The 54,365-nt window shown below is 62.7% G+C and carries 60 protein-coding genes, 4 tRNA genes, 1 pseudogene and 1 riboswitch (1 of these 66 cut by a window edge); of the genes and pseudogenes, 30 read left to right on the top strand and 35 right to left on the bottom strand.

Going from position 1 to position 54,365, the window contains the following annotated elements; genetic code table 11:
* Window positions 1–147: 147 nt before the first annotated feature.
* A complete protein-coding gene (locus tag ASC80_RS04085; RefSeq protein ID WP_056295584.1) occupies window positions 148–1,365 on the top strand; it encodes a serine hydrolase domain-containing protein in 1,218 nt (405 codons plus the stop codon).
* A 189-nt stretch (window positions 1,366–1,554) separates the two neighbouring features.
* Here the strand turns inward: ASC80_RS04085 and ASC80_RS04080 are convergent, their stop codons facing one another.
* From ASC80_RS04080 to ASC80_RS04055, 6 genes are all read right to left on the bottom strand, one after another.
* The gene (locus tag ASC80_RS04080) at window positions 1,555–1,842 is read right to left on the bottom strand and encodes a hypothetical protein (protein WP_056295583.1); all 288 of its coding nucleotides are present in this window, start codon (window positions 1,840–1,842) and stop codon (window positions 1,555–1,557) included.
* Between the two features lie 127 nt (window positions 1,843–1,969).
* Complete coding sequence (locus tag ASC80_RS04075) at window positions 1,970–2,737, bottom strand: SDR family NAD(P)-dependent oxidoreductase (protein ID WP_056293028.1); 768 nt, start codon at window positions 2,735–2,737, stop codon at window positions 1,970–1,972.
* Between the two features lie 144 nt (window positions 2,738–2,881).
* Window positions 2,882–3,619 carry a histidine phosphatase family protein gene (locus ASC80_RS04070; RefSeq protein WP_056293026.1) on the bottom strand — a complete coding sequence of 246 codons (738 nt, stop codon included), beginning with the start codon at window positions 3,617–3,619 and terminating at the stop codon, window positions 2,882–2,884.
* Window positions 3,620–3,627: 8 nt separating this feature from the next.
* Window positions 3,628–4,413, bottom strand: a complete 786-nt coding sequence (locus ASC80_RS04065) for an SDR family NAD(P)-dependent oxidoreductase (protein WP_056293024.1) — start codon at window positions 4,411–4,413, stop codon at window positions 3,628–3,630.
* 105 nt (window positions 4,414–4,518) lie between these two features.
* On the bottom strand, window positions 4,519–5,580 hold the full coding sequence (locus ASC80_RS04060) for a phosphotransferase family protein (protein WP_056293021.1): 1,062 nt from the start codon (window positions 5,578–5,580) through the stop codon (window positions 4,519–4,521).
* Between the two features lie 22 nt (window positions 5,581–5,602).
* Window positions 5,603–6,841: an acyl-CoA dehydrogenase family protein gene (locus ASC80_RS04055; protein WP_056293020.1), complete on the bottom strand. Its 1,239-nt coding sequence runs from the start codon at window positions 6,839–6,841 to the stop codon at window positions 5,603–5,605.
* A 256-nt stretch (window positions 6,842–7,097) separates the two neighbouring features.
* Between ASC80_RS04055 and ASC80_RS04050 the strand changes: the two genes are divergently transcribed.
* Complete coding sequence (locus ASC80_RS04050) at window positions 7,098–7,760, top strand: TetR/AcrR family transcriptional regulator (protein ID WP_056293017.1); 663 nt, start codon at window positions 7,098–7,100, stop codon at window positions 7,758–7,760.
* A gap of 7 nt (window positions 7,761–7,767) precedes the next feature.
* On the opposite strand, the gene ASC80_RS04045 is transcribed toward ASC80_RS04050, so the two are convergent.
* Both ASC80_RS04045 and ASC80_RS04040 read right to left on the bottom strand, forming a co-directional pair.
* Window positions 7,768–8,811 carry a carbon-nitrogen hydrolase family protein gene (locus ASC80_RS04045; RefSeq protein WP_056293012.1) on the bottom strand — a complete coding sequence of 348 codons (1,044 nt, stop codon included), beginning with the start codon at window positions 8,809–8,811 and terminating at the stop codon, window positions 7,768–7,770.
* 196 nt (window positions 8,812–9,007) lie between these two features.
* Window positions 9,008–9,081 (bottom strand) — tRNA-Gly (locus ASC80_RS04040).
* 195 nt (window positions 9,082–9,276) lie between these two features.
* On the opposite strand from ASC80_RS04040, the gene ASC80_RS24110 reads away from it, so the two are divergent.
* Window positions 9,277–9,453 carry a hypothetical protein gene (locus ASC80_RS24110; protein WP_200941142.1) on the top strand — a complete coding sequence of 59 codons (177 nt, stop codon included), beginning with the start codon at window positions 9,277–9,279 and terminating at the stop codon, window positions 9,451–9,453.
* A gap of 65 nt (window positions 9,454–9,518) precedes the next feature.
* Here ASC80_RS24110 and ASC80_RS04035 read toward each other — a convergent pair.
* Window positions 9,519–9,604, bottom strand: a tRNA-Tyr gene (locus ASC80_RS04035).
* 214 nt (window positions 9,605–9,818) lie between these two features.
* On the opposite strand from ASC80_RS04035, the gene rlmB reads away from it, so the two are divergent.
* Complete coding sequence (gene rlmB / locus ASC80_RS04030) at window positions 9,819–10,655, top strand: 23S rRNA (guanosine(2251)-2'-O)-methyltransferase RlmB (RefSeq protein WP_056293010.1); 837 nt, start codon at window positions 9,819–9,821, stop codon at window positions 10,653–10,655.
* 207 nt (window positions 10,656–10,862) lie between these two features.
* Here rlmB and ASC80_RS04025 read toward each other — a convergent pair whose 3' ends face one another.
* Window positions 10,863–11,492 carry a hypothetical protein gene (locus ASC80_RS04025; RefSeq protein ID WP_056293008.1) on the bottom strand — a complete coding sequence of 210 codons (630 nt, stop codon included), beginning with the start codon at window positions 11,490–11,492 and terminating at the stop codon, window positions 10,863–10,865.
* Between the two features lie 38 nt (window positions 11,493–11,530).
* Entirely contained in the window at window positions 11,531–11,974 is a 444-nt protein-coding gene (locus ASC80_RS04020; RefSeq protein WP_056293005.1) for a hypothetical protein, read from the bottom strand.
* Window positions 11,975–12,202: 228 nt separating this feature from the next.
* Between ASC80_RS04020 and ASC80_RS04015 the strand changes: the two genes are divergently transcribed.
* Window positions 12,203–12,277, top strand: a tRNA-Thr gene (locus tag ASC80_RS04015).
* A gap of 165 nt (window positions 12,278–12,442) precedes the next feature.
* Window positions 12,443–12,988: a PRC-barrel domain-containing protein gene (locus ASC80_RS04010; RefSeq protein ID WP_056295580.1), complete on the top strand. Its 546-nt coding sequence runs from the start codon at window positions 12,443–12,445 to the stop codon at window positions 12,986–12,988.
* 112 nt (window positions 12,989–13,100) lie between these two features.
* Here ASC80_RS04010 and ASC80_RS24515 read toward each other — a convergent pair whose 3' ends face one another.
* Window positions 13,101–13,223, bottom strand: coding sequence for a hypothetical protein (locus ASC80_RS24515; protein ID WP_283805033.1), 123 nt, complete (start codon window positions 13,221–13,223; stop codon window positions 13,101–13,103).
* Window positions 13,224–13,436: 213 nt separating this feature from the next.
* On the opposite strand from ASC80_RS24515, the gene ASC80_RS04005 reads away from it, so the two are divergent.
* Window positions 13,437–14,633 carry a serine hydrolase domain-containing protein gene (locus tag ASC80_RS04005; RefSeq protein ID WP_056293003.1) on the top strand — a complete coding sequence of 399 codons (1,197 nt, stop codon included), beginning with the start codon at window positions 13,437–13,439 and terminating at the stop codon, window positions 14,631–14,633.
* A 13-nt stretch (window positions 14,634–14,646) separates the two neighbouring features.
* On the opposite strand, the gene ASC80_RS04000 is transcribed toward ASC80_RS04005, so the two are convergent.
* Entirely contained in the window at window positions 14,647–15,123 is a 477-nt protein-coding gene (locus ASC80_RS04000; RefSeq protein ID WP_056293001.1) for a TspO/MBR family protein, read from the bottom strand.
* 51 nt (window positions 15,124–15,174) lie between these two features.
* Window positions 15,175–15,588 (bottom strand): hypothetical protein, encoded by a 414-nt coding sequence (locus ASC80_RS03995; protein WP_056292999.1) that lies wholly within the window; start codon window positions 15,586–15,588, stop codon window positions 15,175–15,177.
* A 104-nt stretch (window positions 15,589–15,692) separates the two neighbouring features.
* Window positions 15,693–15,923, top strand: a riboswitch (cobalamin riboswitch).
* Between the two features lie 192 nt (window positions 15,924–16,115).
* Between ASC80_RS03995 and ASC80_RS03990 the strand changes: the two genes are divergently transcribed.
* A complete protein-coding gene (locus ASC80_RS03990; protein WP_056295577.1) occupies window positions 16,116–18,218 on the top strand; it encodes a TonB-dependent receptor in 2,103 nt (700 codons plus the stop codon).
* Between the two features lie 102 nt (window positions 18,219–18,320).
* Here the strand turns inward: ASC80_RS03990 and ASC80_RS03985 are convergent, their stop codons facing one another.
* Window positions 18,321–18,608 carry a His-rich protein BRANT gene (locus ASC80_RS03985; protein ID WP_082512397.1) on the bottom strand — a complete coding sequence of 96 codons (288 nt, stop codon included), beginning with the start codon at window positions 18,606–18,608 and terminating at the stop codon, window positions 18,321–18,323.
* A gap of 273 nt (window positions 18,609–18,881) precedes the next feature.
* On the opposite strand from ASC80_RS03985, the gene ASC80_RS03980 reads away from it, so the two are divergent.
* From ASC80_RS03980 to ASC80_RS03965, 4 genes are all read left to right on the top strand, one after another.
* The gene (locus ASC80_RS03980) at window positions 18,882–19,430 is read left to right on the top strand and encodes a tetratricopeptide repeat protein (RefSeq protein ID WP_056292996.1); all 549 of its coding nucleotides are present in this window, start codon (window positions 18,882–18,884) and stop codon (window positions 19,428–19,430) included.
* A 231-nt stretch (window positions 19,431–19,661) separates the two neighbouring features.
* Window positions 19,662–20,441, top strand: a complete 780-nt coding sequence (locus ASC80_RS03975; RefSeq protein WP_056295574.1) for an NAD kinase — start codon at window positions 19,662–19,664, stop codon at window positions 20,439–20,441.
* A 132-nt stretch (window positions 20,442–20,573) separates the two neighbouring features.
* On the top strand, window positions 20,574–21,122 hold the full coding sequence (locus ASC80_RS03970; protein ID WP_056292993.1) for a response regulator: 549 nt from the start codon (window positions 20,574–20,576) through the stop codon (window positions 21,120–21,122).
* A gap of 7 nt (window positions 21,123–21,129) precedes the next feature.
* A complete protein-coding gene (locus tag ASC80_RS03965) occupies window positions 21,130–21,708 on the top strand; it encodes an Hpt domain-containing protein (protein ID WP_056292990.1) in 579 nt (192 codons plus the stop codon).
* A gap of 167 nt (window positions 21,709–21,875) precedes the next feature.
* Here the strand turns inward: ASC80_RS03965 and ASC80_RS03960 are convergent.
* The 4 genes and pseudogenes from ASC80_RS03960 to folE form a co-directional block, all read right to left on the bottom strand.
* Window positions 21,876–23,045: pseudogene (locus ASC80_RS03960) on the bottom strand (DUF2336 domain-containing protein); the annotation flags it as partial.
* A 138-nt stretch (window positions 23,046–23,183) separates the two neighbouring features.
* Entirely contained in the window at window positions 23,184–24,158 is a 975-nt protein-coding gene (locus ASC80_RS03955) for a lysozyme family protein (RefSeq protein ID WP_056292989.1), read from the bottom strand.
* A gap of 307 nt (window positions 24,159–24,465) precedes the next feature.
* Window positions 24,466–24,903, bottom strand: coding sequence for a phosphoribosyl-AMP cyclohydrolase (gene hisI / locus ASC80_RS03950; RefSeq protein WP_056295571.1), 438 nt, complete (start codon window positions 24,901–24,903; stop codon window positions 24,466–24,468).
* A 57-nt stretch (window positions 24,904–24,960) separates the two neighbouring features.
* The gene (gene folE / locus ASC80_RS03945; protein WP_056292988.1) at window positions 24,961–25,638 is read right to left on the bottom strand and encodes a GTP cyclohydrolase I FolE; all 678 of its coding nucleotides are present in this window, start codon (window positions 25,636–25,638) and stop codon (window positions 24,961–24,963) included.
* 226 nt (window positions 25,639–25,864) lie between these two features.
* Here folE and ASC80_RS03940 point away from each other — a divergent pair, with 226 nt between their 5' ends.
* Entirely contained in the window at window positions 25,865–26,332 is a 468-nt protein-coding gene (locus ASC80_RS03940) for an iron-sulfur cluster assembly scaffold protein (RefSeq protein WP_056292986.1), read from the top strand.
* 22 nt (window positions 26,333–26,354) lie between these two features.
* On the opposite strand, the gene ASC80_RS03935 is transcribed toward ASC80_RS03940, so the two are convergent.
* A complete protein-coding gene (locus ASC80_RS03935) occupies window positions 26,355–27,272 on the bottom strand; it encodes a COG3904 family protein (RefSeq protein ID WP_056295567.1) in 918 nt (305 codons plus the stop codon).
* Window positions 27,273–27,502: 230 nt separating this feature from the next.
* Here ASC80_RS03935 and yidD point away from each other — a divergent pair, with 230 nt between their 5' ends.
* Window positions 27,503–27,844, top strand: a complete 342-nt coding sequence (yidD, locus tag ASC80_RS03930) for a membrane protein insertion efficiency factor YidD (RefSeq protein WP_056295564.1) — start codon at window positions 27,503–27,505, stop codon at window positions 27,842–27,844.
* Here the strand turns inward: yidD and ASC80_RS03925 are convergent.
* Window positions 27,837–28,985 carry an MFS transporter gene (locus tag ASC80_RS03925; RefSeq protein ID WP_056292984.1) on the bottom strand — a complete coding sequence of 383 codons (1,149 nt, stop codon included), beginning with the start codon at window positions 28,983–28,985 and terminating at the stop codon, window positions 27,837–27,839. The genes yidD and ASC80_RS03925 overlap by 8 nt on opposite strands.
* 142 nt (window positions 28,986–29,127) lie before the next feature.
* The gene (locus ASC80_RS03920) at window positions 29,128–29,718 is read right to left on the bottom strand and encodes a CGNR zinc finger domain-containing protein (protein WP_056292982.1); all 591 of its coding nucleotides are present in this window, start codon (window positions 29,716–29,718) and stop codon (window positions 29,128–29,130) included.
* A 97-nt stretch (window positions 29,719–29,815) separates the two neighbouring features.
* Here ASC80_RS03920 and ASC80_RS03915 point away from each other — a divergent pair, with 97 nt between their 5' ends.
* From ASC80_RS03915 to ASC80_RS03900, 4 genes are all read left to right on the top strand, one after another.
* Window positions 29,816–31,045, top strand: coding sequence for an MFS transporter (locus tag ASC80_RS03915; RefSeq protein WP_056295562.1), 1,230 nt, complete (start codon window positions 29,816–29,818; stop codon window positions 31,043–31,045).
* A gap of 125 nt (window positions 31,046–31,170) precedes the next feature.
* On the top strand, window positions 31,171–33,207 hold the full coding sequence (gene thrS / locus ASC80_RS03910) for a threonine--tRNA ligase (protein ID WP_056295559.1): 2,037 nt from the start codon (window positions 31,171–31,173) through the stop codon (window positions 33,205–33,207).
* A 36-nt stretch (window positions 33,208–33,243) separates the two neighbouring features.
* Complete coding sequence (locus tag ASC80_RS03905) at window positions 33,244–34,338, top strand: alpha-hydroxy acid oxidase (RefSeq protein ID WP_056292981.1); 1,095 nt, start codon at window positions 33,244–33,246, stop codon at window positions 34,336–34,338.
* A gap of 96 nt (window positions 34,339–34,434) precedes the next feature.
* A complete protein-coding gene (locus ASC80_RS03900) occupies window positions 34,435–35,004 on the top strand; it encodes a nitroreductase family protein (RefSeq protein ID WP_056292980.1) in 570 nt (189 codons plus the stop codon).
* 13 nt (window positions 35,005–35,017) lie between these two features.
* On the opposite strand, the gene ASC80_RS03895 is transcribed toward ASC80_RS03900, so the two are convergent.
* The gene (locus tag ASC80_RS03895) at window positions 35,018–36,079 is read right to left on the bottom strand and encodes an RgsD C-terminal domain-containing protein (protein WP_156464250.1); all 1,062 of its coding nucleotides are present in this window, start codon (window positions 36,077–36,079) and stop codon (window positions 35,018–35,020) included.
* Between the two features lie 302 nt (window positions 36,080–36,381).
* Here ASC80_RS03895 and ASC80_RS03890 point away from each other — a divergent pair, with 302 nt between their 5' ends.
* Complete coding sequence (locus ASC80_RS03890; protein WP_056292979.1) at window positions 36,382–37,362, top strand: patatin-like phospholipase family protein; 981 nt, start codon at window positions 36,382–36,384, stop codon at window positions 37,360–37,362.
* 94 nt (window positions 37,363–37,456) lie between these two features.
* Here ASC80_RS03890 and ASC80_RS03885 read toward each other — a convergent pair whose 3' ends face one another.
* Entirely contained in the window at window positions 37,457–37,885 is a 429-nt protein-coding gene (locus ASC80_RS03885; protein WP_056295553.1) for a CBS domain-containing protein, read from the bottom strand.
* 148 nt (window positions 37,886–38,033) lie between these two features.
* Window positions 38,034–38,768 (bottom strand): rhomboid family intramembrane serine protease, encoded by a 735-nt coding sequence (locus tag ASC80_RS03880; protein ID WP_056295550.1) that lies wholly within the window; start codon window positions 38,766–38,768, stop codon window positions 38,034–38,036.
* A gap of 530 nt (window positions 38,769–39,298) precedes the next feature.
* Between ASC80_RS03880 and ASC80_RS03875 the strand changes: the two genes are divergently transcribed.
* The 4 genes from ASC80_RS03875 (at window position 39,299) to ASC80_RS03860 (ending at window position 41,933) form a co-directional block, all read left to right on the top strand.
* Window positions 39,299–39,856 carry a PAS domain-containing protein gene (locus tag ASC80_RS03875; RefSeq protein WP_056295549.1) on the top strand — a complete coding sequence of 186 codons (558 nt, stop codon included), beginning with the start codon at window positions 39,299–39,301 and terminating at the stop codon, window positions 39,854–39,856.
* 95 nt (window positions 39,857–39,951) lie between these two features.
* Window positions 39,952–40,566, top strand: a complete 615-nt coding sequence (locus tag ASC80_RS03870; protein ID WP_056292977.1) for a PilZ domain-containing protein — start codon at window positions 39,952–39,954, stop codon at window positions 40,564–40,566.
* A 331-nt stretch (window positions 40,567–40,897) separates the two neighbouring features.
* Window positions 40,898–41,548 carry a transglutaminase-like cysteine peptidase gene (locus ASC80_RS03865; protein WP_056292976.1) on the top strand — a complete coding sequence of 217 codons (651 nt, stop codon included), beginning with the start codon at window positions 40,898–40,900 and terminating at the stop codon, window positions 41,546–41,548.
* A gap of 205 nt (window positions 41,549–41,753) precedes the next feature.
* A complete protein-coding gene (locus ASC80_RS03860) occupies window positions 41,754–41,933 on the top strand; it encodes an outer membrane protein (RefSeq protein WP_056292975.1) in 180 nt (59 codons plus the stop codon).
* A gap of 249 nt (window positions 41,934–42,182) precedes the next feature.
* Here ASC80_RS03860 and ASC80_RS03855 read toward each other — a convergent pair whose 3' ends face one another.
* On the bottom strand, window positions 42,183–42,983 hold the full coding sequence (locus tag ASC80_RS03855) for an alpha/beta hydrolase (RefSeq protein ID WP_162244570.1): 801 nt from the start codon (window positions 42,981–42,983) through the stop codon (window positions 42,183–42,185).
* A gap of 612 nt (window positions 42,984–43,595) precedes the next feature.
* On the opposite strand from ASC80_RS03855, the gene ASC80_RS03850 reads away from it, so the two are divergent.
* Both ASC80_RS03850 and ASC80_RS03845 read left to right on the top strand, forming a co-directional pair.
* Window positions 43,596–43,883, top strand: coding sequence for a hypothetical protein (locus ASC80_RS03850; RefSeq protein WP_056292971.1), 288 nt, complete (start codon window positions 43,596–43,598; stop codon window positions 43,881–43,883).
* Between the two features lie 258 nt (window positions 43,884–44,141).
* Window positions 44,142–44,765 carry a glutathione S-transferase family protein gene (locus tag ASC80_RS03845; RefSeq protein ID WP_056292970.1) on the top strand — a complete coding sequence of 208 codons (624 nt, stop codon included), beginning with the start codon at window positions 44,142–44,144 and terminating at the stop codon, window positions 44,763–44,765.
* A gap of 37 nt (window positions 44,766–44,802) precedes the next feature.
* Here the strand turns inward: ASC80_RS03845 and ASC80_RS03840 are convergent, their stop codons facing one another.
* A complete protein-coding gene (locus tag ASC80_RS03840) occupies window positions 44,803–45,333 on the bottom strand; it encodes a gamma carbonic anhydrase family protein (protein WP_056292968.1) in 531 nt (176 codons plus the stop codon).
* Window positions 45,334–45,403: 70 nt separating this feature from the next.
* Window positions 45,404–45,733, bottom strand: coding sequence for a DUF6949 family protein (locus ASC80_RS03835; RefSeq protein ID WP_056292967.1), 330 nt, complete (start codon window positions 45,731–45,733; stop codon window positions 45,404–45,406).
* 207 nt (window positions 45,734–45,940) lie between these two features.
* Between ASC80_RS03835 and ASC80_RS03830 the strand changes: the two genes are divergently transcribed.
* Window positions 45,941–46,642 carry a hypothetical protein gene (locus ASC80_RS03830; protein WP_056292966.1) on the top strand — a complete coding sequence of 234 codons (702 nt, stop codon included), beginning with the start codon at window positions 45,941–45,943 and terminating at the stop codon, window positions 46,640–46,642.
* A gap of 165 nt (window positions 46,643–46,807) precedes the next feature.
* On the opposite strand, the gene ASC80_RS03825 is transcribed toward ASC80_RS03830, so the two are convergent.
* The 4 genes from ASC80_RS03825 to ASC80_RS03810 all read right to left on the bottom strand — a co-directional run bounded on the left by ASC80_RS03825 (window position 46,808) and on the right by ASC80_RS03810 (window position 50,007).
* The gene (locus ASC80_RS03825; protein ID WP_056292964.1) at window positions 46,808–47,026 is read right to left on the bottom strand and encodes a DUF3126 family protein; all 219 of its coding nucleotides are present in this window, start codon (window positions 47,024–47,026) and stop codon (window positions 46,808–46,810) included.
* 51 nt (window positions 47,027–47,077) lie between these two features.
* Entirely contained in the window at window positions 47,078–47,902 is an 825-nt protein-coding gene (gene cysE, locus ASC80_RS03820) for a serine O-acetyltransferase (protein ID WP_056292963.1), read from the bottom strand.
* 106 nt (window positions 47,903–48,008) lie between these two features.
* On the bottom strand, window positions 48,009–48,761 hold the full coding sequence (locus ASC80_RS03815) for an alpha/beta fold hydrolase (protein ID WP_056292962.1): 753 nt from the start codon (window positions 48,759–48,761) through the stop codon (window positions 48,009–48,011).
* 148 nt (window positions 48,762–48,909) lie between these two features.
* Window positions 48,910–50,007 carry a hypothetical protein gene (locus ASC80_RS03810; protein WP_056292961.1) on the bottom strand — a complete coding sequence of 366 codons (1,098 nt, stop codon included), beginning with the start codon at window positions 50,005–50,007 and terminating at the stop codon, window positions 48,910–48,912.
* Window positions 50,008–50,322: 315 nt separating this feature from the next.
* On the opposite strand from ASC80_RS03810, the gene ASC80_RS03805 reads away from it, so the two are divergent.
* On the top strand, window positions 50,323–50,568 hold the full coding sequence (locus ASC80_RS03805) for a zinc-finger domain-containing protein (RefSeq protein WP_056292960.1): 246 nt from the start codon (window positions 50,323–50,325) through the stop codon (window positions 50,566–50,568).
* 7 nt (window positions 50,569–50,575) lie between these two features.
* Window positions 50,576–51,757 (top strand): FAD-dependent monooxygenase, encoded by a 1,182-nt coding sequence (locus tag ASC80_RS03800; protein ID WP_082512393.1) that lies wholly within the window; start codon window positions 50,576–50,578, stop codon window positions 51,755–51,757.
* Window positions 51,758–51,780: 23 nt separating this feature from the next.
* On the opposite strand, the gene ASC80_RS03795 is transcribed toward ASC80_RS03800, so the two are convergent.
* Window positions 51,781–52,188: a hypothetical protein gene (locus ASC80_RS03795; RefSeq protein ID WP_056295541.1), complete on the bottom strand. Its 408-nt coding sequence runs from the start codon at window positions 52,186–52,188 to the stop codon at window positions 51,781–51,783.
* Window positions 52,189–52,657: 469 nt separating this feature from the next.
* On the opposite strand from ASC80_RS03795, the gene ASC80_RS03790 reads away from it, so the two are divergent.
* Complete coding sequence (locus ASC80_RS03790) at window positions 52,658–53,032, top strand: hypothetical protein (RefSeq protein ID WP_056292959.1); 375 nt, start codon at window positions 52,658–52,660, stop codon at window positions 53,030–53,032.
* Between the two features lie 20 nt (window positions 53,033–53,052).
* Here the strand turns inward: ASC80_RS03790 and ASC80_RS03785 are convergent.
* Window positions 53,053–53,139: transfer RNA gene (locus tag ASC80_RS03785), tRNA-Leu, on the bottom strand.
* A 167-nt stretch (window positions 53,140–53,306) separates the two neighbouring features.
* Window positions 53,307–54,140: a class I SAM-dependent methyltransferase gene (locus tag ASC80_RS03780; RefSeq protein ID WP_082512392.1), complete on the bottom strand. Its 834-nt coding sequence runs from the start codon at window positions 54,138–54,140 to the stop codon at window positions 53,307–53,309.
* A 153-nt stretch (window positions 54,141–54,293) separates the two neighbouring features.
* Between ASC80_RS03780 and ASC80_RS03775 the strand changes: the two genes are divergently transcribed.
* Window positions 54,294–54,365: the 5' portion of a crotonase/enoyl-CoA hydratase family protein gene (locus ASC80_RS03775; RefSeq protein WP_056292958.1), read on the top strand. It continues 825 nt past the right edge of the window; 72 of the gene's 897 nt are visible here — the first part of the coding sequence; its start codon is at window positions 54,294–54,296; its stop codon lies off the right edge, out of view.

Genomic DNA, 54,365 nt, shown 5'->3' with positions numbered 1-54,365 from the left:
AGGTTTCCGATCAATTTCCGGTTTTTGCCGCCGGTTTGACCTCCGTCGCCCTGTTCAATCGCGGGGTTTTGTATCAATCTTGCGCGCGACGCCGCCGGTTCAACCATGTCCGGCACGAAGACGAAACAAGAAAATCCCGGAGGCAACATGAACGTCCACGCCGCGCCGAAACAGACCAAGGTCACACCCGCGCTCCCGTCAGCGAAGCCGGAAACAATCGGGCTTTCGCCGGTGCGGCTGCAGCGGATGCACGACGCCTTCCAGCGTGAGATCGACAAGGGCACCACGCCGGGCGTAGTCACGATGGTGGCGCGGCGCGGCCAAATCGGGTGGTTCGAGGCCCTGGGGACGCAAAATCCGGCCGAGAGCGCGCCGATGGCGCGCGACAGCATCTTCCGCATTTTCTCAATGACCAAGCCGCTGGTGTCGATCGGCATCATGATGCTGGCCGAGGACGGCGAACTGCTGCTCAACGATCCGCTCGCCAAGTTCATCCCCGAATTCGCCAATCAGAGAGTCGGCGTCGAGCGCAACGGCCAACTGGAATATGCGCTGCCGATCCGCCCGATCACCATACAGGATTTGCTGCGCCACACCTCCGGCATCGCCTACGAAATCACGGGCAATGGCATGGTGCAGCGGATGTATGCGAAATCGAAAGTCCGCAGCCGCGACATCACCAATGAGGAGCACGCGAAGCTGATCGCCAGCATGCCGTTGATGTGCCAGCCCGGCTCGGAGTGGAACTACAGCCGCTCAACCGACATCCTCGGCCGCGTCATCGAAGTGATCTCGGGTAAGACGCTGGAGGCTTTCCTGAAAGAACGCATCCTCGTGCCGCTGCAGATGAACGAAACCGGCTTCCACACGGCGAAAGAAAACAAGCCTCGCCTCGCCGAGCCATTCTCGACCGATCCCTGGACCGGCGACAAGGTGCAGTTGTTCGACCAGACCGAAGTGCCGAAAATGCAATCCGGCGGTGGCGGACTGGTCTCGACCGCGATGGACTACGCGCGGTTCTGCCAGATGCTGCTCAATGGCGGTGTCCTCGACGGCAACCGCGTGATCGGCCACAAGACGCTGAAGTTCATGGCCTCGCCCCATGTCGCGCCGGGCGTCAAGCTGGAGACGCATCTTGTGCCGCCGGGCCATAATTTCGGCCTCGGCTTCGCGGTGCGCACCGATGAGGGCTTGGCCCCCTATGCCGGTTCGGTTGGCCAGTTTTTCTGGAGCGGCGTCGCCGGCACCTTCTTCTGGATCGATCCGCAGGAAGAGATGTTCGCGATCTTCCTGTCGCAGGGTCCGGGCCAGCGCGAGTATTTCCGCACGCTGATCCGCAGCCTCGTCTACGCGGCGGTGGAATAAGAGCGCACACAGCGCGTGTCATTGCCGGCATAGCTGTTCGACGAGCGGCGGCGCTTCGCTCCTATGACCCGGCGATCCATCCTTGAAAATTCTAGATGGACGCGCGGGTCAAGCCCCCGCGCGACAATTCCAAAGCCAGTTCAGAAGCTCAGCACCGCGCCAATGACGATCGAGCGCGTGCGTGAGCCGTCAGCGCCGGTCGCTGTAGCGCGGCGAAAACATGTTCTTCACCTGAACCAGCAGCGTAATCACCCAGGCCCCCGCGAACAATCCGGCAAGGCCGAGCGCCGTGCGCCGGTCGATCAGCGACAGACCGGTCCAGTACCAGACGCGATAAAGCAGCAGGCCGGTGGTCGCGACGCCGAGCACGCAGACCAGAAACTTGAGCCCGCGCGTATTGGCGACACCCAGCGCACCGAACAGCAGCGTCGCTGGAATCAGGAACAACTGGCAGGCGGAGATCAACGCTTCGTTCATGGGCCCCTCGTGGCGAATCGCGAAGGCATTATAGCGGGCGCAGCGCATCGCCACGCCATCGCCGGCACAAAAAGAAAGCGGCCGGGATAAGGCCCGGCCGCGGTTCTCCGACATCGATCCCGAACAATCAGCTGATCGTCGCACCGCCGTCGATCACCATCGACTGGCCGGTCATGAAATTGCCGGCGGCGGAGCCGAGGAACACCGCCGCGCCCGCGATCTCGTCGGGAATGCCGATGCGCAGCAGCGGCGAGCGCGCGGTCGAGACCTTGAGCGTATCGGGATTGTCCCACAGCGCCTTGGCGAAATCGGTCTTGATCAGGCCCGGCGCGATGCAGTTCACGCGCACATTGTGCTTGCCGTATTCGCAGGCGAGATTGCGTGCGAGCTGCATGTCGGCCGCCTTCGACACGCAATAGGCGCCGATGGTGGTCGAGCCTTTGAGACCGCCGATCGACGACACGATCACGATCGAGCCGTCCTTGCGCTCGATCATTTGCGGCACCACCATGCTGATCAGCCAGTTATTGGCGACGATGTTGTTGCTGAGGATCTTGTTGAACTGGTCATCGGAGATATCGGCCAGCGGCCCGTAGTACGGGTTCGACGCCGCATTGCAGACCAGCACGTCGATCTTGCCGAACGCACGGTTGGCTTCATCGACCAGGTTCTGGAGATTTTCCTTTCTGGAGATGTTGGCGGCGATCGCGATGGTCTTGCCCTTACCGTGCTTGTCGTTGATCTCCTTCGAGACCTGATCGCAAACGTCCTGCTTGCGCGACGAGATCACGACCTTCGCGCCATGCTCTACCATGCGTTCGGCGATGGCGCGGCCGATGCCGCGGGTCGAACCGGTCACCACGGCGACTTTGCCGGTCATGTCGAACAGTGTCATTTGCTAACCTCCCCTGGACTATCGTTTGTCATGGCCGGGCTTGTCCCGGCCATCCACGTCTTGCGCGGCTTGAAGTAAAGGCATGGATGCCCGCGACAAGCGCGGTGATGACGGCACAATGTTTTGAAGCGCCGCACCCTTCCCTCACCCCAGCTTGTTAGTCACTTCCGGCCCGGCCGGCTGATGCATCGCGTCGTGCGACGGATCGGCGATCCACGGCTGCTGGTTGATCATCGGCACACGCCATCCGCTGTGATGATCGCCAGACAGGAAATCCAGCCGGGTCACGGAGCAGTTGTCGATAGTGAAGGCAAACCCGGCGCCGGCCGGCAACCCGAGCGCATGGGCGATCGCCGCCTTGATCGGTCCACCATGCGACACACAGACAATGTCTTTTCCCGCATGCGCTGCGCTGATGCGCTTGATGCCCTCGACGGTGCGGTCGGACAGGTCGTTGAAACTCTCACCGCCCGGTGCGCGCTCTTCGGCCGGAGCGAACCAGTAGCTGGCAATCGCAGCCGGACGCAACGCGAAGAACTCCGCGCGGTTCAATCCCTGCCATTCGCCAAGGTCCTGTTCAGCGAATGCTTTTTCGTGTGGCATTGATGCCGGCTTCGGAAGGCCTGCAGCCCAGATCGCAGCCGCGGTCTGGTGCGTGCGCTTCAGATTGCTGGAGAACCACACCGCATCCTTCGGCAGAAAGCGCGCGACCCCCTTGAACACGACGGTGTCGCTGCAATCGCAGCCGATATCGGACTGTCCGTAGATTCGGCCGCCATCCTCGCGCACCGGCGCATGACGCACCCACCACCAGCGCGTCGAGGTCTGCCCCGCACGCACCGCATGTTGCGCAACGAATTTCGGAGAAGTGGCTGCTGACATCACACGCCTCAGATCGGCTTGCCGGCGTAGGGCATCGATGCGGTCAGGCCGCCGTCGACCGGGAACGCCTGGCCGTTGACGTAGGAAGCCTCGTCGCTGGCGAGAAACAGTCCCATCGCGGCCAGTTCATGTGGCTGGCCTGCCCGCTTGAGCGGATTGAGCTGGCCGATCTTGCCGTCGGTGCCGCGCTCTTTCGCATTGTCGAAAATCGGTTTGGTCATGCCGGTCTCGATCAGTCCGGGGCACACCGCATTGATGCGCACGCCGGTGCCCGACAGAGAATACGCCGTGGTTTGCACCAGGCTGATGACACCCGCCTTGCTCGCCGCATAAGGATGGCCGCTGGCGCCCGACTTCAAACCGGCGACCGACGCGGTGCAGACGATGGCGCCGTGACTCTGCTTCACCAGATGCGGAATCGCATATTTCACCGCGAGGAACGGGCCGATCAAGTTGACGCGGAGAATTTCCTGCCAATGCTCGACGGTCTGCTCGGCGAGCGGCACCAGACCGCCGCTGATCCCGGCGTTGGCCCAGATCGCATCGAGCTTGCCATGAGCCGAGATCGCCTTGGCGATGAAGGCCTTCACGTCGCTTTCCGAACCGGCGTCGGCGACCATCGCTTCCGCAGTACCGCCCGACTTGCGAACCTGCTCGACGGTTTCTTTCACGCCCTCCGTCTTGTCCACCGCGATCAGTTTCGCGCCTTCTTTCGTGAACAGCAGCGACGCCGCGCGGCCGATGCCGCTGCCCGCGCCGGTGATGATGACGGACTTGCCTTCGAGGCGACCCATGACGTTCTCCAGATTGAATTGGCGGAAACCTGATGAGCCTCGCCGCAGTCCGCGCAGGCAAATCCGCGAGGCAACCAACGCGGCGCGCGAGCGCCGCGTCGTAAACTACTTCGCGCCGGCCAGCTGCGCGTATTTCCACGACGCCTGCGCCAGCGGAATGCGGCGCGCGGCCGATTCCTGGGCCTTGGCGTTCGCTGCGGTGCCATCGACGATGCGCTTGGCGATGCCCTGCACAATGCCGGCAAGGCGGAACAGATTGTAGGCGAAGTACCAGTTGAGGTTCGCAATCGGAGGAACGCCTGCAGCTTTGCAGTAGATTGCTTCCGCCTCGTCCATCGTCGGAATATTGAGCGCCTTGAGATCAGCGCCATCAAGCCCCGGCATCACCCACTGCATCAGCAAATAGGCAAAATCGGCCATCGGATCGCCGAGTGTCGACAACTCCCAGTCCAGCACCGCCTTCACCTTCGGCTTGTCGGCGTGGAAGATCATGTTGTCGAGGCGGTAATCCCCATGCACCACAGAGACGCGTCTCTGCTCCGGCACCGTGGTTGGCAGCCATTCCATCAGCCGATCCATTTCGGGGATTGGGTCGGTTTCGGATGCCTTGTATTGTCTGGTCCAGCGGTCGACCTGGCGCGCGAAGTAGTTTCCGGGCTTGCCGAAATCACCCAGCCCGATCTTCTCCGGATCGTAGCTGTGCAATTGCGCCAGCGTTTCGATCTTCGCCGTGAAGACCTCGCGCCGTTCCTTGGGCTGCAAATCCGGCAACGTCGGATTCCAGAACACCCGGCCCTCTTCCATCGACATGATGTAGAAGGCCGAGCCGATCACCGCATCATCCATGCAGAGCGCGTAGGCGCGCGCCACCTGAAAGCCCTGCTTGTGCAGGGCCGCGATGACCTTGAACTCACGATCCACGGCGTGAGCCGACGGCAGCAGTTTGCCGAACGGCTTGCGCCGCATCACGTAGGAAGTTTTCGGCGTATCGAGACGATAAGTCGGGTTCGACTGACCGCCCTTGAATTGCGAAACAGTCAATGGCCCCGCATAACCCTCGACATGCGAGGCCATCCAGCGATCAAGACTTGCTTCGTCGATCCGATGTCGCTCTTCCACCGGCTTGGTGCCGGAAAAGTCAGCATCGTTCCTCACGCCGAGACCCATTTACCGAACTCCGATCAGCTTCTTAGTGTTTGGCCGGAGCGTTCGCATACTTCCGAAGCTCAAGCCGTGCGATGGCACGATTGTGAACTTCATCGGGTCCGTCCGCAAGACGCAGCGTGCGAACGTGCGCGTAGTCGCTGGCAAGCCCGGCATCATCGGAAACGCCGGCGGCGCCGAAGGCCTGGATCGCTTCGTCGATGATCTTGAGCGCCATGTTCGGAGCTGCAACCTTGATCATCGCGATCTCGAGCTGCGCGGTCTTGTTGCCGACCTTGTCCATCATGTCGGCCGCCTTGAGGCACAGCAGACGATTCATCTCGATGTTGGTGCGAGCCTCGCCGATGCGCTGCTCCCAGACCGACTGCTCGATGATCTTCTTGCCGAACGCGGTGCGCGACGACAGGCGCTTCACCATCTTCTCAAGCGCTTCTTCGGCCTTGCCGATGGTGCGCATGCAGTGATGGATGCGGCCCGGACCGAGGCGGCCCTGCGCGATCTCGAAGCCACGGCCCTCGCCGAGCAGGATGTTGCTGGCCGGAACGCGGACGTTCTCAAGAAGGATCTGCGCGTGACCGTGCGGCGCATCGTCGAAGCCGAACACCGGCAGCATCTTTTCGATAGTGATGCCCTTGCTGTCGAGCGGAACGAGAATCTGCGACTGCTGCTGATGCCGCGGCGCGTTCGGATCGGTCTTGCCCATGAGAATGGCGATCTTGCAGCGCGGATCGCCCGCACCCGACGACCACCACTTGCGGCCGTTAATGACGTAGTGATCGCCGTCACGCTTGATGCTGGTTTCGATGTTGGTGGCGTCCGACGAGGCAACCGCAGGTTCGGTCATCAGGAACGCGGAGCGGATTTCGCCGTCCATCAGCGGGCGCAGCCACTGGCGCTTGTGCTCCTTGGAGCCGTAGCGCATCAGCACTTCCATGTTGCCGGTGTCCGGCGCGGAGCAGTTGAATACTTCCGAGGCCCAGCTGATGTGGCCCATCTGCTCGGAGAGCAGCGCGTATTCAAGGTTGGTGAGGCCGGCGCCGCGGAATTCGTCGTCTTCATGCGTCGACGGCGGCATGAACATGTTCCACAGGCCTTCGGCCTTCGCCTTCTTCTTCAGGTCTTCAAGAATCGGGATCACCTTCCAGCGATCGCCCTTCGCGTCCTGCTCCCGGTAGATCGGCACTGCCGGGCGCACGTTCTTTTCCATGAATGTGGAAACGCGATTCAGCCAATCCTTCTGGCGATCAGTCATCGTGAAATCCATCGGGCACTCCTGCTCTTGTTGGTTGGAGGATGTCTTGCAACACTCGCGGCGGACTGTCCACAGCAGGTAAAGAACGTCAGCACTGCTGACATTGCAGTTCGACTGTGATCATCTCATCGCAAGAATATCTCGTTGCCGACTTGATTTCATACATTTGTTTGAATTACAAGGGTGCAGGCAAACAATTGTTTGATTTGTGTTTCGCTACGCGAAACATCCTCCACCAGGTGCGCAATTTTCAGTTACGGTAGCTTTCATGTCGAGCGATCAAACCCGGGCCGCCATTCTCACCGCCGCCGAAACGCTGTGGGCGGAACGCTCCTTCGGCGAAGTGACGATGCGCGACATTGTGTCCTCCGCAGGCGTCAATCTCGCCGCGGTCAATTACCATTTCGGATCGAAGGACGAATTGCTGGCTGAATTGTTCGTCAGCCGCACCACGGTGCTGAACCGCGAGCGCTTCGCCGAACTCAAGGCGGCGGAAGAAGCCGGCGGAGGTCAGCCCAGCGTCACCGCGATTCTCAATGCACTGGTCGGCCCGCCGCTGCGCTGGTGCCTCAGCCCGGATCATCAGCGCTCGGCGGCGGCGCGATTCATGACGCGCGCGTCGGTCGAGACCGTGCCGCCGATCAAGAAGATCGTCGACCGCGAATTCCGCCACTTGCAGAGGTTCGCGACCGCACTGTGCAAGGCCCTGCCCGGCCGCGACGAAGTCGACGTCTATTGGGGGTTGCACTTCGCGCTGGCGATGATCCGCCAGACCGTGACCGACAGCGAGCGCCTGCGCAAATTGTCCGGCGGATTGTGCGACACCAGTGACACCGACGACATCATCCGCCGCATCGTCACCATTGCGGCCGGCGCGCTTGTTGGCAACGCCACCGCGATGCCCGCGCGTGCGCAGCGCAAATCAGGCTAGATTCCGTTCAGACCGAGCCGTCCCGCTGCTCGAGGAACGCGTCCAGCGGCACGTCGGCCTGCAACTCCGCGACGTCCACGAACGTGACCGGATTCAGCCGCTTCCGATTGACGGTCAGATCGAAGACATCGAATCGATTGTAATAACCCGTCACGTCGTGGAATTGTTTCGGCTCGATGCAGCGCGACAGATCGAATTCGGCGTAGGCGATCCCCTCTTCATCCTGCAGCATCTCGCCGATGGCCTCGGCCGTGGGGTCGACGAAGAAACTCGCGGCGCGCGGCGTGCGATCGATCACGTCGGCAACGGACGGATCGCGCGCGATCAGGAAGTCGCGCATCGCCTTGTCGGTGTATCCCGCGGTGATGATGCCGAAAGCCTTCGCCTCGAATGAATGGGCGCTGGCGCGAATCCGGTTGGCGGCGACGTTGTTGAAGTTGCCGCTGTAGTTGCCGCCCGCGCCGGGACGGCGCGTCGGCCACATCGGCGGCCAACTTGAAATGTGAATCTGTTCGGCCTGCGCCATCAGCGTATAGCGCGCCAGAGGGTTGGTATTCTCGCCGCAGATTAGGTTGCCGACACGCCCCGCCGACGTGGCGGAAACCTTGAGGCCGGCGCCGTCGCCCGCCGCCCAGATCAGCTTTTCGTAAAACGTCGGGACCAGCTTGCGGTGATGATTGAGGATTGCGCCGTCGTGCCCGATCAGGATGTTGCTGTTCCAGATCGCACCGACGCTCGCCGGTGAGCTTTCGCTGATGCCCATCGACACGGTGACGCCGAGCGCGCGCGCTTCGCGGCGCAGCGCAGCGATTTCAGGCCCCTGAGCCGAGACCGATTGCTCCGTCATCAGCACGAACAGATCGTGATTGTCGATCGGCGCCCACAGCGCGGCCCACACCGGAAAAGCCGGAATGTAGGTTTCTGGAAACGCGATCAGTTGCGCGCCTGCTTTCGCCGCCTCGCGGATAATCGAGATCGCCTTGGCAGTGGTCGCCGCACGATCGAGGAAAACCGGCGCCGCATGGACCGCAGCAACTTTTACAGATGACATTTCGGATGCCCCTCCCGCTCAAGACGTATTTTCTTGCAGTATAGGCGCACAGCATGGCGCACCGAAAGCCAACGTTCGGATGAGAAGGCCAGCCATGCGCGGCGGTACGGAAGATACGCGCACATCATCGCCGCATCGCGCGGCAGTCTCAACGGAAGATGATCGTCGGGAGTCCACGCAGGTTGCGGCGCGAAGCTGGAGCGGGTGAAGGGAATCGAACCCTCGTATTCAGCTTGGAAGGCTGCTGCTCTACCATTGAGCTACACCCGCGTCGCGCCGATGACCTAGCATGGCATCCCGGCCGTCTCAACCGCCCCCGCGATCCTGTCTGTGGGCCGCCGGCCGATAACTCCATCCCCTCCCGGAACCCCACCGGCATGCGCGCCGTTGACGGCAGCGGCACGGCTGGGGATTGCCCGGGATCTCCCCGGCTGCCGCAGCAGGAGCCAACAACGGAGTGGCGACATGACCGGCAAGGACAAGCCTCACGATTCGAAAAAGCAGGACAAGATCAAACACCCCGGCATGATGGGTGACGGCACCGAGGAGCAGAATCTCGGCGAGCGGGGCGATCCATCGGCCCGGATCAAGAAAAGCGAGGTCGAAGAAGTCTTCGGCAAGCAGACGCCGAAAAAAGGCTGAGGCCGGCGCGCTCGCGGCCAAATAAAAACGCCCGCGAAATGTGAATTTCGCGAGCGTCTTCAATATGGTGGGGGAAGAAGGACTCGAACCTTCGAAGCCATACGGCGGCTGATTTACAGTCAGCTCCCTTTGCCACTCGGGACACTCCCCCGCTTTCGCCATCGAACCGCCTTCGCGCCCTGTCGGGCGGCTGGACGGCCATGGATGACGGTTAAAAGCGAGCCCGCAGACGGGCACCCGGTCGGGCGCGTTTATGCGGGAAGCGGCAGGGCAAAGTCAACCAAGGCTGTGACCAAACTGACAAATCGACCGATCCCACCGGAACAGCAAATTGCCAAGTTTCCGGCGCCGTGAGACAAGCCGCCATGAGCGATCGCGACCGAAAGCCCCGTTTCAAGGACCGCAAGCCTGCCTACGGCAAGGACCGTGGCCGCCCCCGCCCCGGCGGCGGGCAGCCCTATCGTGGCCGCGAGGGCCGGTCGTCGGACGGCCCCGTCATTCTCTACGGCTGGCACACGGTCGCCGCCGCGCTCGCCAATCCCGAGCGCAAGATTCGCAAGCTGTTTGTCACCGAGAATGCCGCCAAGCGGCTCGCCGACGAAAATATCGACACCCGAGTGACGCCCGAGATGGTGCGCCCGTCGGAGATCGACCGTCGGCTCGGGCCGGATGCGGTGCATCAGGGACTTCTGGCGGAAGCCGATGCGCTTCCCTCGCCGGACATCGACACCCTGCCGCAGGACGGCATCGTGCTGGTGCTCGACCAGATCACCGATCCGCACAATGTCGGCGCCATCCTGCGTTCAGCGGCGGCGTTCGCGGTGAAGGCCGTGGTGACCACCGCGCGCCACAGCCCGGAAGCGACCGGCGTGCTGGCAAAGTCGGCATCCGGCGCACTCGAACTGGTGCCGCTGGTAACGGTGCAAAATCTCGCCCGCGCGCTCGGCGAGATGAAGGACGCCGGATTCATGACGGTCGGTCTCGACAGCGCCGGCAGCGACAATCTCGCGGATGTGCAGTTGCAGGCTCCGCTCGCTCTGGTGCTCGGCGCCGAGGGCAAGGGCCTGCGCCAGCTCACCCGCGAGACCTGCGGCATTGTCGCGCGCATGGACATGCCTGGCGAGATCAAGAGTCTCAATGTATCGAACGCCACCGCGCTCGCACTCTACATCGGCGCCAGCAAGCTCGGTCTGATGCGTTGAAGGTTGTGCTGACCTCATCCTGAGGAGCGCCGTCCAACGGCGCATCTCGAAGGATGAGGTCTGAAGATTATGGCCTCATGAGTCGAGACGCGAGGCATTCGCCTCGCTCCTCACCATGGGGGGCTCATAGTCCGCCGCACAAACGAGAAACGCCCGCTCGCACCAGGTGCGAACGGGCGTCCAAGAGTTCGACAGCTCTTGGGGTGGTTAGTAAACCCGATGATGCGGACGCGCGCGGGCACGCTGCTTGGCGTAATCCGAATAACCGTTGCGCTGGACAACGCGCGGGCCGGGCCGTGACGTGTAGTAATATTTGGTGCCCGGACGCTGATAGCGGTGATGCGGACGACGCATCGGCTGCGGACGCACCGCCCGTGGCGTGTGATAGACCGCGCGATGATAGCGGTGGACGCGCTGAAGGGCGCGGCGGCTATAGATGCCCGGGCGCTGAATTCGCACGCCGTCGTAGTAATGACTGGTGGCGTTGCCGTAAGGGCCGCCGTTGTAGCCGTAATAATAAGGCTGGCGATAGGCATGCCAGCCCGATACCGCGCGCTCCTGATAGGTCGGCACCGGCGCGATGTTGCCCGGACCCGTGTAGAGCGGCCCCTGATCGACGTAGTAGTACTGCGGACCGCGTGCCGACCACGGACCCATCGGGTTCGGCAGATGCTCACGGTGACCGCGAGCATAATAGTCCGCGCCGTAACCGTAGCCGTAACCGCTGGTAACGCCGAAATTGAATCCCTGCGAGCACGGATTGTAGCAGGCCATCGCCGGGGCCGCACTCACCGCCAAGGCAAGGGCTGCCGCCGCTGCCGCAATTATCTGACGCATCTTACTCTCTCCTGTGTGTCTCTTTTTATCGGTAACCGTTATTTGCGAAATTGCTGAAAACCGCGCGGTTCGGGCGGTGCCACGATCACGGCTGGCGGATCGTAGGGAATGTCCTGCCGAGCCGGTGGCGCCGACTGGGCGGAATAGGATTTGTGATAGCTCTCGGCCGGCTGCGGCAGCTTGCGGTTCGCAGGCGGTTCGATTTCCAGGCGGCCGTAACCCGGCTTGCGTCCGAGGCTTGGATAATAATGGCCGACCGGCGGCTGCTCGTAGCTGTCCCAGCCGCCATAGACCGTCGGCTGAACGACAAAATGCTTCGCGAGGCCCCGGTCACCTTCGACAACGGCGTAGGCGGCATCGCGGCCGTTGATGATCACCGGCACGCCCGGGCGGCCCGGAACAACCAGAACCGGTCCGGTATCGGCCAGCGCCGCCAGTGATGTTCCGACCAGAATTGCAACCGACAATGCCGTTCGCCGCATGGCGACCTCTTTCTTATTGAGGCAGCACCCTAATCCACGCTGTCCGAACAGGTGTTAAAGCTGGCCGCCAATCTCGCGGTAAGCCTAACGCGAAAGGTTACGACCCCGTTCAATTGCGCGGTTTTGCGATAAGGTTTTGGAAAGCGGAAAAGTTAACGGCCAGAGCAGCCAGAGGCGCCTTGACGGTCTTGTCCAGTGGCGACAGCGCTGATAGCTGTCTGTCCGGATGCCGGTTTAGCTCAGCGGTAGAGCAGCGGTTTTGTAAACCGAAGGTCGGGAGTTCAATCCTCTCAACCGGCACCAGAACATCCGGCACCTAAAACTCGTCAAATTGCGGGTTCCCGCATTTTATCGCCAACAGACGAAACGCCGCACTGATTCGTTGCACGCAATCGGTGTGGTTCCCGGAACTTCATCGGCAAAGTCGCGTTGCTTCTCCAGATTCATTTGAGACAAGGAGGACGCATGATGACAATTACAAAATTTGCCGCCGCAGCCCTAATCGGAACCTCGCTGGTCAGCGGCGCTGCATTCGCGCAAACCGCAACCAAGCCGTCGACTCCCGCAACCAGCGCCACGCCCCGTGCAGCTACGTCACAGAGCTTCACCGATAACTGGCGTGCGTCGAAAGTGATCGGCCTGTCCGTCTATAACGAAGCCAACGAAAAACTCGGGAGCATCAGCGAACTGCTGACCGATAAATCCGGCAAGATCACCGCCGCGATCATCGGCGTCGGTGGCTTCCTTGGCGTCGGACAGCATGACATCGCCGTGAATTTCGATCAGTTGAAGTGGGTCGATGAGCCGGTGAAGGCGACCACGGCATCTGCGGACAAGATGCCCGGCGCACCGGGTGCTTCAGGCGCGTCGAAGTCGACCACAGTCGGCTCGTCGTCCGGCGGAGGCATGGCAGCCTCGACCAAGAACCCTTGGTATCCCGATCACGCGGTGATGGCCGGCACCAAGGAGCAGCTCAAGGCGATGCCGCAATTCAAGTATTCCGGCACGCAGTAACGGCCTTATCACCGCAGGCCAATCCAGGCCGATGGTGAAAATCGGATACTGAATCGACAGACGAGGAGCGGTGCCATGGCGCATCGCTCCTTTTTGTTTGCTCCCGCCGCGGTTACAGAAACGACAGCAGGCAAACGCTGTTGATGACGACGGCCGCAGCCAGCAGCACCGCAAGCGTGCAGTTCAACGAGCCACCTTCGTCAGAAACTTCGGAAAGTCGAATCATCTTCGTCATGCGGATTATCTGACGGAGATTCGGGTGAAGAGTCCCAATGATTGTTTTTTGCGGACCGTCTTGCGAACGGACCGATTCCGAGTCCGTCTGACCGAGTCGCATCCTCACTCCACCCCCACATACCCGGCCTGCGCCGGCGCCGTACCACGAGCCCTTGTGTCACGTGGCATGTGTTGCACAATGGCGCCTGTAACAGGGAGCAACGAGAACAAGATGACCGCGAAGAGTCTCATGAACGAATATCCGCCGGCGCAGGACAGGCTGGTCACGCTCGCGAACTGGCGCACGCAGCCGTTCAACGACTGGAGTTACCGCAACGTTCGCCGCCTGCTGCCGACAGCCGATATTCCGGCGTCGCGCACCCCATCGCCATTCGACGACGCACGTCAGGATATAGGCGGCATCACGCTCCAGGACGCTGAGGGCAAAACCATCGCGCTGAACGCGTGGCTGCGCGGCACCAGAACCAACGGCTTCGTGGTTCTGCGGAACGGCCGCATCGTCACCGAATGGTATGGCGAGGGCATGAACGGCACGACGCCGCACATCGTCTTTTCGGTCAGTAAGTCGATCTGCGGCGCGCTCGGCGGCGTTCTCGCGGCGCAAGGCGTGCTGGATCCGGACCGGCCTGTTACCGCCTACATTCCCGAGATCGCATCGAGCGTCTACGGCAGCGGAGGATGTACGGTCCGGCACCTGCTCGACATGTCGGTCGGCATCAAATTCGAGGAAGACTATCTCGATCCCGAAGGCGACGTGGCGCGCTATCGCCGCGCGGTCGGCTGGGATGTGACCCCGCCGGGCCACAGCGTGATCGACCTGCGCGGTTTTCTCGGCATGCAAAAGCCCGACGGCAAGACGCACGGCGACACGTTCCACTACGTCTCGACCAACACCGATATGCTGGGCTGGGTCTATGAGCGCGCTTCGGGCCGCGCGCTGTCCGATCTTCTCAGCGACCACCTCTGGAAGCCGATGGGCGCCGAGGTTGATGCCTACATCACGCTCGATGCCCACGGCGCGATGCGGGCCGCCGGCGGGATCTGTGCCGCCCCCCGCGATCTGGCGCGCTTCGGCGAAATGATCCGCCGCCGCGGCGTGGTCGATGGCCGGCAGGTGGTGCCCGGGTCATGGATCGACGACATCAATGAGAACGGCAGTGCCGAAGCCTGGGCGCGCGGAGACTTTGCCGAGGTTTTCCCCGGCGGGAATTATCGCAGCAAGTTCTACCAGATCGACCGCAAGCGGCGCACGCTCGCCTGCCTCGGCATCCACGGCCAGTACATTTACATTGATCCCCCGTCGGAGACCGTCATCGTTCGTGTCGGCTCAGACCACATCCCGCTCGACCTTCCGGCCACGCACACATGGCGGCGGGCGTTCGACGCGATCGCGGCGCATTTCTCGTGATTCCCGCGAACCGTCAATTCATCGCCACGATGCCTGCATTGAGCGTCGTGGCATAAGCGACCCAGACAAGGTACGGCGCAAGCAGCCAGGCCGAGAGACGATCGGCCTGCGCGCTTGCGGCAATCGTCATGACGATCGCCACGACCAGCAAAACGATGACGATCAGCGCAGCGACGATGGCATGAGCGCCGAAAAAGATCGGCGACCACGCAGCGTTCAGAGCCAGCTGGATCAGAAACCAGATGATGGCCTTGCTTCGTTGCGGCGACGGCGCAGCCCTGTCCCACAGCCGCCACAGCGCCACGGCCATCAGGACATACAGGATCGTCCACACGATGGGGAATGCCGCGAGTGGCGGCGTCCATGACGGTTTCGCCAAGGCGGCGTACCATGTTGCGATCTGCGGACGCGTCACCAACGATCCAAGAAACCCGACGGCGAGACACAGCAACAGACACAACAGCAAACGGCCGGAGGATTTCAGCGTCATGACGACTCCCACAAACGACGCTCAACGGGCAAGCCGCCGCATCGTTCCCGATCAGGGCGCCAGCTTTTCCATGTCGGGAAACGGCGCGAAGGTGACGTTCTCGCAAATCTCGCCGCCCTCCTCGATCATCCGGTCGAGGCGGCCGTCGACATAGAGCACGGCGCGGACACGCGCGGGCTTGAATGTACCATCGCTCTCGCGAACGCTGTAGCGCAGGCAGGCGACATAACGCAGGCGTCCGCCGACGGTGCGCTGAACCGGCTCGGCGATCATCGCGCCGCGCACGCCGCGCGGATCGTTGAGATAGGTACGCAGGAAAGCCAGCAACTCGGGACGGTAGTTCTGGGGGTAAGGCTGGTCGCTGACGCCCCGGTCGGCGGTGTAGCTCAGGCTGTCATTGCTGCTGTTCGCGCAGGCTGCGAGAGAGAATGCGAGCACTGCAATTGCAGCCAATCTGCCAAACATATCCGCCGTTCCGACTGTCGCCAATTTGCCACGCACCCCGAGGAAGTCCCCACCCCACCCGGCCGCAGATATTGTGGCATTGACAAGGCAGGCGCCGGACGATTGATTGCCGCTACGGCACAGGTGCCGGCGTGAGCCGGCTAATAGGGAATTCGGTGCCGCTGCGATCAGCGCCGTGCATTTTGCATAGATGATCGATCGCAGCAATTCCGAAGCTGCCCCCGCAACTGTCAGCGGTGAGTCGTTGTCCACGATGCCACTGAGCGAAAGCTCGGGAAGGCGGGCAACGGCGGCGATCCGCGAGCCAGGAGACCTGCCTGTACCGGTCATCCTTCCGTCGCACGGGGCGTGCGAAGGAGCGGTGTTTCCGCAGCGGTGACGTGACGTAAACCGTTGCGGAGAACCGGCTGATGGCTCGATTCCCCACTTTCAGATTGCCACCCGGCCGCACCCATCCGCGCGCCGCAGCGATCCATGTGGAAACCGGCGCTGCCCCTCCGCGATCGACAGCATCGACGGAGACCGGATTGACCCATACTTCTCGCCCCAGCTTTTCCAGATTGCTGGTATCGCCTGCCCTGCTCGCAGCATTTCTTTCCAGCGCGGCGATCATCGCTCCAAGCGGCGCCCACAGCCAGGAAGCGCCGCTGCCGCCGGTCAATGTCGATTCAAGCCGTTTGGCCAGCGTCGGCATTGTCGGCGCATCGACCAGCATCATCACCGCCGAAGACATTGCGCGCTCGCCGAGCCAGACGGTGCAGGACGTGCTCGCGACCGTTCCGGGCGTGCAGTTGCGCTCGCTCTATGGCGGGGTCAATGGCACGGGAACGACCGTCGACCTTCGCGGCTTCGGCGCCTTCGCATCCGCCAACACGCTGGTGCTGGTCAACGGCCGCCGGATCAACGATCTCGATCTCTCCGGCGTCGATCTCTCGACGATCCCGCTCCAGTCGATCGAGCGCATCGAAGTGACACGCGGCAACAGCGGCGCGGTGCTGTACGGCGACAACGCCGTCGGTGGTGTCATCAACATCATCACCAAGACCGGCGCGAGCACCGGCAAGCCGATGACCATGCGCGCCGAGGCCGGCGTCGGATCATTCAAGCAGCGTTTCGGCAGCGCGTCGGCGACGACCAACTACGGCCCGTGGTCGACGGCGGTGTTCGCCAATGCCATCAACTCCGACGGCTACCGCAAGAACAACGAACTCAGCCAGCGCAATGGCGTCGGCGAGGTCCGCTACACCACCTCCGATTTCAGCGCCTTCCTCAATCTGTCCGGCGACCGGCAGCACCTTGGACTGCCGGGCGCGCGTGCGACGCAGGAATTCGGAACCGGCATCAATCGCCTGGCGACCGATCCTCGAGGGACGTCGTCGCCGTTCGACTACGGTGAGACCCAGGGTGCCAATGCGACCGCAGGCTTCACCAAAACGCTGTGGGCCGGCGCAGAATTGATCGTCGATGGCGGCGTGCGGAACAAGGATTCGCAGACCGCGTTCCTCGGCACCGTTCCTCTGAGCCCGTTTGGCGCGCGCTCGGTCGATTCATCGTTGCAGACCTGGTCGATCACGCCGCGGCTGAGCATCAAGAACGACATGTTCGGATTGAAGTCGAACATTCTGACCGGCATCGACTATTACGACGCGACCTACGGATCTAGCCGCGGGCGTTACCTCGCCGATCCTGCCATTCACGTCTACGATTTGAACCAGCAGAGCCTCGCGGCATACTGGCAGCAGACGATCGGAATTCTGCCGAGCACCGACATCTCCTACGGCGGCCGTATTCAGAACACCCGCGTTCATGCCAAGGACACGTTGAACCCGCTGGCTCCCAATTATTTTTTCCTCGATCAGCAAGCCAATTCGCTCGACAAGGATGAAACCAATCACGCGCTGCATATCGGGATAGAGCATCGTCTCAACGACACCCTCACCCTGTTCGGACGCGTAGCGCGGGCGTTCCGTCTTCCCAATGTCGACGAGCGGGTCGGCGCCAGCCCGTTCGGCGCCGTCGGAACGTTCGACGTCAAAACGCAGACGTCTTACGACGTTGAAGGTGGCGTCCGGATTCACCGTGGCCCGCTCGATATCCAGACGAGCTACTACGATATGCACCTCAAGAACGAGTTGCATTTCGATCCGATTGCCTTCCTCGACTACAACCTCGATCCGACGCATCGTTATGGCGTCGAAACGAGCGCGTCCCTGCGCCTCAGCGATACGCTGCTGCTGAAGGGCGGCTTCGCTTATACGCGCGCCGTGTTCTCCGAAGGCCAGTTTGCGGGCAACGACGTTCCGCTGGTGTCGCGCCTGTCCGGAACCGCAGGTGTGTCATGGAATGTCTGGCAGAAGTATCTCGTGCTCGACGCCGCCGTTCGGGCCTGGAGTGCGCGCCGGATGGACAACGATCAGGCCAATTTCCAGCCCCTGATCCCGGCGAATGCGACGCTCGATCTCAAGATCAGCGGCGAAGTCGACCGCTTCTTCTGGTCGTTCAGCGTCAACAACGTGTTCGACGTCGACTATTACGACTACAGCGTCGCAAGCGCGGTCACTCCCGGCTCGTTCAACGCCTACCCCCTCCCCGGCCGGACCTACATGCTCAAGGCCGGCATGACGTTCTGATCAAAAAGCTCGGCCCGCGGCATCGAACGATGCTCGCGGGCCGGCCTTCTCTCCATCGTCACGCCATCGCGGGGGCGTTGCGGGCGTGACGCTGGAATGGCGTCAGATGTGCTTCCGCTTGACGATCACAGTGCGGTGACCCGGAGTCATCACGACCCGCTTCTTCACCACATGGCGGTGACCGTGCGTCACGAACACCTTCTTCTTCACCACAACGTGACGATGCGCGCGGTGATGACGATGCTTCTTGATCACCACGACCTTGTTGTTGGCGTTGGCGAACGAATGGGTGATCGGGGCGTGGCCGGTCTTGATGACAACCGTGCCTGCCATCGCGGGCGCGGCGAGCAGTGAACCGGCAAGCACCGCAGCGGAAATTGTCTTAAACATGGTCGTCTCCTGTTCGTTCGATCGCCTTATCCGCAGCCGGATTGGCCGGGCTGGTCGATCATGGGAGCGATCCTGACGCCGCCGCGCTGAACCCGGCCTGAAGCTAACTGATGGCTTACGTTCATCTGGATGACAATTTCGTCATCTGGCCCGGCGGCCCACCGAAACAAATTTTCCGGATCGGGATCGCCGACACCGGACTTTTTGAACCTGCCCGGTGTTTAAACCGACAACCTCGGATACAATCACCCCACCCGTCAGAGAGGAGCAGACATGATCCAGAGCATCAGGTTGACGATTCTCGCCGCCGTTGTCGCCACTTTCGCGACGATCCCGACGCTGAACACCGCGCTTGCCGCCGGCTCCGACGAGCCGTCGCCGCCGCCACCTTCGAGCACCAAATCGAAAGACACCAAGAAGTCGAAGAAGTCCGACAAACGATCAAGCGTGGACGATCCGAAATTTCTGCAGGACTATCGCGCCGCCTATGCGACGATCTACGAGCGCAACGACTACGCCGCCGCGATCACCCAGTTGAAGGCGCTCGAGCAGGACGACCGGGCCGACGTCGCCAACCTGATCGGCTATTCGTATCGCAAGCTTGGCAACTACCAGCTGTCCAGCCTGTGGTACGAGCGCGCGCTGAAAGCCGACCCGGGTCACGTCCGCACCTGGCAATATTACGGCCTGTGGCAGGTCGAACAGGGCAATCGGCAGCAGGCGCAGTATCACCTCGCCAAACTTGAGCAGCTCGCCGGCAAGGACAGCGCGGAATACCGCTCCCTCGCCCAGGCAATCTCCACCGGGCAAACGACCTACTGATCTCGTCCCGGATCGACACCAGCCGGCGTATCCTGTGAAGGGTGCGCCGGTTTGTTTTTGTCTTAACGCTGTCGGCGACAACGTTCGCAGAGCGGAATTAACCAGTGTCGCGCCTCGACAACGGCGGCTATGGTCGTATACGACGATCTCCGCGCGGGCTCGGTTGTGCTGCTTCACACGAGCCATGAGAACGCGCCAGTTGCCACGAGACAGCGAAGCGAAATCTTATCAATGAACGCCGCCAGGAAATATCAACGCATCGCCTTCGTGGCGAGCCAGGGAGCCGAGGCGCAGCAGGCGTTTGCGCAGCTCGTTGCGGAATTCGGCAACAACGATCCGGATCAGGCCGATGTGATCGTCGCGCTCGGCGGCGACGGCCTCATGCTGCAAACGCTGCATCGCTACATGCGTTCGGGAACGCCGATCTACGGAATGCATCGCGGCACCGTCGGTTTCCTGATGAACGAATTCAGCCAGCGCTCGCTGATCGAGCGGCTTGAAGCAGCGAAGCTGACCGTCATCAATCCGCTTTTGATGCGCGCCACCGACGTTCACGGCAATGTCCACATTCATCACGCGATCAATGAAGTCTCGCTGTTCCGGCAGAGCCACCAAGCCGCACGCCTGCGCATCATGGTCGACGAACGGGAGCGGATGGCCGAGCTCGTCGCCGACGGTGTGCTGGTGGCGACGCCCGCCGGATCGACCGCCTACAACCTTTCGGCGCAGGGTCCGATCCTGCCGATCAACGCCGCTCTCCTCGCGCTCACGCCGATCAGCGCGTTCCGGCCGCGGCGCTGGCGCGGCGCGCTGTTGCCGAACACCGCCTTCGTGGTGATCGAGGTTCTCGAAGGCGAAAAGCGCCCGGTCGCGGCCGTCGCCGACCACGACGAAGCGCGCGACGTGCGGCGGGTCGAAATTCTCACCGACCGGACGATTTCGATCCGGATGCTGTTCGATCCCGGCCACAGCCTCGAGGAACGGATTCTCAGCGAACAGTTCGGATTCTGAGACTCGCCTTCCAAAAAGCGTAGCGTTGGCAATACCATAGACGTCATCAGACCGGCCCGTCATGGATAACCATTCGTTAACGGCAGCCGCTTATAGTTAACGCCGGGTATATTCCGCCCTGGCCGGCCAATCATGTTTCGCATCGATTTCAACAAGCTGCGGTTTCTGGTGTGCGATGACAATCCGCACATGCGCCGCATCTTGCGCACGTTGCTCCATTCGTTCGGGGCGCGCGAAGTCTATGAAGCCGAGGATGGCGCCACCGCACTGGAAATGTACGGCCACTACGTGCCGGACATCGTCATCACCGACTGGGCAATGCCGATCTTCGACGGCATCGAACTCGCACAGATGATCCGGCAGCCCGAAGGCATCGGCAGTCCGTTCGCGCCGATCATCATGCTCACCGGTCACTCCGAAAAGCGGCGCGTGATGTATGCGCGCGACGCCGGCGTCACCGAATTTCTCGCCAAGCCGATCTCGGCGAAGGGCCTCTATCAGCGCATCATGAATGTGGTGACCAATCCCCGGCCCTTCATCCGCACCAAGAATTATTTCGGCCCCGATCGCCGCCGCAACACCACCAACAACTACATCGGCCCCGAACGACGGCGCAGCGGCGTTCAACCCGACATCGTCGAGCAGCCTTCGCTTCTCGATAAAGCCCGCACCGGAGGCTAAAAACTTCATGGCCAAGCAGAAGCTGCCTCCCGTCACCGTCGAGACCTTCGCCGAGTATCAGGTCATCACACCGCCGAATCCGTTGCGCAGCGCCATCCGCAGGGTAGACGAACGTGACATGGACGATCCGGTCGCGCGCGCCGAACAGGCGCTCGCCGAAATCTCCGGCGAGTTCAAATCGTGGATGGCGGAAGAATGCGAACGGCTTTCCGCCGCCCACGCCGCGATCCTGCGCGACGGTTTCAGCGGACCGGCCCGCGAAGAGCTTTTCCGCGCCGCGCATGACATCAAGGGCGGTGCGGCGACGTTCGGTTACGCCACCGCGGGCGTCGCCGCCGAAAGCCTGTGCCGGATTATCGAACATGCGCCGGATCTCGAAAAGGTGCCGGCTGAACTCATCACGCACCATATCAACGCGATCCATGCGATATTCCGCGAACAGGCGCGGATCGACATGATGGGAACGGCGGATGCGCTGAGCAAGCGTCTGCGCAGCGTCGCCGACGAATACCTGCTCCACGTCAACCGAGATCGCCCCGAACACCTCGATGCGTTGATGACGCCGAGCATCGTGCCCGGCGACTAGGCCGCGCACGATCCAATTCGCTTAGCAGCTTGAATGAGATTGCCGCCGCGCGGTCAGGCCGCGATCAGGTGGCGATGATCGTGCAGGTCCTGGACATCGATTTCGACCTCATCGAACTCGTCCGGAGTATCCGTGAAGTCGGCATCGATCGCGGCGAACGACAGCCGCGCGACGAAATCGTCGGCTACCAGCTGATCGTTTTCCTCCGCCAGTTCGTCGCAGAACAACCGTGCCTCTTCACGGGCGGATTCGGTCGCGAACCGCCGCAGCAGGATGAGAAGCGCACCGCTCGCCTCTTCGGTCCCGGTTTCGCAATGGGTCAGGACGCGCTCAACCATGCGGCGACGAAGCCGCGTCGCGCCGCCGACGGTGCCGACGAAGCCGACCTCATGGCCTGCTTCCAGCGCCGAGCGGAATGCAAGGAAGGTCGATTCCGGCAAGCCCGCCTTGACCAGCAAGGCATTCAGGCTAGCGCCGCCGCGATCGTGAACCAGCGCCGCAACGCGGCTCGCCGGCAGGCTCGATAATTCGACCAGCGCAGCTTCGAACAGCTCCATATTTCCCGACAGCAGCGCGCGCAGCACAAGGCCGGCGTTCAACTGGCCGGTGGCGCGCAGATGCCGCACCAGACTTGTCATCTCATCGCCGCGCGTCTGCGCCGCGATGTTGACCGTCGAGCGCTCCCGCGCCTCGAGCGTAACCCGCTCGGCGCGGTCGGGCGCCATCCATTCGCGCGCGGTGACGAATTGCGCCAGCGTGCTCGACAGCTTCTCGACCAGCGCCAGCCGCGTCGCCGCCGGCAGATCGTCGCGCGTCAGCAGCGCCTCGCGGATCGCGGCGAGATGACCGTGGCGCTCCACAATGCGGTCGATCGAGAACGGCGCCAGCGCCGCGTCGGGATTTTCGATCAGTTCGAGCGCGGCCGCCGGAGCGCCCACTTCGGCGATGGCAGCGCAGATCGACACCGGCAGCGCAGCCCTGCGGGCAATCGCGCACTGGATTTCGGAATCGCCGGTCGCGACGATGTCGACAAGATCGGCATCGATCAGCAGCGGCGAGAATTCGAGGACCGGCAATGCCACCGACGCCTGATCGGTGGCGAGCGCTGCGATGATCGCCGGCGGTGCATCGGGTGTACGTGAGAAAACCTGAGCCAGGGCTTGCCGCACCAGCGGCGAGGTATCGTCGAGCAGCATCAGCAGCGCGCCTTCCGCCGCCGCCCGATCGTCATCCGACAGATCGGAAATCAGCCACGCACGGGCCAAAGCCCTCGTCGCTTCTGCACGCTCGCCCGCTGACGCGGTACGGATCCAACTTATGAACTGCCGAACGATCATGGGTGTTCCGGCTTACGCAACATGCCAAAGCATCGACACGCGATGCCACTGTCAGAAAGCGTAAACCATGACACTTAAGAAACAGTTCACCATAACCAGCTGGGTTTGTTGAGGTTTCGTTAACCTCACTGCAGCGCGCTAGCCGCTGTAAGCGCCGGTCGGATCGCTGAACAGATTGAACGGCACGTTTGCACCGCCGCTCGTCGCCGTCGCGGCAGGCGTCGAACCCGGAGCCGCCGTGTTGCTCCACAACGACTGTACCGCAGGCGACACCGGCTCGGTGCGATTGCCGGCCTGAAACAGCGACCGGAACATCTGGTCCTGCGGGCCTTGCAACGACGCGACGCGCTCGTTGGCGGCAACCGTCGGCTGCGGAAAATACGACAGATACGTCGCGGTGTTCGGCGCTCTCAGCGACACCGGCTCCGACGTGCCAGGCGTGACGCCTGCGCTGGCCATCGCGGTGCGCGCCATCGGTGAATTGGAGGCCGCCGCGTAGCGCGATGTCAGCACTGTATAAACCTGCGAGACGCTGCGCGGTGAGCCGTCGCGATCATAGAAGATCGGCCGGTTCGCGGCCGCAGCCTGCGGAAAGAACGCTGGCGCGGATGCACTCGGATTGTTTTCCGCACTTGTGATGAGACGCGACGCGCCGCCGACGCCCATGAAGTGCGCGATGTAAAGCTCGCCGTCAGTCGGCCTGCGTCCGAGCGCGCCGGTCAGCTTGAAACTGTTGGATTGCGTCAGCACACCGGCCATCGCTGCATTCGCCGCGGGATCGTCACGCAGCTTGAGAATTTCGTTGCGCGCCGACGGATCGTCGACGGTGTAATGTCCCGACGGCGATTTCGAAATCGCGTCGGCATACTGGCCGTAGCCGAACGCCGCGCCCGCTTCCTTCACGGTGCCGAGCCAGGTCTGCTCGATGAACTGATACAACCCCCGCGCCGACGAGGTCGATGCTGCCGCAGTCGGATTGAGATTGGATTCGATCTTCGCCGCCGACACCAGATATTCAAAGCTCGCGCCGGTCGCCGCAGCGGCCTGCTTGATCGTGCTTGCGAGTTTGGCGCGAACCGAATCGAGTCCGGCCGCGATGGTATCGATCGCCATGTTGTGTCCCGCTCCCCGGTGACACGCCTCAAATGTGTGCGCCTCCCAGCGCACGCAGGCCTCCCAGCCTCCCGCCAAGGTGGGGCAATTATGGTTAATGGGTGGTTAACGCGTTTCGCGCGGCGCTCGATGAACCTGGGCCATCATTATTGAGATGTCGTCCCCGCGCAGGCGATGACCCATACCGATGTGTCTGCGAAGGAGAACTCGAAGTCGTCCATCCAAGCTATTGAAAAAAGACTGGGTCCCCGCCTGCGCGGGGACGACATTGGTCACGACTCGTGGAGATAAACCACGATCGCAGGACCTACCGATAAACCTTCGCCGGATCGAACATCTTCTCGGCATCGACGAAGGACAGCGTCGCCGTCCCGTCCTTGCCCGTCACCGCGCGATAGAAACAGGAGCGGCGTCCGGTGTGGCAGGCCGCGCCGGTCTGCTCGACCTTGATCCAGACCGCATCCTGATCGCAGTCCATCCGCATCTCGACCACGCGCTGGGTGTGGCCCGAGCTTTCGCCCTTGCGCCACAGCGCCTTGCGCGAGCGGCTGTAGTACCAGCCCTCGCCGGTCGAGATGGTCTTGCGCAATGCCTCGTCGTTCATGTGCGCGACCATCAGCACGTCGCCGGTCGCGACATCGGTCGCGACGCAGGTCACAAGGCCGGCAGCATCGAATTTCGGGCTGAAGGCCAGCCCTTCCTCGATGTCGTGCGAGTGTGCGGATGATTGTGTCGGAGTGGTCACGGCAATGACTTTCGCAAATTGGCGCACGGGCCTTGAAGGATACGCGCGCCTTTTAGCTCAAGCGCCGGGCGCGCGCACCATCGCCAAAAAGCGGGCCTGTTCTTCGGGGAAATCGCGGAATACGCCGGAAAAGCGCGAGGTGATGGTCCGGGCGCCCTGCTTGGCGATGCCGCGCACCGACATGCAGGTATGTTCGGCCTCGATCAGCACCGCAACGCCGCGCGGCTGAAGAATATGATCGATCGCGCCGGCGATCTGGGCAGTGAGATGCTCCTGGGTCTGGAGGCGATGGGCGAAAATATCGACCAGCCGCGCCAGTTTCGACAGGCCCACAACCCGCTCGACCGGCGTATAGGCGATATGTGCCTTGCCGTAGAACGGCATCACGTGATGTTCGCAATGCGAATGGAAGCTGATGTCGCGCACCAGAACGAAATCGTCATACCCCGCGGTCTCGCCGAACGTGCGGTTCAGCACCTCGGCCGGGCACAGGTGATAGCCCTGAAACAGCTCATCATACGCTTCGACCACCCGGCGCGGGGTGTCGAGCAGCCCTTCGCGGGCCGGGTCCTCGCCGATGTAGGACAACAGCGTCTTGACTGCCGCCTCGGCCTCCTCCCGCGATGCGCGCGGCAGGTCGGCCCGGACGGCCGGCGCCTGAAATTCGGAAACCGGAATCTCGGAAGGTTTGTCGGGGTTTTTACCACCCCGCAGAGGCTTGATCACAGCGTCCATTCGGCTCTCCGTTCGACCGGCTTTCTACCATAAAGCCGGAGTGTCACCGGCCGCCGCGGCGGCCAATCTGGCCTGCCGGACGCCTCGTTCCCGCAATGGTATCGATCCGGATCAATTCACATCCCGGCGACCATCCCAAAGGCGGGTTTATTCCTGTGCAACCCAGACTATATAGGGTGTGACGGTTCGCCGCCAAGGGCGGCGACGCAGGGGTCTATGCAACGCCATGCTGAACGACATTTATAATAAACGCATCATCGAGCTGGCGGGCAATATTCCAAGGCTGGGACGGCTTTCCGATCCGGACGCCTCGGCGACCGCCCACTCCAAGTTGTGCGGCTCGACGGTCAAAATCGACCTCAAGATGGACGACGGCGTGGTCACGGATTTTGCCCACGACGTGAAAGCCTGCGCGCTTGGTCAGGCGTCCTCTTCGATCATGGCGAGCCACGTCGTCGGCTCCAATGCCGCCGAGCTGCGCGAGTTGCGCGAAACCGTGCGCAAAATGCTGAAGGAAAACGGCGCGCCGCCGCAGGGCAAGTGGGCGGACATCGCCTTGCTCGAGCCGGTGCGCGACTACAAGGCGCGCCACGCGTCAACCATGCTGACGTTCGATGCCGTGGTCGATGCTGTCGGCCAGATCGAGGCCAAGGACAAAACCAAGGCCGGCGCGCTGGCGGCGTCGGAATCCTGATTTCCGCAGATGTGTCGACGAGCTATTTCGCCGGTGCCGCGCCGCCGGTCGCGGGTTGCGCGTCGGCAGTCTTGGTCGCCTTGGTCACGGCTGACGGTGACGGCGCGGCCGGCTCGGACACAATGCGATCCTGAAACAGCTTGGGTTCGGAGACGGCAACGACATCGGTCGTGGTCCCCGACCGCTGCGGGGCGCGGGCCACCGCATCGTCGCGCAGAATTCGGGTCTGCCGCAATTCCGACGGCGTCAGTTCGTGCAGCGGCTCCCAAGGCGGCACACTCAGCGCCAGCGACAGAAGATCGCCGGAACCGCCCATGTCGAAGGTGAACTTGGCGAGACTACCGATGTCGTGCTGAACGATGGTGAGATCCTGCGCGGTGTAGTTTGCCGCCTTGGCATTCTCGGCACGATCACCCATCCAGATCTGGTGAACGCGAACATGCGCGCCGACCGGGACGTAGCGGGTTTCGCCCGACAGCAGCAGGAACACGCACATCGACTCGCAATAAGCATCGGCCAGAACATCGCGCTCCGGGCCGCTCTTGCCATTCCGCTCGACAACCGCGCCGACCGCGGTGTGAATGCCAAGCTCACGCCAGCGCCGGCCGAGCGAAATTGCATCGAGCACGGAGCCACCGCTGGAATCGAGAACTACTGTGGCGCCCTTGACCTTCCGGTCTTTCGCGAAGGCAGCAAACTGCTTAGGCGTGTCGTTGGTGACCACGCCAACCGCGGAAATCCAGTCGCGGCAATCCGGTTCGCACGCACCAGTCCGGGCAGCGTGCCAGTCGAACGTCATCGGAAGTTTGCGTTGCTCGAGCGTCGGGGCAATAGACTGTTGTGCGTCACCAGCCAGGGCTGCGCCCGGCAGGAGCAGAAAAAAAGCGGCGGTGCAGACCTGCACCCAGCCGCTCGAAATCGGCGACTCCAAGAGTTTCAAGCCGGTTCCCCACACCCGTTTCACGGGCAACGGTGACGGTCCCAGTCCACGCGACGAATCCTGTCACATGGCCGTTATGAAAACCGTAACGATACGGAGGATTTGCGTCTATTCCACTTTTGCTGCATCGCAGTCAAAAGCGTGCGATTGTTGGGGAAGTGTGGCGCGAAAACACAACCAGTTCCGCGCCCGGAACCAGCCTTGATCGCTGCGCGAGCAAATGGATCGAGATGAAACCTTCGACGCAATGTCCGCAGTGTGGAACCGCGCTGTCGCATCTGCCGCGCAACGCCGGACGCGGCATGATCTGGATCTATCGCCACACGCTGTCGCCGCTGATCGGTTTCAACTGCCGCCATCTGCCAACCTGCTCGGTCTATGGCGACGAGGCGATCGGCCGCTTCGGACTGTGGGCCGGCGGCTGGATGACTCTCGCGCGATTGCTGCGCTGCCAGCCGTGGGGCACGTCGGGCATCGACAACGTGCCGGACGAGACGCCCGCGAATGCGCGCTGGTATCTGCCGTGGCGCTATGCGCGCTGGCGCGGCGTCAACGACACATCCGTCAGTTGATGCCGACACGCGGTCGCGTCAGCACGATCAGCAGCACCGTGAACCCGATTGCCGCCGCGCCTGCAATGTTCATCGCATCGTAGGCCTCGCGCACATAGAACATCGCACCCAGCGCCGAGCCGAGGCCCTGCCCGATATAGAGAACCGAGGTGTTGAGCGACACCGAGGCGCTGGCCAGCGTTGGCGCTGCCGCCATCAGCCGCACTTGCTGCATCGAATTCGCCGCGGCGAAGCCAAATCCCCAGAACAACATCGCGACGAGCATCGCGGACAACATGCCGCTGCCGAGCGTCCATCCGGCGATACCGAGCAGGATCGCGATCGAAAACGCCAGCGAGGTTTTCCAGGCGCCCCATGAATCGACGATCCGGCTCGCGAGTACGTTGCCCGCGAATCCCATCACGCCGTAGATCGCAAACAGCAATGCGACGGCCTCCGGCCCAGCACCGGTCTGGTGCTGCACCAGCGGGCCCATGAACGTGAAGATGATGAACTGGCTGCCCATCTGCATCATGGTGATCAGCAGCAGCATGAGCACCAGCGGATTGCCGCCGAGTGCACCCCATGTCTTCAAATCGACGCGGACGCCGACGATGCCGCGCGGCAGCCGCCATGCGGTCATCACAAAAGCAATGAATGCAATCAGCGCAATGCCGGCATAGGCGGCGCGCCAGCCGAAATGACTGGCCAGATAAGTGACCGCCGGCAATCCCGCCGCGGCCGCAAGCGACCAACCGAGAAACACGTAAGTCATGGTGCTGCCGCGCCGCTCCGGCGGCACCATGACCGAAGCGAGGCTCGCGGCTTGAGGCGTAAACAGCGCCACCACCGCCAGCATCACCAGCCGCAATGCCAGCAGCGTGCGGTAGTCCGGCGCCAGAGCCGATGCGACATGCGCGAGCGAGGTAAACAGCATGGCGCCCGCAAGCAGCGGCCGTCGGTCGAAGCGGCTGGTCAGCCACGCTGTCGCCGGTGATGCGATGCAAAGAACGATGGCGCCGAAGGTGATCAGCAATCCGGCGTCGCGAATGCTGACGCCGAGGCCTTGGGACAGTTGCGGCAGCATGCCTGCCGGCGCGAGCACGCTCACGCCGGTTACGATATTACCGATCATCAGAGACGTGACAGCGAAGCGTTTCATGAGGGCCTGTTAGCAGGGCCAATACCTTACATGCAATTGCATGAAATTGCAATGGTGCGTTGCAAAGCGCAATGGAAATTGCGGGCGCGACTTTCTCCATGTCGTCCCCGCGAAGCGCGGACGACACTGAACAAGACGCGCGTCACGCCTCGCCCTGCATCCGCGCGCGATAGGCACGCGTTTTCTCGCGATTGCCGCACAGCGCCGACACGCACCAGCGCCGGGTCCCCGGCTTCGAGCGATCGTAGAACACCCTACGGCATTCATCCGATGCGCACATCTTCAAGCGGTCGAGACTACGGTTATCCGAAGCGCGCAACAATTCGCTGACGACAACGGACAGGCCCGACAGCGCATCCTTCCGCGCACCACTCAGAACCATCGTGCGGTCAGTCGCGACCGCCGCGACCAGCGGAAATTTCTCGATCGCCCGGTTGAGTGCGCGCAAGACCATCCTGTCCCCCCGCTCGTCCGGATCGCGCTGCAGACAGGCGCGCAGCGACGATCGCAGTTCAAGCGCCTCGCCCAGCAGCGGCGCGGTGATCCTCGCACCGGACGGCAGCAGTTTTCGCTCCGACAGCCATGCGGCGAGAGCCGCCGGGCTGGTCAGTTCGTCGCCCTGCGGATGCGGCACGCTGTTATGGACGAACCGGCGCAGGTCGAGCGTATTGGCAAAGTCATAGACATTGGCCAATTCGTCCGGAACCTTGAACTTGCGCGAGGCTTTCGACATCGACACCAGTAAAGCATTTTTACTGGTTGACAGCAAGCGCCGCCGGTCTAGTCTCCGTAACGTCCGGCATGAAACCGCACGGGCGCGGGAGAGCATGATGAGCAGCCAAACAATGTCGCCCAATCCGCGCCTGTTCTATGGCTGGTTCGTGGTCGCCGCCGCCTTCACGGTGATGATGATCGGCTTTGGCAGCGCCTATACCTTCAGCGCCTTCGTCGAATCGCTGCAGGCGGATTTCGGCGCGTCGCGCGGTTCGGTATCGCTGGTGTTCTCGCTGGCCGGCTTCCTGTATTTCGCGCTCGGCGTCGTCAGCGGCCCGCTCGCGGATCGCTTCGGCTCGCGCCGCCTCGCCATCGCCGGCATGATCCTGATCGGGCTCGGTCTTGCGCTCGCCAGCGTCGCGCGCAGCCTGAACGAGGTCTACATCGCCTACGGGCTCGGCGTCGGCCTTGGCGTCGGCGCGTCCTATGTCCCCGCGATCGGCGCGGTGCAGCGCTGGTTCGTCAAGCGGCGCGGCTTCGCCTCGGGGCTTGCGGTCAGCGGCATCGGCGTCGGCACGCTGGTGATGCCGCCGCTTGCGGCTTGGCTGATCGACAGCGGTGGCTGGCGCAGCGCCTATCTCATTCTCGGCATCCTTGCCGCCGTCGTCGGCACCGGCATGGCGTTGCTGATCGAGAACGATCCGCGCGATCGCGGCCTCGCGCCCGATGGTGACGCAGTACAAGCCGGCGCCGCATCTGCGGTGCCCACGGGCTTCACCGTCGGCGAAGCGGTCCGGTCCCGGCAGTTCATCGGCCTTTATGTATCGTGCGTGATCTGCTCGTTCGGGGTGTTCGTGCCGTTCGTTCACCTCGTGCCGTATGCGATCGATCACGGCGTCAGCAAATCGACTGCCGTCCTGCTGCTGGGCGTGATCGGAATCGGCAGCACCGCCGGGCGCTTCTTTCTCGGCGGCCTCGCGGACCGGATGGGGCGGCGTCTCGCGCTGCTGACGATGTATTTCGGCATGGCGGCGGCATTGGCGATCTGGGCGGTCGCGACCGGCGTGTGGGCGCTGGCGGCGTTCGCCTTCGCCTATGGCGTGTTCTACGGCGGATGGGTCGCCGTACTGCCTGCGGTGGTGATGGATTATTTCGGCGGCCGTAACGTCAGCGGCATCATCGGCATCCTTTATACCAGCGTCGCCGTCGGCACTCTGGTCGGCCCCAGTGCCGCCGGCTTCGCGTTTGACGCCAGCCACAGCTACATGCTGCCGATCCTCGCCAGCATCGCGGCCAATATCGTCGGCGCTGCGATCATGGCGGCCGTCACGACATCGCGGCCCTGACGGCCTGCCCTCCGGAAACCGGCGCGCGGGCGCAAACTGGCGTTGCACAGGTCAATTCCGCTGTTATACACCTCTCCACACGCTTACCTGCGCTCGTTCGCAGGAGTGAGCCACAGGAGATGAAGATGTCTGAAGACAATGCCTCGCCCGGATTCCAGTTCGGCCTCGCCAACCTCAAGGCCGTCGAATCCGACCAGGTCGCCGTCACTTTCCCCGATGGCGCGAAACGCGAATTTCCCAAAGGCACCACCGGCCTCGATATCGCCAAGGGCATCTCGCCCTCGCTCGCCAAGCGGACCGTGGCGATGGCGCTCGACGGCGTGCTGACCGACCTCGCCGATCCGATCGAGCAGGACGCCAAGATCGAGTTCGTCAACCGCGACGACCCGCGCGCGCTGGAGCTGATCCGGCATGACGCCGCGCATGTGCTCGCCGAAGCGGTACAGGCCCTGTGGCCGGGCACGCAGGTCACCATCGGCCCGGTGATCGAGAACGGATTCTATTACGACTTCTTCCGCAACGAGCCGTTCACGCCGGAAGACTTCGCCGCCATCGAAAAGAAGATGCGCGAGATCATCGCGCGCGACAAACCCTTCACCAAGGACGTGTGGTCGCGCGAGAAGACCAAAGAGGTGTTCCGCGACAAGGGCGAAGCCTTCAAGGTCGAACTGGTCGACGCCATTCCGGGCGATGAGCCGATCAAGATCTACTATCAGGGCGACTGGTTCGATCTGTGCCGCGGCCCGCACATGACCTCGACCGGCAAGATCGGCAACGCCTTCAAGCTGATGAAGGTGGCCGGCGCCTACTGGCGCGGCGACAGCAACAACCCGATGCTGACGCGGATCTACGGCACGGCGTTTGCCAACCAGCAGGAGCTGGACGCTTACCTGAAGCAACTCGAGGAAGCCGAGAAGCGCGACCATCGCCGCCTCGGCCGCGAGATGGACCTCTTCCACTTCCAGGAGGAAGGCCCCGGCGTCGTGTTCTGGCACGCCAAGGGCTGGACCATGTTCCAGGCGATCATCGCCTACATGCGCCGCCGCCTCGCCGGTGACTACGACGAAGTCAACGCGCCGCAGATGCTCGACAAGTCGCTGTGGGAAACCTCCGGCCACTGGGAGTGGTATCGCGAAAACATGTTCGCGGCGCAGTCCGCCGGCGACGAGGCCGAGGACAAGCGCTGGTTCGCGATCAAGCCGATGAACTGCCCCGGCCACGTGCTGATCTTCAAGCACGGCCTGAAGAGCTATCGCGAACTGCCGATCCGCCTCGCCGAATTCGGCATCGTCCACCGCTACGAGCCATCGGGCGCGATGCACGGCCTGATGCGCGTGCGCGGATTCACGCAGGATGACGCGCATATCTTCTGCACCGAGGATCAGCTCGCCGCGGAATGTCTCAAGATCAACGACCTGATCCTGTCGACCTATGAGGACTTCGGCTTCGTCGGCGAACTGACGGTCAAGCTCTCGACCCGCCCCGAAAAGCGCGTCGGCTCCGATGCGGCATGGGATCACGCCGAAGGCATCATGACCGAGGTGCTCAAGCAGATCGAGGCGCAAGGCCACAACCGCATCAAGACCTCGATCAATCCGGGCGAAGGCGCGTTCTATGGGCCGAAGTTCGAATACGTGCTGCGCGACGCCATCGGCCGCGAGTGGCAGTGCGGCACCACGCAGGTCGACTTCAACCTGCCGGAGCGCTTCGGCGCGTTCTACATCGACGATCACTCCAACAAGGTGACGCCGGTGATGGTTCACCGCGCGATCTGCGGCTCGCTGGAGCGCTTCACCGGCATTCTGATCGAGCATTTCGCCGGCCACTTCCCGTTGTGGCTCGCGCCGACGCAGGCCGTCGTCACCACCATCACCTCGGATGGCGACGACTACGCCCGCGAGGTTCTCGCGGCGTGCCGCAAGGCCGGGCTGCGCACGGAAATCGACCTGCGCAACGAGAAGATCAACTACAAGGTGCGCGAGCACTCGCTGGCGAAAGTGCCGGCGCTTCTCGTCGTCGGCAAGAAGGAAGCCGAAAGCCGCTCGGTCTCGATCCGCCGTCTCGGCAGCGAAGGCCAGACCGTGCTGCCGCTCGACGAGGCGCTGAAGGCGCTGGTCGACGAGGCAACGCCGCCCGACATCAAGCGAGCGCAGTCAGCCTGACCTGCAAGCCCAACGCATGAGGAGGCCTGCGCGGAGATGAGTTCGGGTTTCGACATCCCGCCGGGCACGGTCTCGCTGGCCGACTATGAAGCGATCGCGCGCAAGCGCGTGGGCGAGAGCGTTTGGTCTTATGTCGCGGGTGGCGGCGCCGACGAACTCACCATGCGCTGGAATCGCGAGGCGTTCGACCGCATCCGTCTTGAAGGCCGCGTCCTGCGCGACATGGCGGGCGCGACGACACAGGTCGAACTGCTCGGCATGACATTGCCGCATCCGATCATGGTCGCGCCGGTTGCGTTCCAGAAGCTCGTGCATCCGGACGGCGAGTTCGCCACCGTGGTCGGCGCGTCGGCGCTCGGCGCCGCAATGGTCGTCAGTACGCAGGCGAGCGTGCTGCTGGAGGACATCGCGCGCCGCGCCGCCGCACCGCTGTGGTTCCAGATGTACATTCAGCACGACCGCGGATTCACGCAAGGACTCGCCGAACGCGCGGCGGCGGCGGGCTATCGCGCGCTGGTCGTCACCGTCGATGCGCCGGTGAATGGTGTCCGCAACCGCGAGCAGCGCGCGGGCTTCCGCTTCCCGCCCGGCGTCAGCGCCGTCAATCTCGCCGGCATGACACCGCCGCCAATGCCGCAGGTCGGTCCCGGCGAAAGCCCGGTGTTCAAGGGCATGCTCGACGGCGCACCGACATGGCGCGATATCGAAGCACTCGTAGCGGCTTCAAAAATTCCTGTCGTCCTCAAGGGCATCGTGTCGCCCGCCGACGCACAAGCCGCGATCGATCATGGCGCAGCGGCGGTGATCGTGTCCAATCACGGCGGACGCACGCTCGATACGCTACCCGCGACCATCGACGCACTGCCCCGCGTGGCGGATGCCGTGGCCGGTCGCATTCCGCTCTTGCTCGACGGCGGAATTCGCCGCGGCACCGATGTACTGAAAGCGCTGGCGCTCGGCGCACGCGCGGTGCTGATCGGACAACCGTGCATTCATGGGCTCGCCGTCGGCGGCGCGGCCGGGGTCGCGCATGTGCTGGGACTGTTGCGCGCTGAACTTGAAGCGGCGATGACACTGACTGGCTGCCGCACGCTCGCCGACATCGACCACCGCGTGATCTGGCGCGACTGACCGCCAAGTTTAGAGGTCTCATAACTATCGCACCTTGTTCGCGCGCCGCGCCTTCCGATATGACCACAGCACCCTCTCATGCTACCGGATCACGACATGCCTGATGCGCTCGAACTTTTGAAAACCCGCCGTTCGCTGAAGCCTATCGAGATGACCGGCCCCGGCCCCTCGCCGGCCGAAATCGACACCATCCTCACCATCGGCGCGCGGGTGCCCGATCACGGCAAGATGGCACCGTGGCGCTTCATCGTGTTTGAAGGCGAGGCACGCGCGAAAGCGGGCGGCATTTTCAAGAAAGTGTTCCGGGCAAAGAACGCCACCGCGACGGCGGACCAGATCGAAGCCGAGGGCAAGCGCTTCTTGCACGCACCGCTGGTGATTGCCGTCGTCAGCAGGACCGCGAGCCATCCCAAGGTGCCGCCGTGGGAACAGGAAATGTCGGCAGGCGCCAGCGCCATGAACATCGTCCACGCCGCCCATGCGCTGGGTTATGTCGCGAACTGGCTCACCGGATGGATGGCGTTCGACCGCGACGTGCTCCATGCGCTCGGCCTCGGGCCGGAAGAGAAGATCGCCGGCTTCATTCACATCGGCAAAACATCGCAGCCAGTCGAGGACCGCCCGCGTCCGGTGCTCAGCGAGATCGTCACGCGATTTGGGGAATAAAACGCCTTATGTCTCAGCGCGCCAGCACTTCGACTTCGCCGTCGACGCCGTTGCTAACATTGAATTCGCGCTGATAGACCTTGCCTTCGTTCTTGGCGATGGCGCGGTACTCACCTTCCGACAGCACCATGTGCGGAAAAGCGCCGATCGATTCCTTGATGACGTCGCCCGCCGGCGTGATCACCGACCACGCGGTATTGGCGAGCGCCTCGCCGCCTTTGTTGCTCACGAGCTTGAGGGTGATCACCGCCGCGCGATGAGTCACGGTCACATCGGTAAGTTTCCCGACCTGCACACGGATGTCGGAGCGCACGATCGAGTTGGCGTCGCCGTAGTTGGAGATGATGTAATACGTCCCCTCCGGCACCAGCACGACATCGCCGGCAGGAATGTTCTGCGCAATCGGCGAACGCTCGCCGACCTCGAACTGGCTGCCCTTGTAGATCGAGAACGAAATCTGGCCGGGCGGAATCTTGGTGGCGCCGACGCGGCCCTCGATCCGCAATCCGCCGGCGGGAAGCTCGAACGATTCACGCAGCGTATCGCGATGCAGGACGATCGGGCGCACCGCGTTCACGAGACCGAGATTGACGTAGACGATATAGCCGCCCGGCGGCAGGACGATGCTCGGCGTCGCGCTGCGCTCCTCGCGGACAAGTTGGAATGCGCCGGCCGCGTTGGGCTTGTCCGCATAGATACGCCATGTCAGGCCGCTGGTGATGACCGGCAAGTCCTTGCCGAACCGCGCCGTGAGTGACAGCACGCCCTGATCGGCGCCGACCACAGGTTGTGGCGCAGCCGGAGCCATCGGCGGCTGCAACAGCGGAGCCGGCAAGGACGGCGTCGCTGCGGGTCCCGACGGAGGCGCAAGGCTGACCGCCGGCCCGGTCAGGATTCCGGATTCAGGCACCGAAGCGGGTGGAACCGGCGGCGGGTTGTCGCCGAAGAGCTGCGCCGACGCCGCCCGCGGCGTCAGTGCAACCAGCGCACACACCAGCGCCAGCACACAGGCCAGCCCTGTAAGTGGGCCCACGCGCCGTCCCGACGTCCTGCCATCTTGTCGGAGGGCTGTCATGGCGGAGGTTTTTCACCGAAAACGCGGCAAATTCAAGCCTGTAAGCAAACCAATACCAGGGTTTGCGGCCAAATCGTCCCCGCACCTCCGCGTTTAGGGCTCTTGGTCCCGCTTCAGTCATAATTTACAAATACCGCAGGCGACATAACCGACATCGTCACGGATCATTCGTCTTTCCATGGCTTCATGAGCCAGCAGGTGAGTCATATATCCAAATCGATAGACCGCCCTGCGTCGAGGAGACTGGTGTGTTACTTGAGAATTTGATCGGATTTGGCCAGAATCGCTCGAACAGGGACAAGATGGACTTACCGATTACCCAACGCCCCAAGATCGGCCTGGCACTCGGCGGCGGTGCAGCGCGCGGCTTTGCCCATATCGGAATTCTGCGCACCCTGCTTGCGAACGGCATCGTGCCGGACATTGTGGTCGGCACGTCGATCGGTGCGGTGGTCGGCGGCTCTTACGCGGCCGGTCATCTCGACACCCTCGAAGAGTGGGCGAAGGGTCTGCTGCCGCGAAACATCTTCAGCTATCTCGACATTCGCCTCAACGGCTCGGGCCTGATCGGCGGCGACAAGCTCGCTTCGCAGCTCGACGCTTCGATCGGCAAGACCCGCATCGAGGATCTGCCGCTGAAATTCGCGGCAGTGTCCACCGAGGTCAAAACCGGCCACGAAATCTGGATCACCCACGGCCGCCTCGTCGATGCGATGCGCGCGTCCTATGCCCTGCCCGGCATCTTCGCGCCAATGCTGATCGGCGGGCGCTGGCTGGTCGATGGCGCAATGGTCAATCCGGTGCCGGTATCGGCAGCGCGCGCGCTCGGCGCGGAAATCGTCATCGCCTGCAACGTCTCGACCGACGTGTTCGGCCACGGCACCATTATCTCCACGCACGGCTCCTCCGACGACGAGCGCGAGCCGGTCGCCGAGCCCGTTGTCGAGAAGCGCGGCTTCAGTAAATTCTTTTCCGCGGAAAAAACCGTGAAGCGCGAATTCTTCGGCGGCGGCGGACGGCCGGGCATTTCCACCGTGATGGTCGAAGCCTTCAACATCATGCAGGACCGCATCACGCGCGCGCGTCTTGCCGGCGATCCGCCGGACGTTCTGATCTCGCCGCGGGTCGGACGAATCGGCTGGTTCGACTTCCACCGTGCCGAGGAGGCGATCGAACACGGTGCGCGCGCTGCGGAGCGCACCGTCGAATCGATCCAGGAAGCAATCAGCCTGCTGGCTCCGGTCGGCAGCGACACCCCGGGCCCAGCACAGCAATCGGCGTGACCCGACGTACCGGACGGCGCGCGGTGCGCAATCGCGCCAAATCTGGATCAGCCAAGTCTCGATCAGCCAAGTCAGGACTGACCGGTCTGGGTCGTCAGGCCGTCTTGATGTAGTCGCGGAGCTGTTCCTGCTCACGCTCGTACTCGTTGACGCGCCACTTCACGATGTCGCCGATCGAGATCAACCCGACGATCTTGCCGTTTTCAACAACGGGAAGATGACGGAATTTTCCGGTGGTCATCATTTCCATGATCGCGGCCGCGGTGTCGGTCTGTTTGCAGGTGATGACCTTGCGCGTCATCACCGCACGCACCGGCTCATCGAGCGCCGATGCACCGCGCTCACCGAGCACGCGCACGATGTCGCGCTCCGACAGGATGCCTTCGACGGTGTGATCGGTCATCACCAGAACCGCGCCGATGCGGCGCTCGTTGAGCGTTCGCACGGCAGCCGACAGCTTTACGTCCGGCGCGACGCTTACAATGTGATGTCCCTTGATGTCCAGAATTGCTCGAACCGTCATTGTCGCCTCCCGGAAGCGACCGTGTCCGTAGTCGACGCGGCCCTTCATCTTAGAGTCTTCAGCTCGAAGAAAACCACTTGGCGTCGATTTGGTTCTGAAATGATGGATCAAATATGGCAGGGCCGCAAGGTGCGCAGCGCAGGGCTGATCAGCGCAGGTCCGAACCATCGAGCGGCGGCGCAACGCCGGCCGTGTTGTCCTGAAGAATCGTCCGCGGCACCGGATCGAACAGCGAGAACAGCAACAGTCCAGCGATGAAACCGCCGACATGAGCCTGCCACGCAATGCTCTGGGCGGAGGCGCCGCCGATGGTGATCGCGCCAATTCCCGTGATGAAATTGAGACCGAACCAGATGCCGAGGAATGCCAGCACGCGGCCGTTGCGCAAGGCGCGCAGCAGCGGCAGCGCCGGCACGCGGGCTGCCATCTCGGCGTCGCCACGCCGCAGCGACAGAAAGCTGCCGCGCTGAAACGCGAACCGGATCGCAGCCGCCATCGCGCCGGAAACTGCGGCGGAGGCGCCGATCATCGGCGCGACCTCATGCTGATGCGTGGCGAGATGGGCGAGCGCGCCGGCAATCGCCGTCACCGCGAGGAACACGAAAAACCGCACCGCGCCAAAACGTCGCGCCAGCGCGCTACCGAACGGAAGCATCCACAACATGTTGAAGACGATGTGGCTGATGTCGGCATGGAGCAAGGAATAGGTCAGGAATGTCCAGACGCTGGCGGCGAATCCGCCGGGAAACTGCCCGGCCATCACCGAAGCGTCGTAGCGCGCGGGCACGAAGCCGAACAGCCAGATCACCTCCTGGTCCACGGCCAGCGGCAGCAGCGCGCGCACGCCGTGAATGGCGAACATGATGACAAGCAGCGCGGTCATCGCGCCGGGAATGGTCAGGATCGGTTCGCGGGGAGATTCCAACGGTCGAAATTCCAGAAAGCTGAAAAAAGCCGCCGGATCGGGATCAGGCAACGGACGGGATGCTTCCAGATACGGCTTTTCCCGTTCGGCGCAAGCGGAACGGGCATGCCGTGGAAAAGAAAAAGGGAGGGCTTGAAGGCCCTCCCTTTCGTTTGACTGGTCTTTTTGCGCCGAGGACGAATCCCCACCCCTCCCCGCGCAATGACCAAACTGTTTTTCGCCACCTGTTCGACTTCGATCCGCCGTCCCCTGGAGAAGGCCGGCGGGCAACCTTGGAGTGCGATGATCCTAGCCTCCCTCCGCAGAACCACCAAGCTCTTGGTTAACTTAAGGTTAACAGGACAAAACAGGGAGTTCCCCGCCCCGGAGGCCGGTTCGGCATGGACGCTGCAACGTCCATTGCGCACAACAACAAGGGGCCCGCGCCGTGGCTGAAAGCAGGACAGTTCTGTCCCGCAGACGTCACGTCCCGGGCAGGGTCGGACACCATGAAGCATCCATCGAACCGGGAATTCTTCGCCTATTGGGATGAAGCGCGGGGCGGCGCGGCCGCGCCGGATCGCAGCCGTCTGGGGCCTGAGCCGGTTCGCCACCTGCTCGGCGACATCTTCGTGCTGTCCTACGACCCGGCTGCCGGCTACCCGTTCCGGGTGGCGGGAACCCGGGTTTGCGCCCTGCTCGGCCGCGACGTGAAGGGCGAAGGGTTTTCGGCGCTGTTCGCAGGCGACAGTCGCCACGAGATCGAGGACATTCTCGGCGTCGTCGCCGAGGAAATGCTGGCGACAATCGCCGGCATCACCGCGACCGCGGCCGACGGCACACTGGTTCATCTCGAACTGCTGCTGCTGCCGTTCAATCCTCGCACCAACGCCCCGCTCAGCCTCACCGGCCTGCTGGCGCCGCTCGACGGCGGTCATCAGACCGTCGATCATTTCAAGCTGACGTCATGGCGGCATGTCGGGCACGAGCGAAAGCTGTTCGGCCCCCGCGCGCTGCGCAAGCTCGCGGTCGCGCGCGGCTTCATGGTCTATGAAGGCTTGCGATAGCTGCCTCCCGCCCGCGCGCTCGGATTGCTAACGCGCCGTTAACCTTACCCGACCTATGGTTTATCCTTACCGATAAACCCGTCGGCCGGTGTGCAATGGCGTTGGTGCAAAGAAAATCAGTTCTTCCCGTCGCCGAGGAGCGGCGCCGGTTTCAGCGGGTCAAGGTCCATTTGCTCGGCCGCTACATGCTGGCCGACCGGCGTGAATTTCCGTGCCAGGTCATCAACATGTCGCCCGGCGGACTCGCCATGCTGGCACCCGGCATCGGCAATGTCGGCGAGCGCGTCGTGGCTTACCTCGATCATATCGGTCGCGTCGAAGGCAAGATCACCCGCCTGCTCGACAATGGTTTTGCCATGACGGTGGGCGCCACCCCGCGCAAGCGCGACAAGCTCGCGGCGCAGCTGACATGGCTTGCCAACCGCGACATTCTCAATCTGCCTGAAGACCGCCGCCACGATCGCGTCGCACCGCGCAATCCGATGGGCGTGCTCAAGATGGAAAACGGCAGCCAGATGCCATGCCGCATCATCGACCTCTCGCTGTCCGGCGCAGCCGTCGCCGCCGAAGTGCGCCCCGCCATCGGCACCCAGGTCGTGCTCGGCCGGGTCCAGGCCCGCGTCGTTCGTCATCTCGAGGACGGCTTCGCGCTAGAGTTCATTCACCCGCAGCTCGCGGAGACTGTCGAGGATAACGTCACCGCCCGGTAAAGAACGGCGGTTACCGGTTTCTTCCTTTCCGGATCAATCGAGGCGGCGTCGCAACCCTGCGGCGCCGCCTTTTGCATTTGCGCATCGTCAAGCGGGCACTCGCGACGCTCCGGCGCAGATCGAAAAGCCTTCAATTGCAATAACTTTGGTTAGATTCGATAAAATTTGAATCAAATTTGAATAGATCAAATTTTACGCGTATTTTACTAAAGTATAAATCGCCTTATCTCCAGTTTTTACTTTGACTTGTCTCAATTGTACTTCACGTACTTAGCTGCCGCGCAAATCCTTTGTGCGAAACGTGGTCCCAACAAGAAAAACGGGGGCCACAATGGTTTCGATACGTGGACGGGGATTGGGTATGGCGATTGCCGCCAGCCTGATGGGAATGACGGTCGCCGCATCCGCGGCCAACACGAAAACGATCGGCACCACCGCGCCGAGCGCACGCGTGCTCTACGCCAGCCTTGGCGACACCGCGCGTTCGCCGATCGGCTGGGTAGAGTTCTGCGCCGATAATCCGGCGGACTGCGAGAGCGGCCGCGCGCAGCCGCGCGACATCGTCATGACGCAGGCCGCATGGAAGGATCTGCTTCGGGTCAACCGCTGGGTCAACGACAACATCAAGCCGATGACCGACATGGATCATTGGGGCGTCGTCGAAAAGTGGTCGTATCCGACCGACGGTTACGGCGACTGCGAGGACTACGTGCTGCTCAAGCGCAAGATGCTGATCGATGCCGGCTGGCCGCGCCAGGCGCTGCTGATCACCGTGGTGCGTGACAAGAAGAACGAAGGCCACGCCGTGCTGACGGTGAAGACCGACAAGGGCGAGTTCATCCTCGATAACCAGAACGAGGAAGTCGTCGCCTGGACCGAGACCGGCTACCGTTTTGTCAAACGCCAATCGCAGGGCGACGAAAATCTTTGGGTTGCGCTCGGCGAGCCACGCCCGAACATCGCAACCGCAAGTTCACGCTGAAGCAAGACTGAGACACAGGAGACCCGCGACCCGGTCACATCCCCACCCCTCCCCGTCCCTGACCGGTTCGCGCGCGGCCAGCCCTTCCCCAGGGGCTGGCCGCAACTTTTTTGTGCGATGAAGCCGCGTGAAGCGGTGACGGGGAGCGGTCCGCTGAAGGTGGCGCGATCGCGCGGAAAGACGCGCGGGCACCCCCGATGCCGGTGTGCACTATAGCCAGATATACGGCTCGTCGTTCGTTCCCATTTCACCGTCAGGACTGCTGATCGGCGGTCAGGCGGGCTACAATTGGCAGTCGGGGATGACGGTGTTCGGCATCGAAGCCGACATCCAGTACCGCAAAACAGCCAATGGCAGCCGGCTTCTTTTCCCCGCCAATGCCTGAACAACCGGCGGTCACCACGCCATTCGGCCCCTTTCTTTTCCCGGCAAGCGACGTGAGCTTCGACAACGCCTCGCACATCTTCCGCATCAAGCTGAACTATATGCATTCAGCGGCATGAACTGACCTGCCATTGCACGGAATAAAAGCCGCACGGCTAAAAGCGATGCAAACGGTCGTGAGCAGAATGCGCGGCCAGCCCCAGGGCTGGCCGTATTTTTTAGATCGCAACCCGGCGAAGAGCGGTTGCCCTCAAGCCGACGCCAGAATGATCGATGTAACCTGCTCGGGATCGACGATCATGACGTCATGCCCGATATCGAGTTCGAGTGTCTTCCAATCTCCGGCAGCTTTCACTTTGGCCAGATTGGCGTCGAACGTGGTGCTCTTGTAGCCCTTCGCGCGGACATAGGTCTTCTTCGCGATCTTGTTGCGTCCGCCCTTGAAGACTGACCGCTCGGTATACGTTCCTACCGGCTGCGCAGTGGTTTTGCCATCGACCCAGGCACGAGCCTGCTCCTGAACACCAAAGGCTGCGGCCGGCGGCGGCTTGATACCGGCCTCGCCACCCTCAATCGCAGTGTTGATGGCCTTGACGAAAGCAGGCGACGATTTCTCCAGAAGCGTTTCACCGTCTTCAGGCAAGAATGCATCAAGGAAAACGATCGAGGAAATCTTGTCGGCCAGCCGCTCCGCAACACCACTGATAATGATGCCGCCGTAGGAATGACCGACAAGCACGACATCGGAAAGATCTTCGTACTTGAATACGTTGGCGACGTCAGTGATATGCGTGGTGAGATTGACGTCCTTGCTGATGAGATGAGAGCGTTCTCCCAGTCCGGTCAGCGTCGGTGAATACGTGCGATGGCCCTGCTTGATGAGCGCGTCGGAGACCTGCCGCCAGCACCATCCACCGTGCCACGCGCCATGCACGAGAACGAATGTTTTCGGCGAGGATGTTTGCGCGACGGCGTCAGATGCTCCGGTCGCTGCGACCGCGGCTGCCGCGCTGCCGACCAACAGATGACGACGAGAAATATTCGAGATCAAATTTTCACTCCCTGAACGTTCTTGAACACGGCGCAATCTAGTCGGCCGTGTTTTTTCGAACAACGTTCAATGAATGGTCGAAGACCACATTTTTGACTGGGACATTTGCACATTGCACCAGCCGCAGACTGATTGCACAGCGGCGTAAATCAAGCTTCCGTCGCGCGCCGAGCCCAACTGCGCTCACCCTAACTTCTTCAGTCCGGCCTCGAAACGCTGGTCGTTCCGGACGTAATACGGCGCACCGCGCATCAGCGCTTTGATCTGCTCATCCGTCGGGTTGCGCTCGGCGAGCCACGCCCGAACATCGCAACCGCAAGTTCACGTTGAAGCAAGACAGAGACACAGGAGACCCGCGACCCGGTCACATCCCCACCCCTCCCCGTCCCCGACCGGTTCGCGCGCGGCCAGCCCCTCCCCAGGGGCTGGCCGCAACTTTTTGTGCGATGAAAACACGTGCTTACTGGAGTTTCCTCACGCCATTCCGGCAGTCGCGATGGCCTGGGCGTGACAAGACCACACCCGGCGCGACACTGAACCACGCGGCAACCTCTCCAAAAGGAGGAACGCAACGGCGTTCCATCCGTTACGTGTCGAGCACAGGAGAATGCCATGCGTCTTGCTCTGATTGCCGTCTGCCTCGTATCGTCCGGCAGCATCGCCGCTGCTCAGACCACTTCGGACCCAAAGCAGTCCGACAAGTCCGATTACTCCACCGGCCGCACAACAACCCCGGAAACCAAAGGGCAATTGCAGCCGCAGGGATGGACCGGTCCGATCGAGACCACCACCGGTGGCGCCCCTGCGGAAAGCCCGCAAGGACAAAGCCCGCCCGGCATGCAGGCCGCACCCGAGGGCTCTTCAAAGACGGTCGTCGAACCGGACAAGGAAAAAAAGTAGCGCGGATTCCGACTTGTCCAAGCGGCCGGTGCGCCCGAGCCCCTGTGGGCGCTAGCAGCTTCGCGTCATCGTCTTGAAGCAACGCACTTCGGCATGCGCGCTCGCGCATGTGAGTTGGTCCGGTCTGTCTGCTGTGTCTCCCAGACTGGCCGCAACTTTTGACGACGCGCGATCATGCAATTCGCGCGATGATCCATCATGCATGTTTTGCAAACGACGAGGGAAGCGTGATACCTCCCACGTGGGAGGCTCAACATCATGATGAAACTGTACTACGCCACCGGCACATGCGCGCTGGCCACACATATCGCCCTGATCGACGCAGGCGCGGACTACGAAACGGTTCGGCTGAGTTTTGCCAGCGAAGACCAGCGCAAGCCGGAATATCTTCTGCTCAATCCGAAAGCGCGGGTGCCGACACTCGTTACCGACGAGGGCAACCTGACCGAGACGCCGGCTCTGCTTGCCTACGTCGCCCAGAAATATCCGCAGGCCAAACTCGCACCCCTCGGCAACCCGTTCGAGTTCGCGCGCGTTCAGGCGTTCAACTCCTATTTGTGTTCGACGGTGCATGTCGCGCATTCCCACCGGATGCGCGGATATCGCTGGGCCGACGAGCCGGAGGCGATTGCCGCCATGCAACGCAAGGTGCCCGCTTCGGTGTCGGCGTGTTTCGAGTTGATCGATCGCGAGATGATTCAGGGGCCGTGGGTGATGGGCGACACCTATACGATCTGCGACCCTTATCTGTTCACGCTGTCGCAATGGCTCGAAGCCGATGGCGTGGACATGGCGAAAATTCCGAACGTGCGCGCGCACAGGGAACGCAACGCCGCACGCCCCAACGTGCAGCGGGCGCTGGCCGAACAGTTCGCGCAGTGAGCTGACTGGCGGGCCACCGGCGTAACCGCCGGAGGCCTCACCCGATCTTCTTCAGGCCTGCCTTGAAGCGGCGGCCGTTGTTGACGTAATGCGGCGCGCCGCGCATCAGCCCCTTGATCTGCTCGTCGCTCAGCGCGCGCACCACGCGCGCCGGCGCGCCGACGATCAGAGAGCGCTCGGGATATTCCTTGCCTTCGGTAATGACCGAACCGGCACCGACAACGCTGTCCTTGCGGATGCGCGCGCCGTTCATGATGATCGAGCCCATGCCGATCAGCGCGCCATCCTCGATGGTGCAGCCGTGCAGGATGACGTTGTGACCAATGGTGCAGTTCTTGCCGATGGTCATCGGAAATCCCGGATCGGTATGGAAGGTGCAGTTGTCCTGCACGTTCGAGCCTTCGCCGATCTCGATCAGTTCGTTGTCGCCGCGCAGCACCGAGCCGAACCACACGCTCGCACCATCGCGCAGGCGGACGTTGCCGATCACGGTCGCAGTGTCGGCAATGAAATAGTTTCCGTCGGCCGGCAGTTCCGGTGCGCGCCCATCGAGTTCATAGATCGCCATTTATCGTGTCTCCTTTTGCGGAAGACCTTGCCACGAATGAACATGGGATGGCGAGAGGACGCACGCTGCGTCAGGCGATCAGGCCGACGGCCTGCAATGTCATGACGACGAAGGTTCCGGACATCATGCTCCAGAAGCCGGCAAGGATCGTCGCCATCGCCACGAATTCGACGCGGCGGCGCTCGATCCGGCGGCCGAGAACGGTGTTGCGCAGGATGATGAAGGGCGCGGCGAAGACCAGAAACGGCACGGCGGCGAAGGCGGTCGGCGCCGGTCCCTTCTGCAGCAGCCCGAAGCCGGCCGGACGATCGACCAGCGCCTGATAGCCGCTGGTCAGCGCCCCTGCGACAGCAAATCCGATCAGCAGGGACATCAGCGAGTTCAACGCTTCCGGCGACATGGCGGCTTCCACCCAACGGGACGATCCGCCACGCTTCGCAAACTCCGGCCGCGCCCGCCAGTTTATCCTTAAGAAAGGGTTAACGGCGCGCGTGCCCGACGCATGGCATCACCCGCTCCGGCGCGTCACACGCCATCCGAACACCGGAATCGCCATGGCATACTCCCGGCTGATTCGCGCGACCCTTCCGAGAGCATTCCTTCCCACATGACCCTGTTTTCGCTGTCACCCCTTGCCCGGCGCGCGCGCCACAGCCACCTGCTGCCGCTGGTCGCCTCCACCGTGATCGGCGGCTGCGCCATCGTCGCCATCGCCTATCTCCTGTGGCCGACATGGAACGCCGGACGCGGCAACGAGCCGGATACCTTGCCGATCACCATCGCCAACACGCTGTTCAACGTGCCGACCAAGGCGGTCCGGATGCGGCTGCAGAAGCGGACCGGCCCGCAGGAGCGCGTCGATCTGGCATTCGTATTCCCCTCGCTCGAGCCGCCTGCCGCGCCCAAGCACGTCACCGCGGAAACGGTCGAAACCGAACTGCCGTCCATCGACCGCATCTTCGTGTCGATCGCCGCGCATCACGATGCGTTGTCGCCGGACGAACGGCTGCGCACGATCTATCCGCGCTACTACGATTCCGCCAAGGCCCGGAGCGAGGATGGGCTGACCTGGCAGAGCTTCGAGGAAGGTTCGCCCTACAGCAACGAGGATCTGGTGACGGCCGCGTCACCGAATTTTGTCGCGCGGTGCTCGCGTGACGCGGACACGCCCGGCATGTGCATGAGCGAACGCCGTATCGAAGAGGCCGATCTGGTTTTCCGGTTTCCGCGCGACTGGCTGTCGCGCTGGCGCGATGTCGCTGGCGCAATGGAAACGCTGGTGGCGCGGATGCGCGGACCGCGAGGGTAATATCCAATCTTTGCTTCTGTGCCCGGCCATAGCCGTTCGAAGAACGGCGTCGCTTTGCTCGCCTATGTGCCGGGCATCTCGCTTGGGGACGCATCATGCCTTCTGAATCGAAATGGCCGGAATAAATCCGGCCATGACAACAGAGAATGACGTTCGTTTGCGCCCCTACTCCTGCGCCGCGAGATCGTCTTCGAGGATCGCCATCTGGAACTGGTACGAGCGGTCGTCATCCTCGTCATCGACGAACAGCACGCCGATGAACTCCTCGCCGATATAGACTTCGGCGGAATCGTCCTTCTTCGGCCGCGGCACGACGCGAATCTTCGGGTTGCCGAACAGGCGCTTGAGATAGGCGTCGAGTTTCCTGACTTCCTGAACGTCCACGTGTCTCTCCAATCTGACTGAACCTGCCGCGACGTTTAGCGCGTTTGCAGTTCAAAGACCAAGCGCGTTCAGCATCTGGTTCATGGTGCGTGACGGCTCGGAACATCCGGCCTCGCCAACCACCTTGGCCGGCACGCCGGCGACGGTGACGTTGTTCGGCACCGGCTTCACCACCACGGAGCCCGCGGCGATGCGCGCACAGTGGCCGACTTCGATATTGCCCAGAATTTTCGCACCCGCGCCGATCATGACGCCGCGGCGGATCTTCGGATGACGATCCTCGTTCTCCTTGCCGGTGCCGCCGAGCGTCACGTCATGCAGGATCGACACGTCGTCCTCGATCACCGCGGTCTCGCCGACGACGAAGCCGGTGGCGTGATCGAGGAAAATCCCGCGTCCGATTTTTGCTGCCGGATTGATGTCGGTCTGGAACGCCGACGACGAACGGCTCTGGATGTAATAAGCGAAATCCTTGCGGCCCTTGTTCCACAGCCAGTGCGCGAGACGATGCGCCTGAATGGCGTGAAAGCCCTTGAAGTAGAGCAGCGGATCAATAAAGCGCGAGGTCGCCGGATCGCGGTCGTACACCGCAACCAGATCGGCGCGAAACGCGTTGCCGAGATCTGGCTCGTCGCGCAGCGCATCGCTGAAGGCCTGACGGATCAGATCGCCGGACAGCGCCGCATGATCGAGCCGGTCGGCGATGCGGTGAACCACCGCCACCTCGAGGCGATCGTGATGCAGCACATTTGAATAGATGAAGGTCGCAAGCTCCGGCTCGCGCCGAACAATCTCCTCCGCTTCTTCGCGGATTCGCGTCCATACCGGATCGACGGTCGAAAGAGCGGACTTCGGGTCGAGTTGAGACTTAGCCATGCGTATGTCCGTTTTTTAGCGGAGAACAATCTTACCACATAATCGGCATAAAAAAGGCCGCAATCCCGCCAGCCCCGGCTCAAGGATAATAAATTGATCCTGCGGGCTAGTCCCGATTTTCGAGGAACGCCACCACGCCCTCTTTATAGACCTTGTCGCCCACCGCGCGCATGTGGTCCCGGTGTGGAATATCAAGAACTTGCGAGTTGGGAATGACCTCGGAAAGGCGCTGCGCCGAGCCTGCGATATCGTCGGCGGACCCCACCGCAATCAGCGTCGGGACGGTAATGGACGCCGCCTCGTCACGTGTCATCAGCCGCCGCGAACCGCGCAGGCATGCCGCGAGCGCCCTGCGATCGGAGCGGGTCTGGTCTGCGAATGCACGGAACGTGCGTCCCATGGGATCGCGCACGTCGTCGAGCGAATCCGCTTCGAGCGCGAGCGCGACGTTCTCGCCGGGACCGCCGCCCTCGATCAATCCGATGCCCAGTCCGCCGAGAATCAGCGAACGCAGACGCTTCGGGTCGCGATGCGCGAGATAGGCGTTGATACGCGCGCCGAGCGAATAACCCATGATGTCGGTGCGCGCGATCTTGAGATGATCCATCAGTGCGCAGACGTCACCGGCCATGATGCCGATGTGATAATCCTCGGAATCATAGAGCTTGCTTGACTCGCCGTGGCCGCGATTGTCGAGCGCGACGACGCGGCGACCTGCTTTTGTCAACGTCGAGACCCATCCGGGATAGGACCAGTTGACGTTCTTGCTCGACGCAAAGCCGTGAACAAGAAAGATCGGATCGCCCTCACCTTCATCGAGGTAGGCAATTTCAACGGAGCCGTTGTGAAAACTCGGCATAGGACTTTCCAGTGCGTGGGGGTCGTCAGGCGTGGCGGGGGGTTTTAGGGCATGATCCGGAAAGTGGAAACCGGTTTTCCGGAATTGTCGTGATGATTCAAGGATGGTGAGAGAAACTTTTCGTGCCAATGCGATCAGGTCAACCGACCTATGCGCACTGCGCTTGTGTCACGGCAAGTTGGCGTAATGCACGCTTGCGTTTCCGGTGCTGAATGACCGCCATAGTCATACGCTCCGTCATGGACTTGATCGAGGACAGGACTCCGATCAGCGCCAGCAGCGCGCCGAATACCCACCACGCGAGATTGAATGCGCCAGCCGTCAGCAGCAACGCTCCCCGTCCGAGAATTTTGATGATCGCGCGGGTCTGGCTGCCCTTTTTTTCGGCAAGCCGCACCGCGCGCGCGACGTCCTTGGGACCGTCGGCGATCCGCAGCACATCGAGCGCGCCACGCGTGCCGGCCTTTTCGCCGACCCGCCCGACATCCTTGGCGAGCCGCACCAGGGCTCCGGATTTCTCGGCCTTGAAGGCCGCCTTGAGCGCGGTGACGGTCTGGCGGGGATGGGCGAGCGACGCCGTCGCCACTGCGTTGCGCAGCGCCGGTCCATCGACGACGGCCCGCGCCGAGCGGCCCGCCCATTCAGTGAGCCCCGCGCCGAGCCGGCCGAACTTGCGGGCATCCTTCACCATGGTCAGTCCGGCGCGAACCGGCGCCGCGCCGCCTGCCGAAACATAAGTCGCAGCCGTCACCGCAAGGCCGACGGACGCGAGGCCGAGCACCAGCCGGTCGGCGTCCTCGCCCATCGCCAGCCGCTTGCCTTCACGCACCATGTCGCGAATGTCGCCGAACACGAACAGGTCACCTGCTACCGTGCCTGACAGGCTTGCAACGTCGGTGGCCTCGCCCACGACAAGGCCGGTGACGAACCGTTTGGCCAGCGTCGACGGCGCGCGGTCGTCGGCCGTGGCGGCGGCGACCCGCGCGGCCGTCTCATCCGAAAGAATGATCCCCTTGTCGGCGGCCAGATCGGCAAAGCTCTGCGCCAGGTCGGCATCGCCGGTATCCAGCGCGGCGACGGCATTCCGCTCCAGCAACGCCGGGTCGTTCCGCAGCGTGGAACTGAGTTGGACATCGGACAGGCGCGCTGGATCGTCTTGTGACAACAGGATTTCACCCGCCGAACGGGCCTGAGGCCACAGCATGGCGAGCAGCAACGCGCATGCAGCAGCACTCCCCACCGCCATACCGATTCGCAACGATACCGCCTGCGACAATCTCGATCCTCACCCTGCCCGGCATCCGACACATTGTTCGGATTTCCTGTGGCTCACAGGAGGTAGTGTGGCGCTTTTAGGACGCAACTGCCCCAACGAAAGAAGGGCTATCCCTAGAGAACGAGATTGTGTCGAATTTGCACGAGGGTCGGCACTTCCGCTTTTCGAATCTTTCGGGGCGATCTAGCAATCCCTCGCCGCCAACCGTATGGTGCGCCGGTTCGTGCGGCGGCTTGTTCGCTCGCCAGTGCTTGCGAATACTCTGGACTGCTCAAGGTGAATGTCATGGCCGATCACGTCGTTCCTCACTTCCAAAATGATGCCGGAGTGCCCGTCATCGAAATCGGATCGCGTGAGTTCATGTGTGTCGGCGCCAACCCGCCGTTCGACCATCCGCATGTGTTTCTCGACCTCGGCAACGACACCGAGATTATCTGCCCCTATTGCTCGACCCTGTACCGCTTTGCCGCCGATCTCGCGCCGGGCGAAGCCCGCCCGCCGGAATGCGTGCTGCGGGACAAGGTCGCCTGAGATTTAGGTGACCGCCGCGCCGACCATCGTCGTCGCAGGTGCCGGCATCGGAGGGATGACCGCTTCTCTCACTCTCGCAGGGCGCGGCTTTCGTATCATCCTTCTCGAACGCGCCGACCGGCTGGAAGAAGCCGGCGCCGGCCTCCAACTATCGCCCAACGCCAGCCGGGTGCTGATCGGCCTCGGGCTGGAGTCGCGCCTTGCCCCTAACGCCATCGCGCCGGACGCCGTCAGCGTGATGACGGTGCGAACCGGCGACGAGGTCGGCCGCATTCCGCTGGCCGACGCAGCCGTGCGCTACGGCGCGCCCTATTGGGTGATCCGCCGCGCCGATCTGCAGGCCGCGCTGATCGGCAAGGTCGCCGAAACACCTGCCATCGAATTGCGTCTCGGCGCGGAAGTCACCGACGTGACGCAGAATGCCGGTGGAGTGACGGTGACCTGCGCCAGCGGCAGTCAGGACTCCGCAGCAGCGCTGATCGGCGCCGATGGCGTGTGGTCCGCCGTCCGGCAACGGCTGTTTCCGGAGATTCATCCGCAATTCACCGGCCGCATCGCGTGGCGCGGGATCGTCGATGCCTCGCGCGCACCGGCCGGCTTTGATCCGCACAATGTCCAGCTCTGGCTCGGCGCCAACGCGCACCTCGTCACCTATCCGATGGCCGACGGACAACGCATCAACGTGGTGGCGATCACCACCGGCACATGGCACGCACAGGGCTGGAGCGAACCTGGCGACGCGGCCGAACTCGCCGCGCAGTTCGCGGTGACGCACTGGCCGGCAGCCGCCCGCGCGATGATCGGCGCCGTCAGCGACTGGCGCAAATGGGCGCTGTTCGCCCTGCGCGACGGCGGCGTCTGGCACAAGGAACGCGTCGCCCTGCTCGGCGATGCGGCGCATGCGATGGTGCCGTTCGTCGCCCAGGGCGCCGGCATGGCGATCGAGGATGCGGCGGTGCTTGCGGGATGTCTCGCCGACGGACAGAGCGACATTCCAGCCGCGCTGACACGCTACGAAAATCTTCGCGCGCCGCGCGTCACCCGTGTTCAGCGCACCGCCCACCAGACCGGCGGCATCTATCATCTCGCCGGACCGATGGCGCTGGCGCGCGACACCGCGATGCGGATGCTCGGCGGGCAGCGGCTGCTCGCGCGTCAGGACTGGATCTACGGCTGGCGCGCGGACTGAGCGCGCGATGATCGGATGACGATCTAGCGCCGCTCGCGCGGCGCCTGATGCGGCGGCGGTGCGGCAGGAGCGGCCTCGCCGCAATTGTTGCTGCGGCGCGTATCGTCGATCAGGTCGAGATTGGCGCGCTCCTTGGCATAATCGCTCTCGTAGGCGACCGCCGACACCAGCCCTCCGGCCGCGCCGGTCTTCGCCTTCGCCATCAAACTCTCGAGCTGAGCAACCCGTGCTGACGTCGCTTTACGCGCTTCGTCGAGTTGCGTGCAGTTGTACAGGTCGTAGCGTGCCGGATCGACGAACGCGCTGGTGCGCGGACCGCCGATCGACGTTCCCGCGCAACCGCCAAGACCGCCGGCAATCAGAATGACGCCAAGCGCGCCGGCGATCGTACGGCAGCGAGTGATGCGAGCGGTTCGAGATGACAACAACATGCAGGGACGATCCATTTCGCGAATCATAAGTGACGCAGCAACGGCGAGTATACGGGAGCGGCACGGCGTGCCCGCAGCGTTTGGAAGGCCTTTCATGGAGCAATTTAGTATTTTTTGCGAGATATTGTTCGTTTTTTGTCGAATGTTGACATGCCGCCACGCCAGTGCCGAAATTGTGTCAGCTATTCACGTTGCCTGCGCTTGAAGAAAAAGAAGTCCCGAAGTGCGCGATGCGCACCGCTATAAGGAGAGGCTGGATGGCACGGCGGCGCGAATGCCTGCTCGCGAAACCTTCTCGCGCACCAAAAGACCCGCGCGTTTCCCTTAGCATACATCGCATCGCTTGGCTGACGGGATCGACCGCACTGGTCCTGGCTGCCGCGACAGTTCCCGCCACCGCGCAGACCGCGCTTCCCAACTCGAACCTTCCACTGCTGTTGCAGAATTTTCCGGGCGGCAATCCGTCTCGGTGAGTCCCGGCGTCGTCATCAGCACGGGTGCAGCCGGCATCGCCATCCAGGGCAACAATTCATCGAACTGGACGCTCAACAATCAGGGCACGGTCTCCTCCGACACCACCGCGATGCAGTTCGGCGCCGCGACCACGATCGTCAACTCCGGGACCATCGCCGGCGGCAACGGCCCGGCGATCAATTTCGGCAACTTCAACAACTCGGTCACCAACACCGGCAACATCACATCCAATGGCGCGACCGCGATCCTGTTCGGCATCGGCAACGACACGCTGATCATGAACGGCGGCGCCATCAACAAGACCGGGATCGACGGCGACAACAATGGCGACGTTTACAGCGGGAAAATTGAACTGAAAGTGGCGTGGTAGGCGCAGCCTGCTGAGAAGGCTGGTGCGGACGGCGGGAATCGAACCCGCACGACGTTGCCATCGAGGGATTTTAAGTCCCTTGCGTCTACCAATTCCGCCACGTCCGCGTGCTTTCTTTTCAATTACCTGGGCGGGAAAAGCAACCGTGGTGTCGCAAAACGTCCGTCGCGTTTGCAGACTGCGACCGAGCGGCGGGCATGGAAGCCGGTTCATTGCTGCCAGCGGCTGCGATACGAACGCGGCAAACGGCCATCGCGGCCCGGCCGACGGTAACTTAGCGCTTGTATCCGACCGCGCACCAGTAAGGGACTGTCTCGGAAAACGACACCCGCTCAAATCCGGCATCGGTCAGCATGGTCGCGATCTCGATCTTCGAGAAGCGCTTTTCAAGGGCGGTACAGAACCTGTCGTATGCGTCGGTGCGCATCGTGTAGAAGCTCAAATTCTTATACGCTTCGAGCGGAATCAGCGACGTCGGCAAGCCAATCCGCTGAACGACGGCCGCGAAACGCGCAAACGGCCAGTAGACGGTGACAGCGATGATCTGGCTTGCCAGCATCCGGAGCGCCGTCGGCAGTCGTGAGATCATCAGGCGTCCAGCATTCGAGACTTGCCAGATCAGGCGAAACCACCACGGCCGGTTGTCCAGACTGTAATAGAGGTAGATCAGGAACGGAGCGCCGCTCTTCAGTTTCGATGCGACGGATTGAATGGCCGACGTGGTATCCGGCACATGATGCAGCACGCCCAGCGAGAACGCGAAATCAAGCGAGGCGTTTTCAATCGGGATATCGCCGACGCTCGCGTGGTGAAACGACACATTCTCGGCGCCCGCAAGATTTCGTTTGGCGACCTCAAGCGCTTCCGCGCTGGCATCGAGCAGATGCAAGGATCCGACGCGCGGCGCCACCATCATCGACCATCGGCCACTGCCACAGCCGACGTCGATCCCGACAGCGTCATCGGGCAAGCGCTCCCACGGGAAGATATGGAAATAGTCGTCGAACAGCTTCTGGCGCTCGGACGCGCTCAGCTCTTGCTCGCTCTGGCTGAAGCTGGACCATTCCCGTCCAAAGCCCGCAGCGACCGCTGTGTCGACGTTTTTCATGTCATCCCTTTTCCGGGCCACCTCTAGCAAAGTCCCCCACGAATTTCCATTGCTGTGAACCGGATTCCGATTTCCCGTCGCCGCATTTACGCCAGCCGCGCGACGTGACAGGCTGGACGCAGTTCCAAAAAGAGCCGACAGGAGAACCGCCGGATGGCCTACGAGCAGATCAAATACGAAGTTCAGGACAATATCCTCACCATCACGCTGAACCGGCCGGACAAG

The sequence above is a fragment of the Afipia sp. Root123D2 genome (genome assembly GCF_001425835.1).
Taxonomy (GTDB): Bacteria; Pseudomonadota; Alphaproteobacteria; order Rhizobiales; family Xanthobacteraceae; genus Afipia.
Note: the sequence above shows the minus strand (reverse complement) of the source record. Positions and strands in the feature narration are given on the sequence as shown.

Excerpts from the sequence above, each read along its gene's own strand:
- ASC80_RS04045 (WP_056293012.1), bottom strand. The coding sequence starts at position 8,811 with ATGTCATCTGTAAAAGTTGCTGCGGTCCATGCGGCGCCGGTTTTCCTC.
- ASC80_RS03970 (WP_056292993.1), top strand. The coding sequence starts at position 20,574 with ATGTTTCGCATCGATTTCAACAAGCTGCGGTTTCTGGTGTGCGATGAC.
- folE (WP_056292988.1), bottom strand. The coding sequence starts at position 25,638 with ATGGACGCTGTGATCAAGCCTCTGCGGGGTGGTAAAAACCCCGACAAA.
- ASC80_RS04070 (WP_056293026.1), bottom strand. The coding sequence starts at position 3,619 with ATGTCAGCAGCCACTTCTCCGAAATTCGTTGCGCAACATGCGGTGCGT.
- thrS (WP_056295559.1), top strand. The coding sequence starts at position 31,171 with ATGTCTGAAGACAATGCCTCGCCCGGATTCCAGTTCGGCCTCGCCAAC.
- ASC80_RS03865 (WP_056292976.1), top strand. The coding sequence starts at position 40,898 with ATGGTTTCGATACGTGGACGGGGATTGGGTATGGCGATTGCCGCCAGC.
- ASC80_RS04000 (WP_056293001.1), bottom strand. The coding sequence starts at position 15,123 with ATGACGCTGAAATCCTCCGGCCGTTTGCTGTTGTGTCTGTTGCTGTGT.
- ASC80_RS03850 (WP_056292971.1), top strand. The coding sequence starts at position 43,596 with ATGCGTCTTGCTCTGATTGCCGTCTGCCTCGTATCGTCCGGCAGCATC.
- ASC80_RS03955 (WP_056292989.1), bottom strand. The coding sequence starts at position 24,158 with ATGGCGATCGATACCATCGCGGCCGGACTCGATTCGGTTCGCGCCAAA.
- ASC80_RS03900 (WP_056292980.1), top strand. The coding sequence starts at position 34,435 with ATGCCTGATGCGCTCGAACTTTTGAAAACCCGCCGTTCGCTGAAGCCT.
- ASC80_RS03835 (WP_056292967.1), bottom strand. The coding sequence starts at position 45,733 with ATGTCGCCGGAAGCGTTGAACTCGCTGATGTCCCTGCTGATCGGATTT.
- ASC80_RS04010 (WP_056295580.1), top strand. The coding sequence starts at position 12,443 with ATGACAATTACAAAATTTGCCGCCGCAGCCCTAATCGGAACCTCGCTG.
- ASC80_RS03840 (WP_056292968.1), bottom strand. The coding sequence starts at position 45,333 with ATGGCGATCTATGAACTCGATGGGCGCGCACCGGAACTGCCGGCCGAC.
- ASC80_RS04055 (WP_056293020.1), bottom strand. The coding sequence starts at position 6,841 with ATGGATTTCACGATGACTGATCGCCAGAAGGATTGGCTGAATCGCGTT.
- ASC80_RS24110 (WP_200941142.1), top strand. The coding sequence starts at position 9,277 with ATGACCGGCAAGGACAAGCCTCACGATTCGAAAAAGCAGGACAAGATC.
- ASC80_RS03795 (WP_056295541.1), bottom strand. The coding sequence starts at position 52,188 with ATGTTGTTGTCATCTCGAACCGCTCGCATCACTCGCTGCCGTACGATC.
- ASC80_RS04025 (WP_056293008.1), bottom strand. The coding sequence starts at position 11,492 with ATGCGTCAGATAATTGCGGCAGCGGCGGCAGCCCTTGCCTTGGCGGTG.
- ASC80_RS03890 (WP_056292979.1), top strand. The coding sequence starts at position 36,382 with ATGGACTTACCGATTACCCAACGCCCCAAGATCGGCCTGGCACTCGGC.
- ASC80_RS03780 (WP_082512392.1), bottom strand. The coding sequence starts at position 54,140 with ATGAAAAACGTCGACACAGCGGTCGCTGCGGGCTTTGGACGGGAATGG.
- yidD (WP_056295564.1), top strand. The coding sequence starts at position 27,503 with ATGAAACCTTCGACGCAATGTCCGCAGTGTGGAACCGCGCTGTCGCAT.
- ASC80_RS03875 (WP_056295549.1), top strand. The coding sequence starts at position 39,299 with ATGAAGCATCCATCGAACCGGGAATTCTTCGCCTATTGGGATGAAGCG.
- ASC80_RS03815 (WP_056292962.1), bottom strand. The coding sequence starts at position 48,761 with ATGCCGAGTTTTCACAACGGCTCCGTTGAAATTGCCTACCTCGATGAA.
- ASC80_RS04020 (WP_056293005.1), bottom strand. The coding sequence starts at position 11,974 with ATGCGGCGAACGGCATTGTCGGTTGCAATTCTGGTCGGAACATCACTG.
- ASC80_RS04065 (WP_056293024.1), bottom strand. The coding sequence starts at position 4,413 with ATGGGTCGCCTCGAAGGCAAGTCCGTCATCATCACCGGCGCGGGCAGC.
- ASC80_RS04085 (WP_056295584.1), top strand. The coding sequence starts at position 148 with ATGAACGTCCACGCCGCGCCGAAACAGACCAAGGTCACACCCGCGCTC.
- ASC80_RS24515 (WP_283805033.1), bottom strand. The coding sequence starts at position 13,223 with ATGACGAAGATGATTCGACTTTCCGAAGTTTCTGACGAAGGTGGCTCG.
- ASC80_RS03985 (WP_082512397.1), bottom strand. The coding sequence starts at position 18,608 with ATGTTTAAGACAATTTCCGCTGCGGTGCTTGCCGGTTCACTGCTCGCC.
- cysE (WP_056292963.1), bottom strand. The coding sequence starts at position 47,902 with ATGGCTAAGTCTCAACTCGACCCGAAGTCCGCTCTTTCGACCGTCGAT.
- ASC80_RS03965 (WP_056292990.1), top strand. The coding sequence starts at position 21,130 with ATGGCCAAGCAGAAGCTGCCTCCCGTCACCGTCGAGACCTTCGCCGAG.
- ASC80_RS04075 (WP_056293028.1), bottom strand. The coding sequence starts at position 2,737 with ATGACACTGTTCGACATGACCGGCAAAGTCGCCGTGGTGACCGGTTCG.
- ASC80_RS03810 (WP_056292961.1), bottom strand. The coding sequence starts at position 50,007 with ATGGCGGTGGGGAGTGCTGCTGCATGCGCGTTGCTGCTCGCCATGCTG.
- ASC80_RS04005 (WP_056293003.1), top strand. The coding sequence starts at position 13,437 with ATGACCGCGAAGAGTCTCATGAACGAATATCCGCCGGCGCAGGACAGG.
- ASC80_RS03870 (WP_056292977.1), top strand. The coding sequence starts at position 39,952 with ATGGCGTTGGTGCAAAGAAAATCAGTTCTTCCCGTCGCCGAGGAGCGG.
- ASC80_RS03925 (WP_056292984.1), bottom strand. The coding sequence starts at position 28,985 with ATGAAACGCTTCGCTGTCACGTCTCTGATGATCGGTAATATCGTAACC.
- ASC80_RS03880 (WP_056295550.1), bottom strand. The coding sequence starts at position 38,768 with ATGACCGCGCTGCTTGTCATCATGTTCGCCATTCACGGCGTGCGCGCG.
- ASC80_RS03905 (WP_056292981.1), top strand. The coding sequence starts at position 33,244 with ATGAGTTCGGGTTTCGACATCCCGCCGGGCACGGTCTCGCTGGCCGAC.
- ASC80_RS03940 (WP_056292986.1), top strand. The coding sequence starts at position 25,865 with ATGCTGAACGACATTTATAATAAACGCATCATCGAGCTGGCGGGCAAT.
- ASC80_RS03915 (WP_056295562.1), top strand. The coding sequence starts at position 29,816 with ATGAGCAGCCAAACAATGTCGCCCAATCCGCGCCTGTTCTATGGCTGG.
- ASC80_RS03980 (WP_056292996.1), top strand. The coding sequence starts at position 18,882 with ATGATCCAGAGCATCAGGTTGACGATTCTCGCCGCCGTTGTCGCCACT.
- ASC80_RS03830 (WP_056292966.1), top strand. The coding sequence starts at position 45,941 with ATGACCCTGTTTTCGCTGTCACCCCTTGCCCGGCGCGCGCGCCACAGC.
- ASC80_RS04050 (WP_056293017.1), top strand. The coding sequence starts at position 7,098 with ATGTCGAGCGATCAAACCCGGGCCGCCATTCTCACCGCCGCCGAAACG.
- ASC80_RS03995 (WP_056292999.1), bottom strand. The coding sequence starts at position 15,588 with ATGTTTGGCAGATTGGCTGCAATTGCAGTGCTCGCATTCTCTCTCGCA.
- ASC80_RS04080 (WP_056295583.1), bottom strand. The coding sequence starts at position 1,842 with ATGAACGAAGCGTTGATCTCCGCCTGCCAGTTGTTCCTGATTCCAGCG.
- ASC80_RS03885 (WP_056295553.1), bottom strand. The coding sequence starts at position 37,885 with ATGACGGTTCGAGCAATTCTGGACATCAAGGGACATCACATTGTAAGC.
- ASC80_RS04060 (WP_056293021.1), bottom strand. The coding sequence starts at position 5,580 with ATGGGTCTCGGCGTGAGGAACGATGCTGACTTTTCCGGCACCAAGCCG.
- rlmB (WP_056293010.1), top strand. The coding sequence starts at position 9,819 with ATGAGCGATCGCGACCGAAAGCCCCGTTTCAAGGACCGCAAGCCTGCC.
- ASC80_RS03975 (WP_056295574.1), top strand. The coding sequence starts at position 19,662 with ATGAACGCCGCCAGGAAATATCAACGCATCGCCTTCGTGGCGAGCCAG.
- ASC80_RS03895 (WP_156464250.1), bottom strand. The coding sequence starts at position 36,079 with ATGACAGCCCTCCGACAAGATGGCAGGACGTCGGGACGGCGCGTGGGC.
- ASC80_RS03805 (WP_056292960.1), top strand. The coding sequence starts at position 50,323 with ATGGCCGATCACGTCGTTCCTCACTTCCAAAATGATGCCGGAGTGCCC.
- ASC80_RS03920 (WP_056292982.1), bottom strand. The coding sequence starts at position 29,718 with ATGTCGAAAGCCTCGCGCAAGTTCAAGGTTCCGGACGAATTGGCCAAT.
- ASC80_RS03845 (WP_056292970.1), top strand. The coding sequence starts at position 44,142 with ATGATGAAACTGTACTACGCCACCGGCACATGCGCGCTGGCCACACAT.